The sequence below is a fragment of the Pseudomonas beijingensis genome (assembly GCF_030687295.1).
GTDB classification, from domain to species: domain Bacteria; phylum Pseudomonadota; class Gammaproteobacteria; order Pseudomonadales; family Pseudomonadaceae; genus Aquipseudomonas; species Aquipseudomonas beijingensis.
Genome location: NZ_CP117425.1, coordinates 2,446,443 through 2,502,456, shown reverse-complemented (window position 1 = coordinate 2,502,456; position 56,014 = coordinate 2,446,443). Strand labels below are relative to the sequence as shown.

Below are 56,014 nucleotides of genomic sequence, written 5' to 3'. Positions count from 1 at the left end.
CGCCAGCCTGGACGTTGGACAGGTGCGCGGCATGGAACTCAGCGTACTCGGCCCCACTGACCCGCTCCTGGATAAAGTGCCCACCCGACGGCGGTGTCACGGCATCTTCGGTGCCGGCGATCACCAGCAGCGGCACGCGGATCGATGACAACTGCTCGCGGAAATCGGCATCGCGCACCGCCGCACAGTTGGCGGCATAACCCTGGGGCGAGGTCGCGGCCAGCATGTCAGTGATTTTTTTTGCCGTCGCAGGCTGGGCCTCGGCAAAGTCGGGGGTAAACCAACGGGCAATCGAGGCGTCACGCAACGCCACCATCGCATCCTTGCCGTCACGCAGCACGGTTTCGATGCGTGGGTTCCACACCGACGGGTCGCCTATCTTGGCAGCGGTGTTGCACACCACCAGTTTGCGCAGGCGCTCGCCAGCATTGATGCCCAACCACTGGCCAATCAGCCCACCCATGGACAAGCCACAGAAATGCACCTTGTCGATGCCCAGGGCATCGAGCATCGCCAGCACGTCGCGGCCCAGTTGTTCGATGCTGTAGGGGCCTTCGGTCACCAGCGACTGACCATGACCACGGGTGTCGAAACGCAGCACGCGAAAGTGTTCGCTGAAGGCCACGACCTGCTCGTCCCACATGTGCAAATCGGTGCCCAGGGAGTTGGAGAGCACCAGCACCGGGGCGTCTTGCGGCCCGTCCAATCGGTAATTCAGATCGCCCTCGGCGAGTTTGACGAATCCCACAACAATCTCCTTTCAGGCGTTCAAGGCAAGGTGTTCGGCCACGGCTCGGGCGACCCAAGTCTGGGCTTGTCCGAGGTAATGGGCCGGGTCAAGCAAATGATCAAGCTCGGTCGCGGATAGCTGCGCGGTGACCTGGGGTTCGTCCTCCAGCACCTCGCGTAGATGCCGCTGTTCGGCCACGGCGCGCTTGCAGCATTGCTCCAGTAAATGATGCGCCGTGTCGCGTCCCACACGCTGGGCCAGAACGATGCTCACCGCTTCGGCCAACACCAAGCCCTGGGTCAGTTCCAGGTTGCGGGCCATGCGCACAGCATCCACTTCCAGCCCTTCGGCCAGCAGCCGCGCCTGTTGCAAGGCACCGGAGACCAGGCAGCAGATTTCCGGCAGGGTTTCCCATTCGGCGTGCCACAGGCCCAGGCTGCGCTCGTGTTCCTGGGGCATGGCGCTGAACAGCGTCGACAACAAACCTGGTACTCGCGTCGCTGCGCCGATCAGCACGGCCGCGCCCACCGGGTTGCGCTTGTGCGGCATGGTGGATGAACCGCCCTTGCCCGGCGCGGAGGGTTCGAACGCTTCGCCGGCCTCGGTTTGCATCAACAGGCTGATGTCGCGGCCCAATTTGCCCAGGCTGCCGGCGACCAACCCCAGCACCGCGCCGAACTCCACCAGGCGATCACGCTGGGTGTGCCACGGCTGTTCCGGCAGGGTCAGTTGCAGTTCGGCGGCCAAGGCTTCGGCGACCGGCAGCGCCTGTTCACCCAATGCGGCGAGCGTTCCGGAGGCACCGCCGAATTGCAGCACCAGCAAGCGCGGCTTGAGCTCCCGCAAGCGTTGGCGACTGCGAGTGACAGCCCCCAACCAACCGGCGATTTTCATGCCCAGGGTCACCGGCGTCGCGTGTTGCAGCCAGGTGCGCCCGGCCAACGGCGTGGCGGCATAACGTTCGGCTTGTCGGGCCAGGGTGGCGGCCAGTTGCGCCAACTCGCCCTCGATCAAGCCCAACGCCTGGCGCAGTTGCAGCACCAATCCGCTGTCCATCACGTCCTGGCTAGTGGCGCCCAGGTGCACGTAGCGTTCGGCTTCGGCGCTCTGGGTGGCGATGCGCTTGCCCAACGCCTTGACCAGCGGAATCGCCGAATTGCCGGCACTGGCAATCGCTTCGCTCAATGCCGAAAAATCGTACAACTGGGCACGGCAGGCGTTCTCGATCGGCGCCACCGCGTCCTGGGGGATCAACCCTACCCGTGCCTCGGCCCGGGCCAGCGCGGCCTCGACATCCAGCATGGCCTGGACCCGCCCCGCATCGCAGAACACCTCGCGCATGTCGCGGGCCGTGAAGTAGGCATCGAACAGCTGATTGCCCGGTCGTTCGCTCATAAACAGTCCTTGGGGGCGCCGGCCTCACGGGCCGACGCAGTTGAGTCAAAGGTCATGGTGCAAATACGCCGGTTGCTTGGGCAGGCGGAAGCTGAACAGGAACGCCACCACCATCATCACCGTGACATACCAATAAAAGGCGTTCTCCATGCCCTGGGCTTTCAGGCTCAAGGCGACGTATTCGGCCGATCCGCCAAAAATCGCATTGGCCACCGCATAGGCCAACCCTACTCCCAGCGCCCGCACTTCAGGTGGAAACATTTCAGCTTTCACCAGGCCACTGATGGAGGTGTAGAAACTGACGATCGCCAGCGCCAACGTGATCAGGACAAACGCCAGGAACGGGCTGCTGATGCTTTTGAGGGTCAGCAGGATCGGCACCGTGCACAACGCCCCCAGGGCACCGAACCAGAGCATGGAGTTACGCCGGCCGATCTTGTCCGCGAGCATGCCAAACAGCGGCTGCATGCACATATAGAGAAACAGCGCGCCGGTCATGATGTAGCTGGCGGTCTTGGCGTGCAGGCCGGCGGTGTTCACCAGGTATTTCTGCATGTAGGTGGTGAAGGTATAGAAAATCAGCGAGCCGCCGGCGGTGTAGCCCAGTACGGTAATGAACGCCGCCTTGTGGTCGCGAAACAGCGCCGTAATGCTGCCGGCGTCCTTGTTCTCGCGCATTTCCTTGCTGCTGGTTTCCTTCAGGGAACGCCGCAGCAACAGGGAAATCAACGCCGCAGCCGCCCCCACCACAAATGGGATACGCCAGCCGTAGGCGCGCAATTCATCTTCGTTGAGAAACTGTTGCAGGATCACCACCAGCGACACCGCCAGCAGTTGCCCGCCGATCAGTGTCACGTACTGGAATGAGGCGAAAAAGCCACGTTGGCCCTTGAGGGCGACTTCGCTCATGTAGGTGGCGGTGGTGCCGTATTCGCCGCCCACCGACAGGCCTTGCAGCAAACGCGCGAACAACAGCAGTACCGGCGCCCAGACGCCGATGTCCTTATAGGTGGGCAAGCAGGCGATGAGCAACGAGCCGAAGCACATCATCAGCACCGAGATCATCATTGAATTCTTGCGCCCGTGACGGTCCGCCACCCGACCGAAAATCCAGCCACCGATGGGCCGCATCAGGAACCCGGCGGCAAACACACCCGCCGTGTTGACCAATTGCACCGTCGGGTTGTCCGAGGGAAAGAACGCCGGGGCGAAATAAATCGCGCAGAACGCATAGACGTAGAAGTCGAACCATTCGACCAGGTTGCCGGATGAAGCACCGACGATGGCGAAGATGCGCTTGCTGCGCTCTTCACCGGTGTAGTGACTGCTGATTGGGATGGTCATGGGTTGTTCACTCGTTAGGGACTGACGAATTCTAGACACACTTCGTAACACTCCCGTTCCACAGTATTGCATTGCCTGTACTGGCACCCTGTGGGAGCGAGCTTGCTCGCGATGAGGGCGGCACCATCAATAATGGATGCAAGCTGACCCACCGCTATCGCGAGCAAGCTCGCTCCCACAGGTGCAATTACTCAGTAGTCGAAGAACACCGTCTCGGCATCCGTTCCCTGCAGGATTACGTTCCACTGATACACGCCCGACGCATCAGGCTTGCTCACGATAGTGGCGCGACGTTCTTCGGGCACGCAGGCCAGCAGCGGGTCGGTTTCGTTGGCCGGTTCGCCGTCGAAGTAGATGCGCGTCAGCAAATGCTTGACCAGCCCGCGTGCGAACACCAGCACCACAAGGTGCGGTGCCTGGGTCGTGCCTGCCAACCCCGGTACGGTGCCCGGCTTGATGGTGGTGAAGCGAAAACGCCCTTCGGCATCCACCGGCACCCGGCCGAAGCCTTCGAAGTGCGGGTCCAGGGGTTTGTCCTGGTCGTCTTCCGGGTGAGCGTATTTGCCGGCGGCGTTGGCCTGCCAGACTTCCAGCATCGCGTCGTTGACGAACTGGCCGTTACCGTCGACCACCTGCCCGGTGATCGCCACGCGCTGGCCGAGGGTTTGTGCGACGGTCAGGTCTTCGCGGTTCAGCCAGGTCAGGCCGATGTGGTAGTACGGGCCAACGGTGTGGGACGTGGTGGCGGTGAGCGTCATCTTATTTCTCCATCGGCGTGGCATCGCGGCCGCGCAAGACGATGTCCCAGCGGTAACCGAGGGCATAGTGAGGGACGGTTTTTTCCAGGTCGAAACGGGCGATCAGGCGTTCTTTGGCGCGGGTGTCCGGCACGCAGTTGTAGATCGGGTCGTATTCGAGCAACGGATCGCCCGGGAAATACATCTGCGTCACCAGGCGCGTCAGAATGCTCGGCCCGAACAGTGAGAAATGGATATGCGCTGGGCGCCAGGCGTTGTGGTGGTTGCCCCACGGATAAGCGCCGGGCTTGATGGTCTGGAACTGATACCAGCCGTCGGCGTCGGTGACGGTACGACCGGTGCCGGTGAAATTCGGGTCCAGCGGCGCATCATGGTTGTCACGGTCATGGTTGTAGCGACCGGCGGCGTTGGCCTGCCAGATCTCCACCAGGATGCCCGGCACCGGCTGGCCGTGCTCATCCAGCACGCGCCCGTGAATGATGATCCGCTCCCCCAGTGGCTCGCCGGCATGCTGGGCGGTCAGGTCGTGGTCCTTTTCCTGCAAGCGGTCGGCGCCGACAGTCGGGCCGGTAATTTCCGACAGCGAATGCGGCAGGAACACCAATGGCTTGGACGGCGAGCGCAGGTTGGTGGACTGGTACGGCGGGTGCAGATACTCCGGCTGGGTGCCCGCTTGAGGGCGACGATAACCAGGCTTGTCAGTCATGAAGCATTCCTCGGTTTCTTATTAGTAGAGCGACGCGTCAGACGCGTTCGATTGCCAATGCCAGACCCTGGCCGACGCCGACACACATGGTCGCCAGGCCTTTCCTGCCGCCGGTCTTTTCCAGATGGTGCAGCGCCGTCATCACCAAGCGCGCCCCACTCATGCCCAGTGGATGACCGAGGGCGATGGCGCCACCGTTCGGGTTGACCTGCGGCGCATCGTCCGCCAGCCCCAAATCACGCAGCACCGCCAGGCCCTGACTGGCAAACGCTTCATTGAGTTCGATCACATCGAAATCCGCGACGGCCAGGCCCAGGCGTTCAGTAAGCTTGCGCACCGCCGGCACCGGGCCGATGCCCATCACCCGAGGCGCGACACCGGCACTGGCCATGCCCAGCACTTTGCCCCGCGGCGTCAGGCCATGTTTTTTCACCGCTTCGGCCGATGCCAGGATCAACGCCGCCGCGCCATCGTTCACACCCGAGGCGTTGCCGGCGGTGACGGTCTTGTCCGGGCCATTGACCGGTTTGAGTTTGCTCAAGGTCTCCAGCGTGGTGTCGGCGCGAGGATGTTCGTCCTGCTCGACCACGGTTTCGCCTTTTTTATGGGTGATGCGCACCGGTACGATTTCTTCGGCGAAAAAGCCTGCTGCCTGGGCCGCCGCCGTGCGCTGTTGGCTGCGCAAGGCGAAAGCGTCCTGGTCGGCGCGGGACACGGCGTAGTCATCGGCCACGTTATCGGCGGTCTGGGGCATCGCATCCACGCCGTACTGGGCTTTCATCAACGGGTTGATGAAGCGCCAGCCGATGGTAGTGTCTTCCAGTTTCATGTTGCGGGAGAACGCGGTGTCGGCCTTGCCCATCACGAACGGCGCACGGGACATCGACTCCACGCCGCCGGCAATCGCCAATTCCATCTCGCCGCTGGCGATGGCGCGGAACGCCGTGCCAATGGCATCCATGCCCGAGGCGCAAAGACGATTGAGGGTCACGCCGGGAATGCTTTCCGGCAAGCCCGCCAACAGCAGCGCCATGCGCGCCACGTTGCGGTTGTCTTCGCCGGCCTGGTTGGCACAGCCGAGGAACACCTCGTCCACGGCACTCCAGTCCACCGATGGGTTGCGTTCCATCAACGCCTTGATCGGCACGGCCGCCAGGTCATCGGCGCGCACGGTGGACAAACCGCCGCCAAACCGACCGATGGGGGTTCGAATCGCATCACAGATATAAACGTCGCGCATCAGGCTTCTCCCGGTGCCTGGCCGTGGGCCGCCGCGGTGCGAGCTTCCAGGTCGCGCAGGGCGCGCAGCTCCACCTCGGTCGGCTCGGCGGTGATTTGCACCTGGTCGGCGAAACGGATCGCCCATCCAGTGGCCGCAATGACTTGTTCGCGGGTCACGCCGGGGTGCAGCGCGGTGACCACGAATTCATGACTGCCGGCTTCCGGCTCCATGATGCACAAGTCGGTGATGATGCCCACGGGCCCTGCGCCCGGCAGACCGAGACGCTTGCGCGAATCGCCACCTTCACCATGGCCGACCGAGGTGATGAAATCCAGCTTGTCGACAAACGAACGCGCGGACTGCTTGAGGATGATCAACACACTCTTGGCCGAGCCGGCGATTTCCGGTGCGCCACCGGCACCCGGCAGGCGGACTTTCGGCTGGTGGTAGTCACCCACCACCGTAGTGTTGATATTGCCGAAACGGTCGACCTGGGCCGCGCCAAGAAAACCGACGTCGATACGCCCGCCCTGCAGCCAGTAGCGAAAAATCTCACCGGTCGGTACGACGGTATCGGCGGTTTCCGCCAGCTCACCGTCGCCGATGGACAGCGGCAGCACGCTGGGCTTGGCACCGATCGGGCCGGACTCGTAGATCAGCACGACGTCCGGCGACGAGGTCAAGCGCGCCAGGTTGGCCGCTTTCGACGGCAGGCCGATGCCAACGAAGCACACGGCATTGTTTTTCAAGCGACGCGCCGCGGCGACGGTCATCATTTCGTTGGTGGAGTAGGTCATGGTTTCACCTGCGAAGCGGCTGCCAGTCTGGCCTGGAATTCACTGAAGTCTTTAGTGCCATGGATGTATTCGTTGATCCAGGCGGTAAAGGTCTCACGGTCCCGGGCGATCGGGTCCCACGCCTGGTAGAAACGGTTGTCACGCTCGGTGTAACCGTGGGCGTAGGACGGATGAGCACCGCCCGGTACGTGGCACACCGCGCTCAACGCCCAGGTCGGCAGCACGCAGGCGTTCATCGGCGCATTCAGGTCGTCGACGATTTCTTCCACGGTGACGATGCAACGCTTGGCGGCCAGGGCGGCTTCTTTCTGCACACCGAGGATGCCCCACAGCAGCACGTTGCCCTTGCGGTCGGCTTTCTGGGCGTGGATCACCGTGATGTCCGGGCGCACCGAAGGCACGGCGGCCAAGACTTCACCAGTGAAGGGACAGGTCACGCTCTTGATCAGCGGGTTGACCTTCGGCAGGTCGGAGCCGGCGTAGGCCCGCAACACCGCGAATGGCAGGCCGGAGGCGCCGGCGACGTAGGCGTTAGCCAGGTCGGCGTGGCTGTGTTCCTCGATCTCCAGCGGGTGCGGCCACTGTTTCTCCACGGCATCGCGCAAGCGGTGCAACGACCCGACGCCAGGGTTGCCGCCCCAGGAGAAAATCAACTTGCGAGCACAACCGGCGCCGATCAACTGGTCATAGATCAGGTCAGGCGTCATGCGCACCAGGGTCAGATCTTTCTTGCCCTGGCGAATGATTTCATGACCCGCCGCCGTAGGAATCAGGTGAGTGAAGCCTTCGAGCGCGACGGTATCGCCGTCGTTGACGAATTGCTTCACCGCGTCGTGCAGCGAAAGGATTTCAGCCATGGGGCAGGCTCCCGTTTTCCAGTAGACCGACATGAAGAAAAAAGCGCGAGGTTAAGCGCCGAGGTGACTGAAGATTAAGCTTCGGGATAACGCCAAACAATCCGATAATCGACTGAGTGTTCGTTTATCGAACAGATTGTTGTTTGGCTATCGATCTACCAAAGTACACGGAGCCCCCCCCCCGTGAGAGCAGACCCTGTGGGAGCCGAGCTTGCTCGCGATGGTGATGTGTCAGCGATGGATACATGCCTGATCCACCGCTATCGCGAGCAAGCTCGGCTCCCACAGGGATCCTGCCTGCCCACAGTTTTGTCTTCCCACAAGGGTTATGCCGTTGGCTCAGGTCGCATCCGCATGGCTGACCATGCCCTTGATCACCACCGCCGTGGTCGCCAGGGCGGCGGGGATGACCAGCGCGGTCAGGACCTGCTCGAAATTCCAGCCCAGGCCAAGCAGGGTCGCGCCCATCCAGGCCCCGAGGATCGCCCCGAAGCGACCGATACCCAGCATCCACGAGACGCCGGTGGCCCGGCCCTGGGTCGGATAGAAACGCGCCGCCAGGGAAGGCATCGCCGATTGCGCGCCGTTGACACACATGCCCGCCACCAGCACCAGGGTGGCGAGCAAAGTGATATTGCCCAGGCTCTGCCCCACCGCGTAGGCAAACACCCCGGCCATCAGATAGAACAGGCCGATGACCTTGTGCGGATTGAACCGGTCCATCGCCCAACCCACGAAGACGGCGCTCAACACGCCGCCGAATTGAAACAACGCGCCGATAAACGCGGACTGTTCCATGCTCGCGCCGCTGTCGCGCATCAAGGTCGGCAGCCAACTGGTCAGCAAGTAGACGATCACCAGCCCCATGAAATAGGTCAGCCACAGCAGCAAGGTGCCGGCGCTGTAGCTGCCGGAGAAAATCACCGCCAGTACGTTACGGGCTTTCACGGTTTTCTGTTCCGGCACACTGAAGCTCGCCGCTTGGGCCACGGTATGCGGCTCGATGGGTGCCAGGGTCTTGCGCACTTTGTCGGTACCGCGATTGCGCACCACCAAGTAACGCGCCGACTCCGGCAGCCAGAACAGCAATACCACCGCCAGGATCAACGGCAGGATCCCGCCAATCAGCAGCAGGCTGTGCCAGCCAAACGCCGGTATCAGCTTGGCGGAGATGAACCCGCCGCCGGCCATGCCAAGGTTGAAACCGCAGAACATGCTGGTCACCAGCAAGGATTTCTTGCGCTCCGGGGTGTATTCCGAGAGCAAGGTGGTGGCGTTCGGCATGCCTGCGCCTAAGCCCAGGCCGGTGAGGAAACGCAAGACCAGCAATTGATCGACGTTAGTGCTGTAGGCCGACGCCAGGCTGAACGCGCCGAACAGCAGGACCGCGCCCACCAGTACGACTTTTCTCCCGAAGCGGTCAGCCAGCGGCCCTGAGCCCAGTGCGCCAAACACCATGCCGATCAGCGCGGCGCTCATCACCGGGCCGAGGCTGGCGCGATCGATGCCCCAGTCCTGGGATAAGGCCGGGGCGATGAACCCCATGGCCGCGGTGTCGAGGCCGTCAAGGAACACAATCAGGAAACAGAGGATCACCACCCGCCACTGATAGCGCGAAATGGGTTGGGCATTGATGAAGGACTGCACATCAAGGCAGTTGCCTACGGAGGTCTGGGGCTGGTTCATTTTATTTTTATTCCACGCAAGAAACGCAGGCGAACGAATCAGAGACCGGCGAAACACGCCGGATGACGCTGCGCGACATTAATGAGGCCAGGCAAATACCGTCAATTCATCGTCGCCGACTGTGTGCGTTTATCGAACAGCTTAAGTGAACAGTTGCGCGCTCAGGTCGCGACTGGCCCCCAGCAAGCCTGGCAGGAAGCGCTGTTCCAGCTCATTGCGGCTGACCCGCCCAGCATGGGTGCTGACGTTGAGCGCGGCCACCACTTGGCCGGAAGCGTCGTACACCGGCACGGCAATCGAACGCAGGCCCTGTTCCAGTTCCTGGTCGACGATGCACCAGCCCTGCTGGCGCACCTGTTGCAGGCATTCGAGCAACGCCTCGGGTGTATGCAAAGTGCGGCTGGTCTTGGCTTGCAGGTCGGCATGGTCGAGGTAATCGCGCAACGAAGCGTCATCCAGGGCCGCCAGGAGAATCCTGCCCATCGAGGTGCAATAGGCGGGAAGGCGCCCTCCCACCGACAGGTCAACCGAGATCAGGCGCTGGGTGGTGGCGGAACGGGCGATATAGAGGATGTCGTCGCCTTCAAGCGTGGCCATGTTGCAGGCTTCGTGCAGTTGCTCGCTCATGCGGTCCAGGTACGGCTGGGCAGAAACGGCCAGGGGCGTGGAGGACAGATAGGCGTGACCGAGGGTCAACACTTTAGGCAACAGCGAATAGGTACGCCCGTCCGTGGTGGCGTAGCCAAGCTTGATCAAGGTATGCAGGCAACGTCTGACGGCGGCGCGGGGAATTTCCGTGCGATGGCTGATCTGGGCGATGGTCAGGTGCCGCTTGCGCTCCTGGAAGGCCTGGACCACGGCCAACCCGCGGGCCAAGGAGGTCATGAAGTCAGGATCGCCGGTCAGCGCCTGGATTCGCTTGGCCGGCGAGGCGACGATCGGTGGCGCGACGGAAGTGAAGGCATTGCGCAATTGGTCGTTCATGTCTGATCCTTCCCCGGAAGTGACGGCTATTCAAACGGCTGCACGATGGGCAAGCAAGGGCTGCCGGCCAAGATCGTTCGATTATCGAACCGTCGACCGATAATCGCAATCAGACCCGTGTGTTGGCCAGCCGCGCGTGCGTTCGCCAGTAAGTCGAAGGAAACAGTGACACGCGGTTTGCCGTGAAGGGGCTGGCGATATTTGAACTTGTTGGCCTCAATGGCATCTGGTTACTGGCACTCGCCGGCATCTTTCTGCAAGCTGTGATACAAGTTGCACATACAAACATGAGTTCACACAACAACAACGTCTTTTACTTTTTCCCGATAGTGTTATTCGGCTGGACCGCTATAATGCAAAACAGCGACGGTACGGCCAATCGACCGTTCCCGTACGCAGGCATCGTGGTCGCTACCCCGGTGCCCGAAGCACCTTCATGGTCGCTTCCCCTGTTTGGCAACAACGCGAAGCCCTGATGCTACGTCAGCTGTCAGCTCTGGTGCCGTGGCCGTCTGCATGTCCACATGCAGTGCGTATCACCAGATTCAACTTCAATTAATTTAGGTAAAACTGTGACGAAAGACGAACTGCGCGCGGAACTTGAGCGCCAGGAACAACGTTACAAGGAAGTTTACGGCGGGGAAGTCACCACCTACGCCGCGCAACCTGAACCGGAACGCAAGCCTTGGCGTAAGCGCGCCACCGTTCAGGACCAGGCCTTCACCCAGGAACTCCAGAAAATGGAAAAAGAACTCAAAGCCGAAGAGCAGTGACGCTCCGGGCCCGATGTTCTTGTGAAGAGGTCTCCGGCCACCACCCAGGCCGGAAACCGTAGCGCACGCCCGCCATGAGCGGGCCGCCATCCGCTCCCGTCCGACGGTCGGGAAGGGTCATGGCCGACCTCCTTTTCAGATATTTCATACAATCCCTCGAGGCGTCCTACCGCTGGCGGTGATCCCGGCCAGATGCGCTTTGCCCCCCTGAATCAAGGGGTTACGCGTCCCGCGGAAAACCTCGCCCTTGAGGCTTTCCTACAAATTATTTCGTTGAAGAATGTTACCGACGAGCAGGCAATGCATCGATTGCCAAGGTTTTCTGGCATAATCGCGCCCCCTTACGACCGGGTCAGAAAACCTTCATGATCGATTTATTCAGCGGACTGGATGCTTGGGTGCTCGTGAGCCTCTTGCTCGCCCTGGCTTTTGTCCTCGCCTTCGAGTTCATCAACGGCTTTCATGACACCGCTAACGCGGTTGCCACTGTTATCTACACCAAAGCTATGCCGCCTCACCTGGCGGTGTTCTTTTCCGGTGTGTTCAATTTCCTCGGTGTGCTGCTGGGCGGCGTGGGGGTGGCGTACGCCATCGTTCACCTGCTGCCCGTGGAGCTGCTGATCAATGTGAACACCGGACACGGGCTGGCCATGGTGTTTTCGCTGCTCGCAGCGGCCATCACCTGGAACCTGGGCACCTGGTACTTCGGTATCCCGGCCTCCAGTTCCCACACGTTGATTGGCTCGATCCTCGGCGTGGGCCTGGCCAACGCCCTGATCAACGATATCCCGTTGGCCGATGGGGTGAACTGGCAGAAGGCGATCGATATCGGCGCCTCCCTGGTGTTCTCGCCCATGGCCGGCTTCCTGATCGCCGCCCTGGTGCTGATCGCTCTGAAATGGTGGCGCCCGCTGTCGAAGATGCACAAGACACCGGAACAGCGCCGCAAGATCGACGATAAGAAGCACCCGCCGTTCTGGAATCGCCTGGTACTGGTGATCTCGGCCATGGCCGTCAGCTTTGTCCACGGTTCCAACGATGGCCAGAAAGGCATCGGCCTGATCATGCTGGTGCTGATCGGTATCGTGCCGGCGCAATTCGTACTCGACCTGGGCAGCACCACCTACCAGATCGAACGGACCCGTGACGCGACCCTGCACCTGAGCCAGTTCTACCAACGCAACAACGAATCCCTGGGTGAATACCTGGCGCTGGGCAAAAGCGTGAAAGGCGATCTGCCGGAGAAGTTCCGCTGCAACCCGCAGCAGACCGAGCCGACCATCAATGCCCTGCTCGACACGCTCAAAGGCGTGGCGGACTACCACTCGCTGCCGTCGGAACGACGCATCGAGGTTCGTCGCTACCTGCTTTGCCTGGACGACACGGCGAAGAAGGTTGGCAAGTTGCCAGGCCTGGCAGCCCGTGAGAAAGACGACCTGAACAAGCTGCGCAAGGACCTGACCGCCACCACCGAATACGCCCCGTTCTGGGTGATCCTGGCTGTCGCACTGGCGCTGGGCCTGGGCACCATGGTTGGCTGGAAACGTGTCGTGCTGACCATCGGCGAGAAGATCGGCAAGCAAGGCATGACCTACGCCCAGGGCATGTCGGCGCAGATCACCACCGCGTGCATGATCGGCATGGCGAATATCTTCAGCCTGCCGGTTTCCACCACCCACGTGCTGTCCTCGGGCGTGGCCGGCACCATGGTCGCCAACAAGAGCGGCCTGCAAGGTGGCACGGTACGAACCATCCTGCTGGCCTGGGTATTGACCCTGCCAGCGACGGTGGCGCTGTCGGCCGGGCTGTTCTGGCTGGCGTCCAAGGCCCTGGGTAGCTGATTCTAGCGGCTTGCAAAAAAGGTGCGACCCTTACGGGTCGCACCTTTTTTTATGCCCGGACACCTGACTACTGTGGGAGCGAGCTTGCTCGCGATGGCGCCGGGTCAGTCAACACATGTATCTACAGACATACCGCTATCGCGAGCAAGCTCGCTCCCACAATGGGCTTGTGTGGAACAGGGGAAATCTGCTCAAAAAAAAAGGGCGACCGAAGTCGCCCAAAATGCCTTGCGTGCTCGTTGTAGCCGGAAAGACCTACGGTTTTTTCCGCTTGTGTGCATCTTTCCAGATGAATAATCCGAAACCTGCGAAAAACACGAACATGAGGCCGACCGTCAACACCCCGGCAAACACCACATTATCGAAAAACATGACTAGCCTCCTGGTCTTGCCCCTGTTGCGATGGGTTCAAGGTAACCAATCAGGCCTGGATGAAAATTGACCGGGGTCAATAACGCCCGCAACGGAGCGCAAAGGTGGGGAAATAACTGATCTGCATCAATGGATCGAGGGGGTTCAGCGCTTTTTCGGCTTGTTCTTCGGCTTTTTCTTGGGCTTGCCCAACGGCATGGCCTGCTCGAAGGCCTGGCGGACTTCATTGAGGCGTTTTTCGTTGAGGTCGTGAACGCGCTTGGCGCGCTCGGCGCTGAGGTCGATCAGTTTGTCTTCTTGGCTCATGGCGTGTGGGCATCGTGCAGTGAATTGCGGATGCGCCCATGATGCGGGCTGTTGGCGGCGTTGACCAGCCTGTGGATGCAGGCAAACGCCTGGATCAGATCTGGATATCGACCCACAGGCCCTGGCGTGTCTCGTCGTCGATCAGCGGCACCACCGGTACGGTGTTGTCGGCGTTGAGTTCGGTACCCGGTACGGCCAGGTGCTCTTCAGGGTCTTCATCGGCCTCGCGGCGGCGGCGCTCGCGTTCCTGCTGGCGACGCTGCTCCTCGCGCAGCAGCAGCGCGGTCTCTTCCGGGTCACGATTTTGCAGGTCGATGGTGCTTTCGTTGGAGCTTTGCTGCACCGGAACCACGGGCGGGATGTCCGGTCGCTGACGAACCGGATCCTGTTGAGCGGTGATGGGTACGGCGCTCAAAGGGAGCATGGGTGGCAACATAAAGTTCTCCTGTCTTCAGGTTGTCGGCGGCTAAAGTGGCAGCTTGAACCGCCGGTCTGAAACTTGTGACCCAGTTGGCAATTGCAGCGATCACCAGGGCCGAGCTTGTTTGATCGCTGGGCAAGCGTAAGTTCCGTGCCGTTGGTAATGAATCAGCGTACGTAAATCCTTTGGTCTGAAGGATCCTTCCGTTAAGATAACCGGCTTTTTCAAGGCGGGAGTCAGGCAGCATGGCGCAGCAGTATCAACCGGGGCAACGCTGGATCAGTGACAGCGAAGCCGAGCTGGGTTTAGGCACCGTTCTGGCACAGGACGGCCGCTTGTTGACCGTGCTCTATCCGGCCACTGGCGACACTCGCCAGTACGCGCTACGGAATGCGCCACTTACCCGTGTACGGTTTTCGCCGGGCGATGTGATCACTCACTTCGAAGGCTGGAAGATGACCGTGCGCGAAGTCGATGACGTCGATGGGCTGCTGGTCTACCACGGCCTCAACGGGCAGAACGAAGTCGTCACCCTGCCCGAGACCCAACTGTCGAACTTCATCCAGTTCCGCCTGGCCAGCGACCGTCTGTTCGCCGGCCAGATTGACCCGCTGGCCTGGTTCTCCCTGCGTTACCACACCCTGGAACACACCAGTCGCCAATTGCAGTCTTCGCTTTGGGGCCTGGGCGGCGTACGTGCCCAGCCGATTGCCCACCAATTGCACATTGCCCGTGAAGTGGCCGACCGCATTGCGCCGCGGGTATTGCTGGCCGACGAAGTGGGCCTGGGCAAGACCATCGAGGCCGGCTTGGTCATCCACCGTCAATTGCTGTCCGGCCGCGCCAACCGCGTCCTGATCCTGGTGCCGGAAAACCTCCAGCACCAGTGGCTGGTGGAAATGCGCCGGCGCTTCAACCTGCAGGTCGCACTGTTCGACGAAGAACGCTTCATCGAAAGCGATGCCAGCAACCCGTTCGAAGACACCCAACTGGCCCTGGTGGCGTTGGAGTGGCTGGTGGACGATGAAAAGGCCCAGGACGCGCTGTTCGCCGCTGGCTGGGACCTGATGGTGGTCGACGAGGCCCATCACCTGGTGTGGCACGAAGACCAGGTCAGCCCGCAATACGCCCTGGTCGAGCAGCTTGCCGAAACCATCCCGGGCGTACTGCTGCTGACCGCGACTCCGGAACAACTGGGTCAGGACAGCCACTTCGCCCGCCTACGCCTGCTGGATCCGAACCGCTTCCATGATCTCAAGGCCTTCCGCGCCGAGAGCGAAAACTATCGCCCGGTGGCCGAAGCCGTGCAGGAGTTGCTGGACAAAGGCCGCCTCTCGCCTGAAGCCCACAAGACCATCCACGGCTTCCTGGGCAATGAAGGCGAAGCATTGCTGACCGCTGTCAATGATGGCGATGTCGAAGCCAGCGCCCGCCTGGTGCGCGAATTGCTGGACCGCCACGGCACTGGCCGCGTGCTGTTCCGCAACACCCGCGCCGCCGTGCAAGGCTTCCCCGAGCGCAAGCTGCATGCCTACCCTCTACCCTGCCCGGCCGAATACCTCGAATTGCCGTTGGGCGATCACGCCGAGCTGTACCCGGAAGTCAGCTTCCAGGCCCAGCCGGACGCCAGCGAAGAAGAACGCTGGTGGCGTTTCGACCCGCGGGTCGAGTGGCTGATCGACACCCTGAAGATGCTCAAACGCACCAAGGTGCTGGTGATCTGTGCTCACGCCGAAACCGCCATGGACCTGGAAGACGCCTTGCGCGTGCGCTCCGGCATTCCGGCCACGGTGTTCCACGAAGGCATGAACATCCTGGAGCGTGACCGCGCGGCGGCCTATTTCGCCGACGAAGAGTTCGGCGCCCAGGTGCTGATCTGCTCGGAAATCGGCAGTGAGGGTCGCAACTTCCAGTTCGCTCATCACCTGGTGCTGTTCGACCTGCCGTCCCACCCGGACTTGCTGGAGCAGCGCATCGGCCGTCTGGACCGGATCGGCCAGAAACACGTCATCGAGCTGCATGTGCCTTATCTGGAAACCAGCCCGCAAGCGCGGCTGTTCCAGTGGTATCACGAAGCCCTGAACGCTTTCCTCAACACTTGCCCGACCGGCAACGCCTTGCAGCACCAGTTCGGCCCGCGCCTGCTGCCCTTGCTGGAAGAAGCCGACGATGGCCAGTGGCAAGCGCTGATCGATGAAGCCCGTACCGAACGCGAGCGCCTGGAAGCCGAGTTGCACACCGGCCGCGACCGTTTGCTGGAGCTCAACTCCGGCGGCGCCGGTGAAGGCGATGCGCTGGTGGAAGCCATTCTTGAACAGGATGATCAGTTTGCCCTGCCTATCTACATGGAAACCCTGTTCGACGCATTTGGTATCGACAGCGAGGACCATTCGGAAAACGCGCTGATCCTCAAGCCGAGCGAAAAAATGCTCGACGCCAGCTTCCCGCTGGGCGACGACGAAGGCGTGACCATCACCTACGACCGCAACCAGGCGCTGTCGCGCGAAGACATGCAGTTCATCACCTGGGAGCATCCGATGGTGCAAGGCGGCATGGACCTGGTGCTGTCCGGCTCGATGGGCAACACCGCGGTGGCGCTGATCAAGAACAAGGCGCTCAAGCCCGGCACCGTGTTGCTGGAACTGCTTTATGTCAGCGAAGTGGTCGCCCCGCGCTCGCTGCAACTGGGCCGCTACCTGCCGCCGGCCGCCCTGCGCTGCCTGCTGGACGCCAACGGCAACGACCTGGCCGCCCGGGTTTCGTTCGAAACCCTGAACGACCAACTCGAAAGCGTGCCCCGCGCCAGCGCCAACAAGTTCATCCAGGCCCAGCGCGACCAGCTCACGCCACGGATCAATGCCGGCGAAGAGAAGATCGCCCCGCGTCACGCCGAACGCGTGGCCGAGGCCCAGCGCCGCCTGGCCGCCGATACCGACGAGGAACTGGCCCGCCTGACCGCCCTGCAAGCGGTCAACCCGACCGTGCGCGACAGTGAACTGGTGGCCCTGCGCCAACAGCGCGAGCAAGGGCTGGCGATGCTTGAGAAGGCGGCGTTGCGGTTGGAGGCGATTCGGGTGTTGGTGGCTGGGTGATTTTGGCTGGGGGGCCGGCTGTGGTGCTTTTATCGGGTGTATATCCGTTGCTGCGGTAACGGCGGCTTAGGGTTCCGCCCTTACGGCGGGTCACTTTCGAAAAGCCCGGAAGCCGGCCCAGTCGAAAGTAACCAAAGCGCTTCTGCCCCACCACGAGGCGGCCTGATAGCCGATCTGGTTCTTGGTGGGACCGCGTTTCTCCTGTGGGAGCGAGCTTGCTCGCGATGATGGCAGCAAATCCAACGCCTCTGTAACTGAACGACCGCTATCGCGAGCAAGCTCGCTCCCACATTGGATCTTCAGTGGTCACAGAATTCATGTGAGCCGCAGTACTTCTGTGGGAGCGAGCTTGCTTGCGATGATGGCAGCAAATCCAACGCCTCTGTAACTGAACGACCGCTATCGCGAGCGAGCTCGCTCCCACATTTGATCTTCAGTGGTCACAGAATTCATGTGAGCCACAGTACTTCTGTGGGAGCGAGCTTGCTCGCGAAGAGGCCGGCACATCCAACATCCTCATCGACTGACACTCCGCTTCGCGAGCAAGCTCGCTCCCACAGGAGAAACGCGGTCCCACCAAGAACCAGGTCGGCTATCAGGCCGCCTCGCTTTTGTTTTTGATCTGGGGCGCCCCGTTAACCACGATGGCCGAACGCAGGCATTGCGCAGTGGGCACCTCGGCATGGATGCCGAGGTAGCCGCGCTGGGCCATGGATGGCCCTTCGCGGCGGCCCACGGAGCAATGCCTTCGTTCGGGCACACCGAGCCTAGGCGAGGTGCCGAGTGGTGGGGCAAAGCGCTTTTGGTTACTTTTGGCGCTCTTCCAAAAGTGACCCGCTGTAAGAGCGGAACCCTAAGTAGCCGTTACCGCAGCAACGGATATACACACCAAACGAAGCCCCCCTCAAGGACTGTAATACCCCACCGCCACCAGAAAATGCCCAACCTTCTTCAAATACGCATGCTTGTCCTCAACCTTCCCGGTCACCGGATTCTTCCAGCGATACTCATACTCCCCCACATCCTGCTTGCCGATCATGGCCAGGATCGGCTCCCCAACCGGTTTGCCATCCGGATCCTTGACCCTGGAAAAGTCAGTATTGATCAAACGCAAATTGGTGCCATGACCGACATAGCGCCGGGTATCGAGGTCGACGACAAAGACATACAAATCATCCTGCAGATAACCGCCCTTGAGTGAGTTAACCGCCGTCAGCGTGGCTTTCTCGTTTTTCAGCAGGTCACTCGAGGCCTTGTCCAACAGCGCCCTGGCCTGTTCGGCGGAAGCACGTGGCAGGTAGTAGCCGACGGCCAGGATTCGCTCACCAACACGCTGGAAATACACATGTTTGCGCTCGACCTTGCCGTCCGCCCAGTTCTGCCAACGGTACTCAGCTTGCTGGATGCCACTGGCCTCGGGGGTTTTCAAGGCGTCCTTGAAGGCTTTGCGCAAATCCGGCCCCAGCACCTCGGACACGTCCCGCCCGATCAACGCCGAGGACGGCCCGCCGCTGGCGAGCATCACACCCTGGGTATCCACCACGAACACGTAGCGATCCTTGTCGACAAATTCCCCTTGGCGACTGAAGGCGGCAAAGGCTTTGTCGCCGTTGTCGTGGTAATAGGCCAAGGCCTTCTCCAGCAGCGCCCGGGCTGCCTGGCCATCGTCAGGTGTCGCTGCATGAACGGGGGCTAGCCCCAACATAAGCATTGCGCCCAGCCAGGCCATCCTGTGAAAAAAAACCATGCGTGCGCCCCTCGTTCTTGTTGGTGTTTCAAGAGCGTAGACGGCGTGGGGTGATGTTGGAGTATTCAGGGGATTGCTGGAGAGTGTGGTGAGTCAGTGAGTATTGGTATTGATTGACAGGACGCCATCGCGAGCAAGCTCGCTCCCACACTGGACCGCGTTTCCTGTGGGAGCGAGCTTGCTCGCGATGGCGGCGGCACATTCAAGCGCGACGCCCCATCGCGGGCAAGCTCATGCCTACCGGCCTATTGCCCAGCGCTAAGTTGCTGCTGCAAGTTCTGGATCTGCGCCTGCAGGGTGTTGATATTACGGGTGACCTGGCCGCGGAAGGCGTCGAACTCGGCAGTGTTGCCGCCCTTGTCCTGCTGGCTCTTGAGCACGATCACGTCCTGCTCCAGGCGGTCGATGGCAGAGTTGGAGGTGGCCCTTTTAAGGGCGGTGATGTCGGCACCGATGCTCTTGAGCTGGGCATCCAGGGCACCACCCTCGCCCTGGCCTTTCAGGGCGGTCACTTCAGCCGCCAGCGCTTTGACCTGGGTTTGGAGCTCCTTGTTGGAAGCCTGTAGCTGAGTGTTGGTGTTCTGCTGCTCAGAGGCCTGGGCAATGAGCTGGGCCAATTCCTTGTCCAGGTCAGCGGACGGACCGAACGTGGCTTGCTGCTGTTTGTACTGCTCCACCAGCTTGTTGTCGAATTGCCGCCCCTGCTCCTGCAGCTTGTTCTCCAACTGTTTGATCTGCAGCTTCAAGGCTTCACTGTCGCTCATGACGTTGGACTGCCCGGCGACCACCTTGCCGGAAATGTCCTGCAAGCGACCCGCCGCATCCTCACTGATCCGGGCAAAGCTTTCCTGAGTCGCTACCAGTTGCTGCTCCATCAGGGAAATCTGCTGGAAGCTCCACCAGGCCAGGAAACCGAATGCACACAGCAGCGCGCCGACCAGTGCCCACAGCGGCCCGGTGCTGGGCCCCTTGACCTTCGCCACGCCAGCGGGCGCCGGGCGCGCTTGCACGTGGGGCTGGCGGTTGGGCATGAAATCATCGTCATCGGGAATGTCGGCCCGCATCCGCAGGCTCGGTACATCATCGAAGTCGTCGTTGGCATCGTTACGCATGGGCATGGTTCGACCTTTGGGAAACCGGTAATGGCTTGATGCGGCGAGTATAACCCTCTCGCCCGCCGCACCGATTGACCCCGAACCGGGCACTCGGTTCATGATGGGCCGATCAGCGGCCGTCTTGGACCTTCCACCAAGCGCAAAATTCATCGAGCGCCGTCCACAGGCTGACCTGCGGATCGTAATCGAGATAATGCCGGGCCCGGCTGATGTCCAGGGTGAAATTTTTGTTCATGACCTGCATGCCCAGGCGCGACAGCGTCGGTTCGGGGCGACCCGGCCACAGCTTGCAGACACCTTCATTCAGCGCCGCGACGCTGTAAGCCAAGCCGTAGGAACGATAACGTCGGACCTGTGGGACTTCCATCTCGCGCATCACATAATTGACCACATCCCACAGCGGAACCGGTGCGCCGTTGCTGATGTTGTAGGCCTTGCCCAAGGCTGAATCGGTGGCCAGCAGACTGCTGAGCAACGCTTCGTTGAGGTTCTGCACACTGGTGAAATCCACCTTGTTCAACCCGTTGCCAACGATGGCCAGTCTTCCCTTGCGCTGCATTTTCAACAGGCGCGGGAAAATGCTCATGTCACCGGCACCGGTCACGAAGCGCGGACGCAGGGCTAGCACTTCGAGGCCGAACTCCTGGGCGCCGAAGACTTTCTGCTCGGCCAGGTACTTGGTGGCAGCATAAGGGTGCTTGAAGCGCTTGGGCACCTGTTCTTCGGTCAACCCGAGGTGGTCACGGCCGTCGAAGTAAATGGACGGCGAGGACAGATGAACCAGGCGACGTACCTTCTGCTTGAGACAGGCCTCGACGACATTTTCCGTGACCTGGACATTGCCCTGGTGGAAATCCTGGTAGCGGCCCCACAGCCCCACGGAGCCGGCACAATGCACCACGGCCTCGACATCCAGGCACAGGTCGCGGGCCAGCAGCGGGTCGCTCAGATCGCCTTGGACGAACTGCGCACCGCGTCGCACCAAATGTTCCACACTCTCGGCCCGGCGACCGTTGACCCGTACATCCAGGCCCTGCTCCAGGGCGAAACGCGCAAAGCGCCCGCCAATGAAGCCGCTCGCGCCGGTGACCAAAATCTTCATGCATGCTCCTAAAAATCAGATTCGAGCTACAAGCCACAAGCTTCAAGCCAGACGCTTTTCACTTACCGCTTGCAGCGTGCTGCTTGCCGCTGCGATCAATCGCTCGGTCAATAAGCCGAGCAACTGCCCACCATTGCGCCAATGATGCCAGTACAGCGGCACATCGATCGGTTTATCTGCCAACAATTCCACCAGCACGCCTCGTTCCAGCTGTTCGCGCACCTGCAGCTCCGGCACCAACCCCCAGCCCAATCCCGCTTCGGCAAGACGGATGAAACCTTCGGACGAGGGGCACAAATGATGCTCGAAACCACCCTCCACGCCCACGGATGCGAGGTAGCGGTGCTGCAGGAAATCATCCGGACCAAACACCAATGCCGGCGTGCGGGCCAGTTGATCGGCCCGCACGCCGTCGGGAAAGTGCCGGGCGATGAAGGCCGGACTGGCCAACGCCCGGTAGCGCATCGCCCCCAGCAACACGCTGCGAGCACCCGCCACCGGGCGTTCGCTCGCGCAGACACAGGCCGCCACTTCTCCGGCGCGCATGCGCTTGAGGCCGACGGTCTGGTCTTCCACCACAAGGTCGAGTAACAGCTGATGCTCGGCGCAGAAATCACCGACGGCCAGCGCCCACCAGGTCGCCAGGCTGTCTGCGTTCAAGGCGATACGCAGCCGCTCCGGCAACCCCTCTTCATCCAGCGCCGGTACCAGGCTTTGCAAGTCGCGTTCGAGCAGCCGCACCTGTTGCACGTGGTTGAGCAACCGTCGGCCGATTTCCGTCGGCGCCGGCGGTGTGGCACGCACCAGAACGGGCTGGCCGACACGCGCTTCCAGCAGCTTGATCCGCTGGGAAATAGCTGACTGCGACAAGCCCAGCACTTGGGCCGCGCGCTCGAAACCGGCCTGCTCGACCACGGCAGCCAGAGCAGAGAGCAATTTGTAATCGAACATCAGTTTTCCTAATGAGCAATCAGCAATATTGGTTTTTCTTATACATCCAGCCACAGGAGAATGGCCAGCAATTCATCAACTGACCGGGGATAAAACGATGTGGCAAAGCTATGTGAACGGGCTCTTGGTGGCCCTCGGGCTGATCATGGCCATCGGCGCCCAAAACGCATTTGTGCTGGCCCAGAGCCTGCGCCGCGAGCATCACTTGCCGGTCGCGGCGCTGTGCATCGCCTGTGACGCCCTGTTGGTCGCCGCCGGGGTTTTCGGTCTGGCGACCTTGCTGGCCCAGAGCCCATTGCTGCTGTCGATAGCCCGCTGGGGCGGCGCGGCGTTCCTGCTCTGGTACGGCAGCCTGGCCTTGCGTCGGGCCTGCTCGAAGCAGAGCCTGCAACAGGGTGAAAACCAAGCCGTGCGCTCGCTACGGGCGGGTGTTGCTCAGCGCGCTGGCGGTGACGCTGCTCAATCCCCACGTCTACCTCGACACCGTGCTGCTGATCGGCTCACTCGGCGCCCAGCAGAGCGTGCCCGGCGCTTACGTGGTGGGCGCGGCCAGTGCCTCGCTGCTGTGGTTCCTCACCCTGGCCATCGGCGCGGCATGGTTGGCCCCGTGGTTGGCCCGTCCAAGCACCTGGCGGATCCTGGACCTGCTGGTGGCGGTGATGATGTTTACCGTGGCGGTGCAATTGATTGTCACCGGCTGATTATTCCAAACCGCTCTGGAACCTCTATTCCACACAGTTGTTGCGTGGTTATGCCGCACCCCCGGTGCTATGATCCGACTCCTGCGCCGCAAAGAGTACAAACTCCCCGGCGCTAGTCTGGCCGCCCGTGATCGGCCTTGCGCTCACCGCAACTGACCTGATTAGGAGAATCACCATGGCTTTCGAATTGCCGCCGCTGCCCTACCCACACGATGCACTGCAGCCGCACATCTCCAAAGAGACTCTGGAATACCACCACGACAAGCACCACAACACCTACGTCGTGAACCTGAACAACCTGGTGCCTGGCACCGAGTTTGAAGGCAAGACCCTGGAAGAAATCGTCAAGACTTCCTCGGGCGGTATCTTCAACAACGCCGCTCAGGTCTGGAACCACACCTTCTACTGGAACTGCCTGGCACCAAACGCCGGCGGTCAACCAACCGGCGCGCTGGCCGAAGCCATCAATGCAGCCTTCGGTTCGTTCGACAAGTTCAAGGAAGAATTCAGCAAGACGTCCATCGGCACCTTCGGTTCCGGCTGGGGCTGGCTGGTGAAAAAAGCTGACGGTTCCCTGGCCCTGGCCAGCACCATCGGTGCCGGTAACCCGCTGACCAACGGCGACACCCCGCTGCTGACCTGCGACGTGTGGGAACACGCCTACTACATTGACTACCGCAACGTTCGTCCGAAATACGTCGAAGCGTTCTGGAACCTGGTCAACTGGAAGTTCGTCGCCGAGCAGTTCGAAGGTAAAGCCTTCACTGCCTAAGCTCGATGCCAGACCAAAGAAACCCGGCGCCGTGCCGGGTTTTTTTTGCGCGGCAAATTGACCGCGGGCAAGATATCTCGCGCCTGGAACTCAAGAAAAAATCCTGACAGGCCTCAAGTTACGGTGCCTTTCAACCGACACAATGGTCGTAGAGCAATCACTCTGGAAAAAACGTATATCGGTCAGGTTTCAAGCGAAAAACCTTGTGTTTGATTGTCCCTTTGACTGACATCACAGGATTGCCAATACTCATGGCAACTTGACGCTACCCGCACGGAACAAGGAACCACTCTTTGAAGCTGGAACTCAAGAACAGCTTGTCTGTGAAGTTGCTCCGGGTCGTGCTCCTCTCGGCATTGATCGTTGGCGTGGTCTTGAGCTGCGCCCAGATCGTGTTCGATGCCTACAAAACCAACCAGGCCGTCGCCAGTGACGCCCAGCGTATCCTCGACATGTTCCGCGATCCGTCGACCCAGGCCGTCTACAGCCTGGACCGGGAAATGGGCATGCAAGTAATCGAGGGCCTGTTCCAGGATGAAGCTGTGCGCATGGCGTCCATCGGCCATCCCCGCGAAACCATGCTCGCCGAAAAAACCCGGCCCTTGCAGCACTCCGAAAGCCGCTGGCTGACCGACCTGATCCTGGGCAAGGAACGCACCTTCACCACGCAACTGGTGGGACGAGGCCCCTACAGCGAATATTACGGCGACCTGAGCATTACCCTCGACACCGCCACCTACGGCGAAGGTTTCATCGTCAGCTCGGTGATCATCTTCATCTCCGGGATGCTGCGGGCCCTGGCCATGGGCCTGGTGCTGTACCTGGTCTATCACTGGCTACTGACCAAGCCGTTGTCGCGGATCATCGAGCACCTGACCGAAATCAACCCCGATCGCCCCAGCGCGCACAAGATCCCGCAGTTGCGCGGCCACGAGCAAAACGAGCTGGGCCTGTGGATCAACACCGCCAACCAACCTGCTCGAATCCATCGAGCGCAACACGCACCTGCGCCACGAAGCGGAAAACAGCCTGCTGCGAATGGCGCAGTACGACTTTCTCACCGGCCTGCCCAACCGCCAGCAACTTCAACAGCAACTGGACAAGATCCTGGTGGACGCCGGACGCCTGCAACGTCGGGTGGCGGTGCTGTGTGTAGGGCTGGATGATTTCAAGGGCATCAACGAACAGTTCAGCTATCAGACCGGCGACCAGTTGCTGCTGGCCCTGGCCGATCGACTGCGGGCCCACAGTGGCCGGCTCGGAGCACTGGCGCGGCTGGGGGGCGACCAGTTCGCCCTGGTCCAGGCCGACATCGAACAGCCATACGAGGCCGCCGAACTGGCCCAGAGCATCCTCGATGACCTGGAAGCGCCGTTCGCCATCGACGATCAGCAAATCCGCCTGCGGGCTACCATCGGCATCACCCTCTTCCCTGAAGACGGCGACAGCACCGAGAAACTCTTGCAGAAAGCCGAGCAGACCATGACCCTGGCCAAGAGCCGCTCGCGCAATCGCTATCAGTTCTACATCGCCAGCGTCGACAGCGAGATGCGCCGTCGTCGCGAACTGGAGAAGGACCTGCGCGAGGCTCTGGTCCGCGAGCAATTCAGCCTGGTTTACCAGCCACAGATCAGCTACCGCGACCTGCGGGTGGTGGGCACCGAAGCCCTGATCCGCTGGCACCATCCCGAGCACGGCCTGGTCCCGCCGGACCTGTTCATTCCCCTGGCCGAGCAGAACGGCACCATCATCGCCATCGGTGAATGGGTGCTGGACCAGGCGTGCAGGCAATTGCGCGAATGGCACGACCAGGGTTTCCTCGACCTGCGCATGGCGGTCAACCTGTCGACGGTGCAACTGCACCACGCCGAGCTGCCGCGGGTGGTGAACAATCTCCTGCAGATGTACCGGCTGCCGCCGCGCAGCCTGGAGCTGGAAGTCACCGAGACCGGCCTGATGGAAGACATCACCACCGCGGCCCAGCACTTGCTGAGCCTGCGCCGCTCCGGGGCGCTGATTGCCATCGATGACTTCGGTACCGGCTATTCGTCCCTGAGCTACCTCAAGAGCCTGCCGCTGGACAAGATCAAGATCGACAAGAGCTTCGTCCAGGACCTGCTCGACGACGAAGACGACGCAACCATCGTCCGGGCCATCATCCAATTGGGCAAGAGCCTGGGGATGCAGGTCATTGCCGAGGGCGTCGAGACGGTCGAGCAGGAAGCCTACATCATCGCCGAGGGCTGCCACGAAGGTCAGGGGTACTACTACAGCAAACCGCTGCCGGCCCGGGAATTGGGCCTTTACCTGAAGCAGGCCGAGCGCGCCAAGGTGTCCATCATCTGATTCCTCTCCCATCTGCTACGTCCCTGTAGGAGCTGGCGAACCCTGCGATCCTTTGATTTTCGCTTGAGACTCGAGCGACAAGGGAAAGATCGCAGCCTCGCTTCGCTCGACAGCTCCTACGGACGCCGCCGAAACGGGGTGATCTGCATCATTAAATAAGAAATATTTACAACCATAACCCTTTACACATAATGCAAATCTTTCGCATTATGTCGCAGTTTTTGCGCACCCTCGCGCCTTTCCCATCCATCACCGAAGCAGGATGTTCGCCATGATTCGTATGCCCCTGGCTACCGCCAGTCTGCTGGCCATCGCTATTTCCCTCGCCGGTTGCGGCGAAGGCAAAGACAAGGCCGCCGCGCCGCAAGCGCCAACGCCGGCCGCCAGCACCGCGGCACCGGTCGCCCCTGCTGCCGCCGGCAAAATCGACGAAGCCGCCGCCAAGGCCGTTGTCGCGCACTATGCCGACATCGTCTATGCCGTCTACAGCGATGCCGAATCCACTGCGAAGACCCTGCAAACCGCCGTCGACGCGTTCCTGGCCAAGCCGGACGCCGAGACCTTGAAAGCCGCCAAGGCTGCCTGGGTCGCCGCACGCGTGCCGTACCTGCAAAGCGAAGTGTTCCGCTTCGGCAACACCATCATCGACGACTGGGAAGGCCAAGTGAACGCCTGGCCCTTGGATGAAGGCCTGATCGATTACGTCGACAAATCCTACGAGCACGCCTTGGGTAACCCGGGCGCGACCGCCAACATCATCGCCAATACCGAAGTCCAGGTTGGCGAAGACAAAGTCGACGTCAAAGACATCACCCCGGAAAAACTCGCCAGCCTGAACGAGCTGGGCGGTTCCGAGGCCAACGTCGCCACCGGCTACCACGCCATCGAATTCCTGCTGTGGGGCCAAGACCTCAACGGCACTGGCCCGGGTGCCGGCAATCGCCCTGCTTCGGATTACCTGGAGGGCGCCGGCGCCACTGGCGGCCACAACGACCGTCGTCGTGCGTACCTCAAGTCCGTGACCCAACTGCTGGTCAATGACCTGCAGGAAATGGTTGGCAACTGGAAGCCGAACGTGGCCGACAACTACCGCGCCACCCTGGAAGCCGAGCCGGCCGAAAGCGGCCTGCGCAAGATGCTGTTCGGCATGGGCAGCCTGTCCCTGGGTGAACTGGCGGGCGAGCGTATGAAGGTGTCCCTGGAAGCCAACTCGCCAGAAGACGAGCAGGATTGCTTCAGCGACAACACCCACAACTCGCACTTCTACGATGCCAAGGGCGTGCGTAACGTGTACCTGGGCGAATACACCCGCGTCGACGGCAGCAAGATGACCGGCGCCAGCCTGTCGTCCCTGGTGGCCAAGGCCGACCCGGCCGCGGACACCGCGCTCAAGGCCGACCTGGCCGACACCGAAGCCAAGATCCAGGTCATGGTCGATCACGCCAACAAGGGTGAGCACTACGACCAACTGATCGCCGCCGGCAACACCGCTGGCAACCAGATCGTGCGCGACGCCATCGCCGCACTGGTCAAGCAGACCGGTTCGATCGAACAGGCTGCGGGCAAACTGGGCATCAGCGACCTGAACCCGGACAGCGCTGATCACGAGTTCTGATCAACACCGGCTGGCTGAGGGTTAACGCAGCCAGCCAAGCCACAAAACCTGTGGGAGCGAGCTTGCTCGCGATGGGGGTCTATCCGTCGACATTGATGTTGGCTGGTCCACCGCTATCGCGAGCAAGCTCGCTCCCACAGTGGTTTCTGGCGTTTTCGAAAATGCGCGATCAGCCATCAATTCCCTTGTGGGAGCGAGCTCGCTCGCGATGGGGGTCTATCCGTCGACATTGATGTTGGCTGGTCCACCGCTATCGCGAGCAAGCTCGCTCCCACAGTGGTTTCTGGCGTTTTCGAAAATGCGCGATCAGCCATCAATTCCCTTGTGGGAGTGAGCTTGCTCGCGATGAGGGTTTATCCGTCGACATTGATGTTGGCTGGTCCACCGCTATCGCGAGCAAGCTCGCTCCCACAGTGGTTTCTGGCGTTTCGAAAATGCGCGATCAGCCATCAATTCCCTTGTGGGAGCGGGCTTGCTCGCGATGGGGGTCCATCAGTCGACATTGATGTTGGCTGGTCCACCGCTATCGCGAGCAAGCCCGCTCCCACAGGAGTTTCGTCGTTTGGTGGCTCATCACTGCAACCCCGCAAGCCGCCCTTCGATAAACCGCCGTTCCGGCAATTGCTGCGTCAACTCAAGCGCGCGTCGATACGCCGCCCTCGCCTCGTCCAATCGTCCCAATTGGCGACAGAATTCTGCCTGCGCCGAGTAGGCCAGGTGATAGTCGAGTAACTCCCCACGCCCCAGAATCGCCTCGACCAGGCGCAAGCCTGCTTCCGGCCCGTCGCGCTTGGCCAGGGCGGCGGCGCGGTTGAGTTCGATCACCGGCGACGGCACGGCACGCAGCAGCACATCATAAAGCCCGACGATCTGGGGCCAATCGGTCTCCTCGGCGGTCGGCGCTTCGGCATGCACCGCCGCAATCGCCGCTTGCAGGCAGTACGGCCCGAACCGCCGGGTCTTCAGCGCGGCTTCCACCAGCGCGCAGCCCTCGGCGATCAGCTCGGCATCCCACAAGGATCGCGCCTGTTCATCCAGCAGGATCAGCTCACCGGTCGACGACGTTCGCGCCGGTCGCCGGGATTCGTGCAGCAACATCAACGCCAGCAACCCCATGACCTCGGCCTCGGGCAGCAACTCCATCAGCAGACGCCCGAGACGGATGGCTTCGCGGGTCAGGTCTTCGCGGGTCAGCTCGGCGCCCATCGAGGCCGAATACCCTTCGTTGAATACCAGGTAAATCACCCGCAGCACGCTGTCCAGTCGCTCCGGCAGTTCCGCGCGGGACGGCACCTGATAGGGGATCCTGGCATCGCGAATTTTCGCCTTGGCCCGCACGATGCGCTGGGCAATGGCCGCAGGGGCGGCGAGGAACGCCCGGGCGATTTGTTCGGTAGTCAGGTCGCAGACTTCCCGCAGCGTCAGGGGCACTTGGGCATCCGCCGCCAGGGCCGGGTGGCAACAGGTAAAAATCAGCCGCAGGCGATCGTCTTCCACGTCTTCGTCACTCCACTGGCCCTGCTCCAGCTCTTCGAGCTGGGCGATCAACATCGGTCGGGACGCAGCGAAACGCGCGCGGCGACGCAAACTGTCGATGGCCTTGAAGCGCCCGGCAGACACCAGCCAGGCCCGCGGGTTGTCCGGTACACCGTCGCGCTGCCAGCGCTCGACCGCAATGAAAAAGGCTTCGTGCAAGGCTTCTTCCGCGAGATCGAAGTCCCCCAGCAGGCGAATCAGCGTTGCCAGGATCCGCCGCGAGTCTTGCCGATAAACCTGCTCGACCCGCGCCTTGACCGTTTCGACCGACATCAGTCGGGCATGCCTTGGGTAACCAGCGTCTCAAGCCGGTCCAGACTCTGGCCCCAGCCGTCATGGAAGCCCATGGCTTCGTGTGCCTGGCGATCCTCCTCGCTCCAGTGCAGCGCCCGGGCGGTGTAACGGGTCTTGCCGTCCACCTCTTCCAGCAGCACTTCAGCGGTCATGAAGGCCTTGCCGGAGGGTATCCAGCCAGGCAGAAACGCATCGGTGAAGACCAGGCGCTGCGGGGCAAAAATTTCCAGGAACACGCCCATGGTCGGGTATTCACTGCCATCGGGGGCGCGCATCAGGGTGCGAAACTGACCGCTGACCCACAGGTCCATTTCGCACTCCGGCGTGGTCATGCCATGGGGCCCCCACCATTGCGCCAGCAAGTCCGGCTCGGTCCAGGCGCGGAAGATCTTCTGGCGCGGGGCGTCAATGACCCGGCTGATGGATAACGCGTAAGGGGCAGCTGTAAGGTTCATGAATGAAATCCTGTTTGTGATTGTTGTTCAGGGGTTCAGTTGGCGTACCGGTCGTACTTCGACACAGCCGACCCGGGCCGCCGGGATATTGCCAGCGACCTGGATGGCTTCGTTGAGATCCTTGGCGTCGATCAGGTAGAAGCCCGCCAGTTGCTCCTTGGTCTCGGCGAATGGGCCGTCGGTGATCGACAGCTTGCCGCCGCGCATGCGCACCGTGGTGGCGGTCTGTACCGACTCCAACGCCTCGGCGGCCAGCATGCGCCCACTGCCCTGGATCGATTCGGCATAGGCCATGCACTCGGCGTCCTCCGGGCTGTCAGGCGAGTTGTGCAGCGTGTGTTCGTTGCTATACACCAGGCATAGGTACTTCATGGAAGGCTCCGTGATCGGACTGATCAACTATGGACGGCAGAATGACGCTCGGCGAAAAAACCGACGATCAGGGTTGCAGGTCGAACAGCGCCGTCCCGGCCATCGGGTCGAATGGCGCGGACCAATGTTCGTGGACGATCCGCCATTGTCCGGCTACGCGCTGGTAGCAGGCCGTCACACGCATCCAGCAGGCCTGTTCCTCACCTTTTTCGTTGGTACCGCCGCAATAGGCCAGCCAGTGGGCGAAGGCGATGTTGTCGGCCGGGGTGATCTTGACCTGATGGAAATCGAACTTGTGCGGGCCGGGGCACATTTCCATACAGGCTTGCCAATGGGCCCGGTAGGCGGCCTTGCCCTTGAATTGCAAGGCTTGGATGGCATCGAACGAGACAATGTCCTCGTCATAGAGCGCCATGACTTTTTCGACGTCCTTGGTCATGACGGCTTGGCGATAGGTGTCGATCAGGGTCTGGATTTCGGTTTCAGTGGCTTGGGTATTCATGGTGATTCTCCGCAGTTTTTTGTTGAAGACACCCTTTGTCGTTTGGAGAAACAGCGAATCGACAATCCAACAAAAATAATTCAAAGAAAAAAATTCGCTAGAATCCAGGTCCTCTTCTGCCGGCAAACAACGGACGTTTTTGTGACCCCTCAGCTCGTCCCCTACGAAGACCTGACCGCGCTGCAACGCGAACAGGTCAGCGCCATCGAAATCCACCCCGAACAGATCAAGTTCGCCGGCGATATCCATGGCGCCCTGCACATGCTGCTGTCCAAGCCCGGCCCGGGGGTCAAAGGCTTTGCGTTATTGGCTGAAGAGGTGCCGGTAGCCTTCCTGCTGCTCAAGCGCCCGCCGGTACTGCCCGCCTGGGCCAACGAACACAGCGCCACCCTGCATGCCTTGCAAGTCGACCATCGGGCCCAAGGCAAAGGCTATGGCAAGGCCTGCCTGCAGGCGTTGCCCGCCGTGGCACGAGCCGCCTGGCCGGAAATCCGTGGCCTGGAACTCTCGGTCGACGCCGACAACGACTTGGCCATCGGCCTGTACACCCGGCTGGGCTGGGTCGACAGTGGCGAAGCCTACAAGGGCCGCATCGGTTATGAGCGGCGGATGGGGTTGGTGTTTTGATAGAACTTGCCCAATAGACTCAGGATGAATGGATGATGTTGACGTCGATTGAACAGTTGGAAGCCCTTTATGGCCTGCCCCACGAACGGGCAGTGCGTAAACAGATCCCCTTCCTGAACGAGGATTATCAGGCGATGATTCGGGCTTCGCCGCTGGTGGTCATCGGTTCGGCAGGGCCCGATGGCCTCGATAGCTCGCCCCGGGGCGATGTGCCGGGTTTCGTGCAGATCCTCGACGAGCGTACCCTGGCCTTGCCGGATCGTCCCGGCAACAACCGCATCGACACCTTGCGCAACGTTCTGCACGATCCGCGGGTATCGCTGCTGTTCCTCATTCCCGGGATTGGCGAGACCTTGCGGGTCAACGGTGCCGCCCGGATCAGCGCCGAACCCGCACTGCTGGAGCGCTTTGCGGTCAACGGCAAGCCGGCCCGCACGGTGTTGCTGGTGTCGGTCGAAGCGGCGTTTTTCCATTGTTCCAAAGCCATCGTGCGCTCAGACCTGTGGAATCCGGCTCGCCACCTTGAACGCTCGGCCCTGCCCAGCGCCGGGGCAATCCACAAGCGCTTGAATGATGGGCAGTTCGATGCCGAAACTTACGACCGTGAAGCGCCCGCACGGGTGCAGGCCAGCCTGTACTGAAGCCGTGGCGGTCAACTCGGTTTGAGCGGGATCCAGATCTCCAGGGTGCCTTGGCCGGTCCTGGGGTTGAAGTCTTCGCTGTAGCGTTCGAATTCCGGTGTGCAGGCCCCTTTGTGGCCGGACTGCGGTAGCCACTCGTTCCAGATGTATTGGAAGGTTTGCGGCAGTGTCTTCAGCGGGCCCCTATGTTCGAACACGGCGTAGTGCCCGGACGGGATTTCGATCCAGCGGTATTGGTCCGGCAAATCGTCGAGCCGGCTGATTTCCACGCCAGCGATGTATTCGAACCCACCCTCCTCGTCCGGGTTGCAACACACGCCGTAGGTCACTTCATCTTTCTGCCCTGGCACCTTGCCGAGCCAGGGCAGGAACTTTTCCCAGAGCAAAGGGATGTCTTGGGCGGTGTCCTGGGTAAACCGAGCACCAAAGCCGGCGATGAGCTGAAAACGTCCCTGTTCAAAGCGTGGTACGGTTGTGTAATCGCGTTTGGGCTTTTCCATGCGGCAACACTCCAGCAAAACGTGAAGTCGGGCTTGGCAGTATAGAAGCCAAACCGTGATTGCCAGGCCGTTTCGCTTGTCAGATGCCCGGCAGGGCGCCGGTGACGGCTTTCCCTACAAACTCGTTGTAACCAGAAACAATCACGTACACCGCGAAATAGCAGAAGATCGCGGCGGATGCCCAATAGGAATACCGCAACAGTTTATCTCCCAACAGTTTGCCGCCCTGGGTCGCCGCCAGGCATAAGGCCGCGCACCACAGCAGCCCGGCGCAGAGAAAACCACTGAGGAACAGCGCCGAGCTGAGCAAGGTTCCGCCGCCCGAACGGGCGATCAGCGTGCCGCCCACCGCCGCGAACCAGAGGATGGCGCTGGGCGATGACATGGCCAGGAAAATCCCGCGAAAGAACTCCTGGCGCGATGAGTTGCCCTGCACTTCGCCGGCCTCGGCCAGTACCGCGCTGTGATAGATCGCCGAGTGGATCATTTTCGCCGCGAAGTACAGCAACAACACCGAGCCGCCGACCCACAGCACCCAGCGCACCGCTTCGTATTGCAGCAGTACGGTCATGCCGGCCAGGGCCAGGACCGCGTAGACCAGGTCGCCCACGCAGGTGCCCAGGCCCAGGGCGAAACCCTGGAAGTAGCCGCGCTGCATCGCCAAGGTGATCATCGCGATATTGGCCACGCCAATGTCCAGGCACAGGGAGAGACTCAGCAGGAAACCGCTGGAAAATTCCATCATTCATTCCGTTCGATTGGGGTGCGGCGAATTCAACTGCCCGCCGCCGTCGTTGATGGCTGTGCGGCGAGGTCGACAGTGTCGTCGAAAATAGTTGCGCGCCGCTACTGGACAATCCGACATGCGCCCGATTATCTTGCGCCGCAGGCCACCGCAGTGGCCAACGTCGCTCGGACGGTTCCGGGCGCTCACGTATCTCGAGGCAACAATGGCCGAACAAGGTTCGCCGCGCCGCTTTGCGCGCATCGATCGACTCCCCCCGTATGTATTCAATATCACTGCCGAGCTGAAGATGGCTGCGCGTCGGCGCGGCGAAGACATCATCGACTTGAGCATGGGTAACCCCGACGGCGCCACGCCCCCGCACATCGTGGAAAAACTGGTCACCGTCGCCCAGCGTGAAGACACCCACGGCTATTCCACCTCCAAAGGCATCCCGCGCCTGCGCCGCGCTATTTCGCGCTGGTACAAGGACCGCTATGAGGTGGACATCGACCCGGAAACCGAAGCCATTGTCACCATTGGCTCCAAGGAAGGCCTGGCCCACCTGATGCTCGCGACCCTGGACCAAGGCGACACGGTGCTGGTGCCCAACCCCAGCTATCCGATTCACATCTACGGCGCGGTGATCGCCGGCGCCCAGGTGCGTTCGGTGCCGCTGGTGCCAGGGGTGGATTTCTTCGACGAACTGGAGCGGGCCATCCGCGGCTCGATTCCCAAGCCGAAGATGATGATCCTCGGCTTCCCCTCCAACCCCACTGCCCAGTGCGTGGAGCTGGACTTCTTCGAGCGGGTCATCGCCCTGGCCAAGCAGTACGACGTGCTGGTGATCCACGACCTGGCCTACGCCGACATCGTCTATGACGGCTGGAAAGCCCCGTCGATCATGCAAGTACCCGGCGCGAAAGACATCGCGGTGGAGTTCTTCACCCTGTCCAAGAGCTACAACATGGCCGGCTGGCGCATCGGTTTCATGGTGGGCAACCCGGAACTGGTCAACGCCCTGGCGCGGATCAAGAGCTACCACGACTACGGCACCTTCACCCCGCTGCAAGTGGCCGCCATCGCCGCCCTCGAAGGCGACCAGCAATGCGTGCGCGACATCGCCGAGCAATACCGCCAGCGCCGCAATGTGCTGGTCAAAGGCCTGCATGAACTGGGCTGGATGGTGGAAAATCCCAAGGCCTCGATGTACGTCTGGGCGAAGATTCCCGAGGCCTACGCGCACCTGGGTTCGTTGGAATTCGCCAAGAAGCTGCTGGCCGAAGCCAAGGTCTGCGTCTCGCCAGGGGTGGGGTTCGGGGAATATGGGGACGATCACGTGCGCTTTGCGCTGATCGAGAACCAGGACCGGATTCGCCAGGCGGTGCGTGGGATCCGCGGGATGTTTCGGGCGGATGGGTTGGTAAGCAAACCTAACGCTTGAGACAAAACCATCGGTGGGAGTTGGATCCCACCTTGGATCTACTGATCACCAGAAACCAATGTGGGAGCGAGCTTGCTCGCGATAGCGGCATAACAGTCAGCGAAGGTATCGACTGTCAGTCCGCCATCGCGAGCAAGCTCGCTCCCACAGTGGGTTATGCGTTGTTGCTTAGACCACCAGCGACAGCAGCAGGATAAAGATCAACCCCACCACCGACAGGATGGTTTCCATCGCGGTCCAGGTCTTGAAGGTCTCGGCCACGGTCATGTTGAAGTACTGCTTGACCAGCCAGAAGCCCGCATCGTTGACGTGGGACAGGATCAACGAACCGGCACCGGTCGCCAGCACCAGCAGCTCACGGTTCACACCCGGCATCATCCCCACCACCGGCACCACGATCCCGGCACCGGTAATGGTCGCCACCGTCGCCGAACCCGTCGCAATCCGAATCACTGCCGCCACCAGCCAGGCCAGCAGAATCGGCGAGATCTGCGCACTCACCGCCATGTGACCGATCACATCACCCACGCCGCTGGTGACCAGCATCTGCTTGAAGCCACCACCGGCACCGATGATCAGGATGATCGCGGCGGTCGGCGCGAGGCTGGCGTCCAGCCATTTGAGCATTTGGCTGGAACCGATGCCCTGCTTGTAGCCGAAGGTGTACAGCGACAGCAACAGCGCCAACAGCAAGGCCGAGATCGGGTGGCCGATCATGTCCATCCAGACACGGAAGAGATTGCCGTCCGGCAGCGCTACGTCAGCAAAGGTCTTGAGCAGCATCAGGAACACCGGCGACAGCACGGTGATCAGGGTGATGCTGAAACTTGGCAGCTCGGCAGAGTTCGTCTCGCGGGCCAGTTGGTCCACCAGCTCCTGGTTAGGATGGCCGGGGATGTGCTTGGCAATGAACGTACCGAAAATCGGCCCGGCAATGATGGCGGTCGGCAGCGCGACGATCAGGCCGTAAAGAATGGTCTTGCCAATATCAGCGCCAAATATGCCGATCGCCAACAGCGGCCCCGGGTGCGGCGGCACCAGGCCGTGGACTGCGGAAAGGCCGGCCAGCAACGGAATACCGATCTTGATGATCGACACGCCGGTGCGACGCGCAACGATGAACACCAGCGGGATCAGCAGTACGAAGCCGATTTCGAAGAACAGCGGGATGCCCACCAGGAACGCGGCGAACATCATGGCCCACTGCACCTTGTCCTTGCCGAAAGCGCGGATCAGGGTCTGGGCGATCTGATCGGCCCCGCCCGACTCGGCCATCATCTTGCCGAGCATCGTGCCCAGCGCCAGGATGATGCCGACAAAGCCCAGCACGCCACCGAAGCCGTCCTGGAACGCCTTGATGATGGTGCCGGTCGGCATGCCCGACGTCAGGCCGAGGAACGCGGCGGCGATGGTCAGTGCAATGAACGGGTGGAATTTGAACTTGGTGATGAGGACGATGAGTCCGATCACCGTGACCACTGCATCTAGCAGTAGGAACGTCTCGTGGGACATGCCGAACATGGGAGGTGTCTCCTGATTTGTTGTTGTTATTGAAGCAGTTATTGATGAGCCGTCGGGACAGCGCTATCTTTCTGACGCAAATTTTTGAAACTCAGCTGGCAAGCTTCAAACCGTGGGCCAACCACCAGACGTAAGCCTGCTGTGCCAGTTCGTCAACGCTGTGGCTGGACGCGTCCAGAGCCAGGGTCAGGGGCTCGCCGACAGGGGATTCAAGGGTGGCGAACTGGCTGTCGATCAGGGTCGACGGCATGAAATGGCCGGGACGGTGGGAAACCCGGTCGGCAGCCACTTCGGGGGTCAATTCAAGGAATACGAAGCCCAGGCCCGGCAAGGCGCTGCGCAGACGCTCGCGATAACTGTGCTTGAGGGCCGAGCAGGTCAGCACCGGGCGCTCGCCCGTGGCGTCGACACGGCGCAACTCGTCGCACAGGCTGTCAAGCCAGCCGGCACGGTCGTCGTCGTTCAAGGGGATACCGGCGCTCATCTTCTGGATGTTGGCCGCGGGGTGGAACGTGTCGCCTTCGATGGCGGTGGCGCCGCTCAATTGGCACAGGGCCTGGCTGACGCAAGTTTTGCCGCAACCGGCAACGCCCATGATGACCAGGGCGGTGATGGGATTGTTCATGTAACACCTCAGCGCGCAGACAGCGCTACCTTTGCCAGTTATGACACCGCAGCAAAAGCAGAAGTTGCCGACGCCTTCTTGTCATTTTTGTGGTTGCAGCATGTTCGTTCACGACACCAACGGACGGGGGATCAGGCAACCCTCGCTCACGCATTTGCAGCGGCGTCGAGACAGCGCTACCTTAGTACCTTGATTTTTGTTTGGCAAGCCGCCCTGATGACCGCCTCTAAAAACGATAAGAATACTCGCACCACCGGTCGCCCTACGCTCAATGAAGTCGCACGCCTGGCCGGTGTCAGCCCCATCACCGCCTCCCGTGCCCTGCGTGGCGTCAGCACCGTCGCCGCAGAGCTGGTGGAAAAAGTCCGCCAGGCCGCCATGGAACTCAACTACGTCGTCAATCCCGCCGCCCGCGCCCTGGCTTCGGCCCAGAGCCATTCGGTGGTGGTGCTGGTGCCGTCGCTGTCCAACCTGTTGTTCATCGACACCCTGGAAGCCATTCATCGGGTGCTGCGGCCCAAGGGCTTCGAAGTAGTGATCGGCAACTACCACTACTCCCGGGACGAGGAAGAAGACCTGTTGCGCAACTACATGGCCTATCAGCCACGGGGCTTGCTGCTGACCGGTTTCGACCGCACCGAAAGCGCCCGACGCATGATCGAGGCCAGCAACATTCCGTGCGTGTACATGATGGAACTGGACCCCGGTGCCGGGCTCAACTGCGTCGGTTTCTCCCAGCTCAAGGCCGGCGAAACGGCGGCCGAGCACTTGATTTACAAGGGCCGCAAGCGCCTGGCCTACATCGGCGCGCAACTGGATCAGCGCACCCTGCTGCGCGGCGAAGGCTTTCGTCGCGCCCTGCAAAACGCCGGGTTGTACGATCCAGACCTGGAAGTGCTGACACCGCGTCCATCATCGGTGGGCCTGGGTGGCGAATTGTTCCTGCAATTGCTCGACAGCCACCCGGACGTCGATGCGATCTTCTTCGGCAACGACGACCTGGCCCACGGCGCCTTGTTCGAGGCATTGCGCTGCGGCATCAAGATCCCCGAGCAGGTCTCGGTCCTGGGCTTCAACGACCTGCCCGCCTCGGCCCACATGGTGCCGCGCCTGAGCAGCATCAGCACCCCAAGGGAAGCCATCGGCCGCCGCGCCGCCGAACAGATGCTGACGCTGATGGCCGGCAACCGCATCGCCCAACCGGTGGTGGACCTGGGCTTTGAACTCAAGGTTCGCGAAAGCACCTGAGCGCACGCTCAAGCGGTCGATCCATGCCGTCCGACGGCAAGGGTTGGCCGCCCCACTCGCCACGCACTTGTCCACAGCCCTTGGAATATGGCCCTCGCAGCGACGGCATGGGAATTGCTCCTGCCCATCCCTCAGCCATTACCTACAGGTGTTCATCATGTTGGTCAGTGCCAAACAGCAAGCGATGGTCTTGCCACTCAAACGCCCGGGCGAGGATCCCACCGCCGAAGCCGCCAGCGGCCTGCAAAGCGCCGCGTTGCAGGCGTTGCGCGATAACGTCCAGGCCCAGGCCAGCCAGGGCAGTGCCCAGGTCCAGGATTCCCTCACCCGACAAGCCACGCAGCAGGTCAACGCTGCCACCGCCATCAGCGACAAGGTGGATGAGGCGTTCGCCAAGACGCGCGTGCACTTGCAGACGGTCGCCTCGACAGCGTCCGAAGAGGCCAAGAACATTGGCAGTTCCGCATTGGCGCAATTCAAGGACTACATGAGCAAGACGCCTGAAGAGCGCCTGCGCGACAGCATTCTCGAAGAGATGGGCATTACGGAGGAGGAGTTCGAGGCAATGCCACCCGAGAAGCAGATGGCGGTCAGCCAAGAGATCGCCCAACGCATGCAGGACAAGTCAGCGATGGCACAAGTGGAAAAGGCCCAGGAGAGTCGCACGGACGACAACGCCTCGGCCACGGACATGTTTCTCGCCTCACTTTGAGCCTCGGCACATCACGAAGCGTTTGAGCTGGGGTGACCACCCCAGCTCAAACCGGAGGCCCGCCGAGGCGCTACCGGCTCAATGACCGAACAGGTTCACCTTCTTGGTTTTTTTGTCGGCGCGCTTTTCATCGGCAGTCTTCGCCGGTTTTTTCTTTGCCGCTTTTTTTGAATCCATGCCTTTGGCCATGATACGTACTCCAGTCATACGGGATGTGAAGTCTGGTATACACCTATCGCCGCACTCGCGTTCTTTTATAATCGCCCTCCTCTTATCGCCCACGATCCTGCCATGCCTGAAATCCATTACGCCGCGCTCGAAGCATCGCTTTGGCCGCTGATGAACAAGTTCTATCGCGCCCACCAATCCTCGATGAAAGCCGTGCGTGACGCGCAGCTTTGGGTGGCGCGGCGCGATGAGATCGTCGCCGCCCTGTGCCTGCGGCCGGTGTCGGGCGGGCATTGGTTGACGGGGTTGTTCGTCGACCCGGCGTACCGCGTACAGGGCGTTGCAGCGCGGTTGATCGCCGAGGCGGTGAAAGACGTGGACGAGCCTGTGTGGCTGTTCTGCCACCCGGACTTGCGTGGTTTTTATGAGCGGCGCGGTTTCAGCTTCAATCCTGAACTGCCCTATGCGATGGCTGAGCGTCTGAGCCGGTATGCGCGTAGCAAGCCGATGATTGCGATGGGGTTGGTGCCCACAAAACCCTGAGATCAACGCAGCCCACTGTGGGAGCGAGCTTGCTCGCGATTGCGGTGTGTCAGCCACATGGATGCAATTGACCTGACGCCATCGCGAGCAAGCCCGCTCCCACAGGGTTTGGTGGTGGGGTGTCAATCGTCTGCAGTCGGATCTAGATCGGGAAACATCACCTCGGTAAACCCGAACTTACTGAAATCCGTGATGCGCGACGGGTACAAGCGCCCGATCAGGTGATCGCATTCATGCTGCACCACCCGCGCATGAAAGCCCGACGCATAACGCACGATCGGCTCGCCCTTGGGATCGAAGCCTTCGTAGCGGATGTGCTGGTAGCGCTCGACCGCACCGCGCAGGCCCGGCACCGACAGGCAACCTTCGAAGCCCTCTTCCATCTGCGGGCCCAGGGGGGTGATCAGCGGGTTGATCAGGATGGTCTGGGGCACAGCCTCGGCGTCGGGGTAACGCTCGCTGTGCTCGAAGCCGAAGATCACCAGTTGCAGGTCGACACCGATCTGCGGCGCCGCCAGACCGACACCGCCAACGCTTTCCATGGTCTGGAACATGTCGTCGATCAATTGCCACAACTCTGGGCTGTCGAACATTTCGACGGGCACCGGCGGGGCGATGCGCAGCAGGCGTTCATCGCCCATTTTCAGGATGTCACGGATCATGGTCGGGCTTCGTCAGGGTGGGTGAGAGGAATGGAATGGTCGCGGCCCAGGCCCGACACGTGCTGTTTTTCGTGCTCGCCCGGGCTCTTTTCGCCGGGGTCCTTGCCCTCGGTGGACATGTGCTCGATCACCGCATTCATCTCCGCGCCGAGCAACAGCACTGCCGCAGAAATATAGAAATACAGCAACAACACGATGATCGCGCCGATGCTGCCATACATGGCGTTGTAGTTGGCAAAGGTCTTGACGTAAAACGCGAAGCCCAGGGAGGCGATGATCCAGACCACCACCGCCAGCACCGACCCCGGCGTGATGAAGCGAAACTCCTGCTTGACGTCGGGCATCACGTAATAGATCAGCGCCACGGCGACCATCAGCAAGATCACGATCACCGGCCAGCGCACGATCGTCCAGAGCGTGACGATGAACTCTTCCAAGCCGACCTGGGCCGCAATCCAGCCCATCACCTGCGGCCCGAGCACCATCAGCGCCGCGGCGGCCAGCAGCATGCCGGCGATGCCGACGGTGTAGAAGATCGACAGCGGAAAGCGCTTCCAGGCCGGACGACCTTCCACGACGTCGTAGGCGGCGTTCATCGCGCTCATCATCAGCCGCACGCCCGCCGAAGCGGTCCACAAGGCAATGACGATACCTACCGACAACAAGCCGCCCTTGGATTGCTGGAGTTGGTCGATCACCGGGTTGACCTGCTCCAGGGCCTGGGGCGGCAGCACCAGTTCCGATTGCAGGCGCAGCCACGAGAAGAAGTCCGGCAGGTGCAGGAAGCCGATCAACGCGATCAGAAAGAGAATGAACGGAAACAGCGAAAACAGCATCTGGTAGGCCAATGCCGAGGCGTAGGTCGACATCTCGTCGTCGAGAAACTCGGTCACGGTGCGCATCATCACACGATGCAAGGGCAAGCCTTTCAAGGCCGGGAACATCATGTGCGTCTCCTTTCGCCGCAAAAAAGGAAGGTCGCCTGGCGACTCACGGGGTTGCTATCCAAGACAAAAGTAACCTGTTTGGCGACTTTGGAACAATTTCCCCCGTGCAAGTTCGAGCCGACATGAAAACGGCCACCCACGGATGGCCGTTCCAATCGCTTTTTCAACAGGCCGGTTATGCCTCGTCAACGCCTTTCCTGACTGCATCCTTGGCCTTGCCCACGGTTTGCTGGGCCTCACCTTTTTTCTCCTGTACCACGCCCTCGGCGCGCATGCGGTCATTGTCGGTGGCCTTGCCAACGCCTTGCTTGATGTTGCCGACGGCTTCGTTGGCAACGCCCTTCACTTTATCGCTCGTGCTACCCATGACGTCTCTCCTGTGAACAACTGTACGAAAAGTCATTACATAAGGGTTGACCGAGGCTATTTGCGGGGAGTTTCATTTTTCAGCAGCGCATTTCATCGTCAGATGCAGGTTGCGCTTTATGTTTGCCGATCCACCCCCGAGAATGCCCCACGTATTCAGGCTGCGGCCTGAAGCTCCAATCTCGTAGGAACGTTATGAAACTCGATAAAAAGCAGGCCATCGCCCGCAGAAACCAGGAACTGGGCGGCGCCGTACTGGGCGTCAACAACTGCCACTTCAGCGAATTGAACCGCAACCGCAATATCTTCTGGTTCGATATTCCGGTGGCGCGCCTGGCCATCGGTCAGTACGAATGGATCCACCTGCTGCTGCACACGCCGACCACCGATGAGCTGCTGCACCTGAAGGTGCCGACCGTGTTCCTGCGGGAAAAAATGGAAGGCCTGGAAGTGCGCAACCAGGGCAAACGCAAGGCAGCCCTGAGCCTGGAATTGAGCGCTGACAAGGACTCCTATCTTCAGGACATGCGCCCGGGTGGCACCAATCTGGATTTTGCGCAGTTCAGGTTGTAACCCGACTCCCGAGGACAAAAGCGCTCTCTGTGGCGAGGGGATTTATCCCCGCTGGGTTGCGCAGCAACCCCCTGCATCCTGTCTGACACATCGCTGTGGCTGATGAGTCTTGGGGTTGCTACGCAACCCAGCGGGGATAAATCCCCTCGCCACACAAACTACCTCGCCACAAAGATTTTTCGCGCAATAAAAAACCCCGCATCGACGGGGCTTTTTATTGGCTGCGATCTTACTTCTTCACACCCAGCTTCCTGAGTTCTTCATCCCGCAATTCGCGCCGCAAAATCTTGCCGACGTTGGTGGTCGGCAAGGCATCGCGGAATTCTACGGCCTTGGGCACCTTGTAGCCGGTGACGTTGGCACGCATGTGTTCCATCACCTGTTCCTTGGTCAAGGTGACACCCGGCCGCGCGACGATGAAGATCTTGATCGCCTCGCCAGACTTCTCGTCCGGTATGCCGATGGCCGCGCATTGCAGCACGCCCGGCAGGGTAGCCAGCACATCTTCCAGCTCGTTGGGGTACACGTTGAAACCGGAGATCAGGATCATGTCCTTCTTGCGATCGACGATGCGCATGTAACCGTCCGGCTGGATCAGCGCGATGTCACCGGTCTTGAGCCAACCTTCGCTGTCGAGGATCTCGTCGGTGGCTTCCTGGCGCTGCCAGTAGCCCTTCATCACCTGCGGACCTTTCACGCACAACTCGCCGATTTCGCCCAAGGGCTGTTCGACGCCCGCATCATTGATCACCTTGCACAGCGTCGACGGCACTGGAATGCCGATGGTACCGACCTGGATTTTCTGGATCGGGTTGACGGTGGCCACCGGGCTGGTTTCGGTCATGCCATAACCTTCGCAGATCGGGCAGCCGGTCACCGCTTTCCAACGCTCGGCCGCGGCCAGTTGCAGGGCCATGCCGCCAGACAGGGTGACTTTCAGCGCCGAGAAGTCCAGCTTGCGGAAGGCTTCGTTGTTGCACAGGGCCACGAACAGCGTATTGAGGCCGACGAAACCGCTGAACTTCCACTTCGACAGTTCCTTGACCATCGCCGAAAGATCGCGCGGGTTGCTGATCAGGATGTTGTGGTTGCCGATCAACATCATCGCCATGCAATGAAAGGTGAAGGCATAGATGTGGTACAGCGGCAGCGGCGTGATCAGCACCTCACACAACCCTCATTGAGGTTGGAGCCCATCAGCGCCTTGCACTGCAGCATGTTCGCCACCAGGTTGCGGTGGCTGAGCATCGCGCCCTTGGCCACGCCGGTGGTGCCGCCGGTGTATTGCAGCACGGCCACATCGTCGCTGGTGGGGTTGGCTTCGTTCACTGGCTGGCCGTGGCCTTTGCTCAGCACGTCGTTGAACTTGACGGCCTTGGGCAAGTGATAGGCCGGCACCATCTTCTTGACGTACTTGATCACGCTGTTGATCAACAGGCGCTTGAGCGGTGGCAGCAGGTCGGCGACTTCGGTGACGATGACATGCTTGACGCCCGTCTTCGGCACCACGGTTTCGGCCAGATGCGCCATGTTCGCCAGGCACACCAGCGCCTTGGCGCCGGAGTCGTTGAACTGGTGCTCCATTTCCCGCGCGGTGTACAACGGGTTGGTGTTGACCACGATCAGCCCGGCACGGATCGCACCGAACACGGCCACCGGGTACTGGAGAACGTTGGGCAACTGCACGGCGATTCGATCGCCCGGATGCAAATCGGTATGCTGTTGCAGGTACGCGGCAAACGCTCCGGACAACTCGTAGAGCTCACCGTAGGTGATCGTCTTGCCGAGGTTGCTGAACGCCGGCTTGTTGGCAAAGCGTTGGCAGGACTGCTTCAACACCGCCTGAATATTCGGATACTCGTCTGGATTGATGTCGGCAGCAATCCCAGCTGGGTACTTATCCTTCCAAAAGTCTTCGATCATGGAAGCCCACTCCTCAGCAACGCGAATTCTCACCGCATTTGATGCGATTATTATTGGTGTGTGTTTATTGGTGAATCTGGCTTGAATCAAGGCCGAGAAGTCACAAAAGCGCGCCGAGAGTAGCAGCTTTGCCGAGGGTCGCCTAGAGCCAAAAACAACCCCCACAGTCATAAACATGACTCATGAATATTCAATGGTCATTTTTAGAGTAAAAATTCAAAATCCCACTGAAACGCTCTGAATACACAAGAAACTGTGGGAGCGAGCTTGCTCGCGATGGCGGTGTATCAGCCAACATCTCTGTGACTGACCTACCGCTATCGCGAGCAAGCTCGCTCCCACAGGGTTTCTAGGGTCTTCTCTAACCTCAGGCGATCTCCCGCAGCTCCCGCCGCAGGATCTTGCCCACCGGTGTCATCGGCAACGAGTCCCGCAGCACGATGTGCTTGGGAATCTTGTAGCCGGTGAAGTTCTCCTTGCAGTAGGCCTTGAGTTCTTCAAGGCTGACCCCGCTTTCCCGGGCCACCACGAACAACTTCACCGCCTCTCCTGAACGCTCGTCCGGCACGCCGATCACCGCGCAGTTGGCCACCTTGGGATGGGCCATCACCACGTCTTCGATCTCGTTGGGGTACACATTGAAACCCGAGACGATGATCATGTCCTTCTTGCGGTCGACGATGCGCACGAACCCATCCGGGTCGATCACCGCAATATCACCGGACTTGAACCAGCCCTCGCTGTCCAGCACTTCAGCCGTGGCCTCAGGCTTGTTCCAGTAGCCTTTCATGATCTGCGGGCCCTTGATGCACAGCTCGCCGCGCTCGCCCAAGGGCTGCTCGACGCCCTCGTCGTCGATCACTTTCATCAGCGTGCCCGGCACCGGCATCCCCACCGTGCCCAGCCGGGATTTGCCGCCATAAGGATTGGCGCTCGCCACCGGCGAGGTTTCGGTCAGGCCATACCCCTCGGTAATGCCGCAACCGGTGATCTGCTCCCAGCGTTCAGCCGTGGCCTTGATCAACGCGGTGCCGCCGGAATTGGTGACCTTGAGGTGGGAAAAATCCAGGGTCTTGAAATCCGGGTGGTCCATCAACGCCACGAACAGCGTGTTGAGCCCCAGCAGCAACGAGAAACGCCAGTTCTTCAGTTCCTTGATGAAGCCGCCGATGTCCCGCGGATTGGTGATCAGCACGTTGTGGTTGCCGGTCACCATCATGCACATGCAGTTCGCCGTGAATGCATAGATATGGTACAGCGGCAGTGGCGCGATCATGACCTCCTGGCCTTCGCGCAGCAATGGATGGCCGTCATCGCCGAGCTGCCCCAGGCAGGCTCGGGCCTGTTGCATGTTGGCCACCAGGTTGCCGTGGGTCAGCATCGCGCCCTTCGCCAGCCCGGTGGTGCCGCCGGTGTATTGCAACACGGCAATGTCGTCAAGGCTGACTTTCAGTGGCTTGATGCCCTGGCCACGTCCCAGGCGCAAGGCGCTTTTGAAGGAAATGGCCTGGGGCAGCGAATAGGCCGGGACCATTTTCTTGACCTTGCTCACCATTGTGTTGACCAGCCAACCCTTGGCGGTGGGCATCAGGTCACCCATCTTCGCTTCGATCAAATACTGCAGGTCCGTATCGGGCAACACCTCCTGGACTTTCTGCCCGAACATGTTCAGGTACACCAGCGCCCGGGCACCGGAGTCCTTGAACTGATGGCGCATTTCCCGCGCGGTGTACAACGGGTTGGTGTTGACCACGACCAGCCCGGCGCGCAAGGCACCGAACACGGCGATCGGGTACTGCAGGACGTTGGGCATCTGCACCGCGATACGATCACCCGGCGCCAAGTCGGTATGGGTTTGCAGGTAACCGGCGAAGGCTGCGCTGTAGCGCTCGAGTTCGGCATAGGTGAGGGTCACTCCCATGTTGCTGAACGCCGGGCGGTCGGCGAATTTCTTGCAGGAACGCTCGAACACCTCGATCACCGACTTGTAGGCCCCGAGGTCGACATCCAGGGGCACGCCGGCCGGGCGTTTGTCATTCCAGAAATCAGGCTGCATTGTTTTTGTCCTCTTTACCTGAGCATATCCGGGCCGCGTCTGTATCGCTTGCAGAGGCGGAGCTCCTGGGACACTAGCAGCTATGGCCAATCAGGCAAATATGGCAACCTGCGTCATAGATTGTGTGAATCTTCCTGCCTTGGCTCAGGCGAGACGCAACGGATGCGCTATACAATGCAGCGACGCTGCACATGCCCCTGTGTAAAGGAATCGCCATGATCCACCAAACGTTCTGGCTGACCGCGACCGACCACAGCCGCCTGTTCATCAACCAATGGCTGCCCGACACCGCCCCGTTGGCGGTGGTCATGCTGGCCCACGGCATGGCCGAACACAGCGGCCGCTACGCGCGCCTGGCCCAGGCGCTGTGCGACGAAGGCTACGGTGTCTACGCGCTGGACCTGCGCGGCCATGGCAAGACCGGCGAGGAGGCGATTCTCGGCCACTTCGCCGACGAGGATGGCTGGGCCAAGGTCGTGGGCGACCTGGCCAGCCTCAATCACCACATCGTCCACCAACATCCTGATACACCCATTCTGCTGCTGGGCCACAGCATGGGCAGCTACATCGCCCAAGGTTACCTGCTGCATCACAGCGCCAGCCTGCACGGGGCGATACTCAGCGGTTCGAACTTTCAGCCGCTGACGCTCTACCGCAGCGCTCGCCTGATCGCCCGCTTCGAACGTCGGCGCCAGGGTGCGACGGGGCGCAGTGCCTTGATCGAGTGGCTGTCGTTCGGCAGTTTCAACAAGAAATTCAAACCCACGCGTACCCCTTTCGACTGGCTCAGTCGCGATCCGGCCGAAGTCGACAAATATGTCCACGACCCGCTGTGCGGCTTTCGCTGCACCAATCAACTGTGGGTCGACCTGCTCGGCGGCTTGCAGCAAATCAGCAAAGCGTCCAATCTCGCCCAGATCGATCCGGGCCTGCCCTTGCTGGTGATCGGCGGCGAATGTGATCCGGTGAGCGAAGGCAAGCGTCTGAAGGATCTGGCCGACGCCCTGCGCGACGCCGGCAGCCAACACCTGCAATTGACGATCTACCCGCAGGCCCGGCACGAATTGTTCAATGAAACCAACCGCGATGAAGTGACCGCCGACATGTTGGCCTGGATTGCCCAGGCCTTGAACCACAAGCGGCCGCCACGCAGCGAGTAGGCTTGCAGCGTTTTCCTTTACTCCACAGGATCTGAAACAGATGACCCAGGTTACCAACACCCCTTACGAAGCCCTCGAAATCGGCCAGACCGCCAGCTACAGCAAGACCGTCGAGGAACGCGACATCCAGCTGTTCGCGGCGATGTCGGGCGATCACAACCCGGTGCACCTGGACGCCGAATTCGCTGCGGCAAGCATGTTCAAGGAGCGCATCGCCCACGGCATGTTCAGCGGGGCGCTGATCAGCGCGGCGGTGGCGTGCGAGTTGCCTGGGCCGGGCACCATCTATATCGGCCAGCAGATGAGCTTCCAGAAGCCGGTGAAAATCGGCGACACCTTGACCGTACGCCTGGAAATCCTGGAAAAACTGCCGAAGTTTCGCGTGCGTATTGCTACGCGGGTGTTCAACCAACGCGACGAACTGGTGGTGGACGGCGAAGCCGAGATCCTCGCCCCGCGCAAGCAGCAGACCGTGACGTTGCCGACGCTGCCGGCGATCACTGTCGGTTGATTACCACCCTCTAAAGCGAATGACCTGTGGCGAGCCACTGTGTGGGAGCAAAGCTTGCTCGCGATGCAGGCGCCTCGGTTCCCTGAGAGACCGAGTCATCTTCATCGCGGGCAAGCCTTGCTCCCACATTTATGGTTGGTCTTCACGCACCTGCACACTCGCCGTCATCCCGGCGCTCAGGTTTACCCCCTCCGGCACCTTGTCCAACTTGATCCGCACCGGGATCCGCTGGGCCAGGCGCACCCAGTTGAAGGTCGGCTCCACCTCCGCCAGCAACTGCGCATCGGGGTTGGTGTTGCGGTCGGTAATGCCGCGGCTGATGCTTTCCACGTGCCCCTCCAGGGCATGGCCGGCGCTCATCAGCCAGACCTTGACCGGATCGCCCACACGAATCCTGGGCAATTTGGTTTCTTCGAAATAGGCCTGCACATAGAAGGTCGAGTCGTCGATCAGCGCCATCACCGGCTGCCCGGCATTCACGTAGTTGCCTTCGGCCAGGCGCAGGTTGGTGATGTGGCCGCTGCGCGGGGCCAGGACCTGGCTGCGGGCCAGGTTGAGCTCGGCGACCTTGGCCTCGGCCTGGGCTTCGCGCAGTTCGCCGCGGGCGATGCCGGCGTTGATCTGGGCGTTTTCCCGCAGTTCGGCACTGATGGCCTGGGGCCCCAGGGCGGCGCGGCGACTGGCTTCGTGTTCGCGCAGGCTCAGTTGCTGCTGGCGTGTCTGGACCACGGCCCGGGCCTTCTCCACCGCCGCCTCGAAACGCTCGCGGTCGATACTCAGCAATAGATCACCGGCCTTGACCTGCTGGTTATCCACCGCCTTGAGCTCGCGCACCCAGCCCGACACATCGGGGGCGATCACCACCACGTCGGCGCGGATCCGCGCATCACGGGTCCAGGGCGTGAGCATGTAGTACTGCCACAGGTGAAAGCCGGCGAAGATCGCCACAGCCACCATGCACAGCGTGACGGCGACACGTACGGAAGTACGCATGTTCAACTCCTATAGCGGCCCGAGGGCCACGGTAATAACAGTCAGGACACAGACATACAGGGCGCAGTCGAACAAGGCTTCATGCCAGATCCAGCGCCCGGCCGGCACCAGGCTGAGCAACAGGCGCAGCGCGCCGGTCACCAGCAATGCCAGCACCACATAAATCAGGAACGGGCTGAGCAACACCCCGCCAATCGACCACTCACGCAAGCCCATGGCTGTGCTCCCGTCGTTCAGGTTCGTGCTGGCGGCACCAGGCGCGCCAGCTGTTTTGCAATTGCACCACCGCGCCCTGGGCCAGCTTCAGTGCATCGCCGGGCGGCTGGGTCGACAACAGGTTCAGGAACTCGGCGCTCGCCGGGGCCAGCGCATCGGCCTGGTCGCCGGCAGGACCGCGTTCGAGCACCTGCTCCAGCGCTTCGAAATAACGTCGCTGCGCCCGGGTATCGGGCACTTGGGCGACGGCCAGGCTCAGGCGCAAATGCAACAGCTCATCGCCAATGTCCAGGCCCAGCAAGCCATCATCCCAACGGCTACGCGCCTGCACCGGCAGTTCAGGGTAATGCCTGGCCAACTGCAACAGCCGGTCGGCCATGCGCCCGCCGAACCAGCTCTCGGCACCCTGCAGGCGGCGATGGGTCAGACGCACCAGGTCGTGAAGGGTCGCGGCCAGCAGGCGGCGGCTGTGCCAGGCCGGGTTGCGCAAAATCAGCAGATTGAAGGCCAGCACCGCCGCGCCCACGCCAATCATCATGGCCTGGGCGTTGTTGAAGAACGCCGCGACGTCGTACTTCATGGTGTTGAGTGGCGATATCAGCACCACGAAATGCAGGCAGAACGACGTCGCCGTGGCGAAGATCTGCGGCTTGGCCATGCCCAATGCCCCGAAAAACAACGGCACCCCCATGGCCAGGCACAGCATCGCGAAACTGCTCCATTGCGGTAGCACGAGCTCGCCGATCACGAACGCCGTCGGCACGGCCAAAAAGATGCCCCGCAGAAAACTCATGCCGATCTGCGCGCCGTTTTCACGACTGGCAAACAAGCTGCACACCACGCACGTCAGTAGCATCGCGCCCGATGCGGCGGGCCAGGCGGTTGCCAGCCAGAAACAAGCAACTACCAGGAACGCCAGGGCACTGCGTGCGCCGAAGACTATCGCCAGGGACAGATCACGATGAGGCGCCAGGGTTCGCGGTGGATCCGCTGCCTCCCTGCCCTCCTGTACCGCCGTCAAGGCTGCGCAGGCGGCCAGGGCGGTATCGAGCAACAGAGCGAAACGCGCCAGGCAATAACTTTGCGCCGCGCTGAACTGCGGGTCGTGGGACGCATCCCATACCCGGGGACGCAAGGCTTGCAGGGTCGCACTGTCGGCGTCGAGGGCTTGTTGCACCTCGTTCATCCACGGCTGGAGGGCCTGAGCCTCTTCAGGGTCGAGCTGTTTCCACTGCCGACGCACCGAGCGCGAAAGACGCAGCAACATCAGCAATTTCTGGCTCAAGCCGCTGATGGCCCGGGCCCGCTGTCGACCACGGCTGCCTTCGAACCAGGCATGTTCGCGCTGGGCATCCACCGCGACAATCCTGCCCAGGATTTCCAGCAACCCTTTACGGGCCTGGGCATCGCCCGCCAGGGTCGCACGGGCAGCCTGCATGCCGCTTTGCCAGGCAGCCAGGGCCTGCCCGGCCAATTGCCGCTCGACCCGCAACGGCCAAAGCAAGGCACTGGCTGCCGTGGCGCAGACGATGCCCAGGCTGATCTCGGTGCAGCGTGCCACCGCTTGATCAAACACCCCCAGCGGATGGGAAAGGGCCGGCAGGGCAATGATCGCCACCGTGTAGCCGGCCAACACGAATGAATACGACCAGGCACTGCGCAACAGCGTCGAACAGGCCGTGCACAGGCCCAGCCAGAGCGCCAGGGCCAGCAGGAACAACCAGGGCGCCTGGGCAAACAGGCCCATGAACACCACCGACATGACGGTGCCCACCAACGTGCCGACCAATCGCGCCAACCCCTTCTGCACCACCATCCCGGACAGTGGCTGGGCGACGATGATCGCCGTCATCAACGCCCATGACGGCTGCTCCAACCCCCAGCGCAACGCCAGCCACAACGCCAGCCCGGCGCCAAGCACGGTCTTGATGGCGAACTGCAGAGCGAGGCGATCAGGGGCGAACAAGGCCTGGAAGGTAATGGGCACGCGAAAAACTCTTTGGGGGATGCCAGTAACAATAGATGCAATGCGGGGGGATAGGCGATGCAATTATTAGCTAGCTACCTATTAGAGTCCAGAGGTGATTATTGATGGATTTAACAAACACTGTTTCTGTCTGGCGCTGAGTTGAAATGCCTCGACCCGACCTTGTGGCGAGGGGATCTATCCCCGCTGGGCTGCACAGCAGCCCCAGTCCCATCTGTATTACTGCGTCGTGTCAGCCCGGATATAGGGGGTTGCTTCGCAATCCAGCGGGGATAAATCCCCTCGCCACAACAGTGCTCACCTTAAATTTGAGTCGCCCCCACAAAAAACGCCAGGCAAGCTGGCGTTTTTTTCGGCGGTGTTGGCTGCGTCTTTTTAACTCTGGGCACGTGCCTGGTTACGCAGCGCCTTGACCTGGTCATGGTTGCGTTGCACACCGTGGTACTGGCGCTCAACCAGGTCACGAATGCCGACCAGATTATGCTTGCTGATTTTTTCCAGCGCTTCCTTATAGGCCTTGAGCGCATGGTCTTCACCGCGCTCGGCTTCGTTGAGCACCGCTTCTTCGTCCTTACCGGTGAACATGGCTTTCACGTCCACCCAGCGACGGTGCATGTCACCGGCGACGCTGGTGGAAGTTTCCGGATCACCACCGAGGGCGCGAACCGCAGCTTGCAGTTCAGCCGCAGCGGCTGCGCAATCGGCGGCACGCTGGACGAACAGCGACTTGAGTTCCGGATGCTTGATGTCTTCAGCGCAGGTCTTGAACCCTTCCTGGCCATCCTTGCTGGTCTCGATCAGGTCGTTCAAGACGGAGATGGATTCTTTGTTGATGTCAGTCATTTTTCAGTTCCTTTGCGGGTGAATAGAAAACCTGCAAGGGATATTGCATCGGCCATGCCAGCCATCAACTCCAATAAAATTATTTAAAAATCAATTGCTTAACAAACCCACTGAAATCTGTATCCGCGCTATTTGCATGATCTGTCATTTGGCCTGCATGCAGAATGCCTGTATTTTCGAGACAGGTTTGAATCAAGACGATTGCCATGAATCCGGAAAAGCTCGAATTGCTCGTCACGCGTCAAATGCCCTTCGGTAAATACAAGGGCCGAATCCTCGCCGACCTGCCGGGTCAATACCTGAACTGGTTCGCCCGTGAGGGCTTTCCCAAGGGTGAACTGGGCGGTTTGCTGGCGTTGATGCAGGAAATCGACCACAACGGTTTGTCCGACCTGCTGGACCCGCTGCGCGCCAAACATGGCCTGCCCAAACCTCGCCATTGACTGACTGAGACCCGCCATGCCCGAAAACACGCTGCGTGCCCACGACGAAGCTTTCTGGAAAACCTTTGTCGACCGCTACGACATCGATCCCGCCGGGCCACTCAATCTGGAAAACGGCTACTTCGGACGCATGTCCCGCACCGTGGTGGAGGAATACCAGCGCAACATCGAATTCATCAACCGCGGCAACTCCGTGTACGTGCGCCAGCAGTTCGACCAGGAACACGGCGAAGCCATTCGGCGACAGGTGGCCCAACTGATCCACGCCTCACCCCAGGGCGTGACGTTGGCCAACAGCGCGGTGGATGCCCTGCAAACCTTGATTCGCAACTACAACGGCCTCAAGCCGGGCGATCAAGTGCTGATCTGTGACGTAGAATATGCCTCGGTCAAAAGCGCGATGCGCTGGCTGGCCCGCCGGCGTGGCGTGGAAGTGATCGAAATCGTCCACCAGCACCCCGCCAGTTTCGAAAGCCTGGTGGGCACTTATCGCGAAGCGTTCATTCGCTACCCTCGTCTCAAGCTGATGGCGCTGACCTACGTCAACCACCTCACCGGGCTGGTGATGCCGGTCCAGGCCATTGCCGAGAACGCCCGGGAGTTTGCCGTCGATATCATCCTCGACGGTGCCCACGCCCTGGGCCAGATCGATTTCGACCTGAAGAAATTCGGGATCGAATTTGCCGGGTTCAACCTGCAGAAGTGGATCGGTGGCCCCCTCTCCCAGGGCTTCCTGTACATCGCCCCGCAGCGGTTGGCCGACATCGACCCGGACATGGACGAAGACAGCTACCCCGCCACCGACGTCCGCTCGCGCACGCCCCATAGCACGCCGAACATCCCGGCCTTGCTCACCCTGCCCCTGGTCTTCGAAGAACACCGCAGCCTGGGCGGCGCCTTGGCCAAAGGCGCGCGCCTGTGTTACCTGCGCGACCTGTGGGTGAAGGCCGTGCGCGATGTGCCGGGCATCGAAGTGATGACCCCGGATGACCGGCGTCTCTATTGCGGCATCACGGCGATGCGCTTCACCGCTCACGCCGATCAACAGGCGATGGCCGATCGACTGCTCACTGAGCATGGAATCTTCACGGTGGTGCGCCATACCAGCGTCGGGCCGTGCATCCGCATTACCCCTGGGTTGATTACCTTGGCGAGTGATATCGAGCGGTTGACCCAGGCGCTGCTTGAACTGAGCCGTACCTAGTCCCTTGTGGCGAGGGAGCTTGCTCCCGCTGGGCTGCGCAGCAGCCCCAAAAGGCACAATGAGATTGACCTGGCGGACCGAGGTGACAGGTTTCAGGACTGCTTCGCAGCCCAGCGGGAGCAAGCTCCCTCGCCACAGGAAATCTGTACCGGCGTAAAAGTCCAGGCAAAAAAAAACGGTGCGCCGACCAAGCGCACCGTAAAACCGTAGAACACCCAACGAGGTTCGGTAAAACAATCAGTCCAGCAGCGCCAAGGCCTCGGCGGTGCATTCCTGAATGCGGGCCCAGTCGCCGTTCTTGATCCACTCCGGATCAAGCATCCAGCTTCCGCCCACGCACATCACGTTTTTCAACGCCATGTAGCTCTTGATGTTGGCTGGGCTCACGCCGCCGGTCGGGCAGAATTTCACTTCGCCGAACGGGCCGCCCAAGGCCTTGATGGCCGCGACACCGCCGCTGACTTCGGCCGGGAACAGTTTGAAGCGGCGATAGCCCAGGCCGTAGCCTTCCATGATGCCCGAGGCGTTGCTGATGCCTGGCAGCAACGGGATAGAGCTATAGACGCTGGCTTCGAGCAGGTCGCGGGTGATGCCCGGGGTGACGATGAACTGCGAACCGGCTGCCTCGGCGGCGTCCAGCATGTGGCGGTCGAGCACCGTGCCGGCGCCGGTCACCAATTCCGGACGCTGCTCGCGCAGAATCTGGATGGCCTTGAGACCGTACTGGGAACGCAACGTCACTTCCAGCGCCGTCAGGCCACCGGCGGCCAGGGCATCGGCCAGCGGCAGGATGTCCTGTTCGCGGGCGATGGTGATCACCGGCAGGATCCGCGCCTTGGCGCAGAGGCTGTCGATCAGGGCAACTTTGTCCGCCATGGAAACGGTCGGGGATGGGTTTGTCATAGCGGCTGATCCTTGGTTCATGGGCACCAGTAAATCTCTAACGTAGGTTGCAAAAACGCGCGGATCGGCATTTCGGCGACATCGTCACCCGCCACCGCGGCGTTCAGGGTGGTCAATTTCGACTGACCGGAAATCGACAGCACTTTGTGTTGCGCCGAGGCCAGCAAGGCGCGACTCATGGTCAAGCGCTGGTGCGGCACGGTCGGCGCCAGCATCGGCCAGCAACGACGAGTGCCGTTGGCGTCCAGGGCTTGGGCCAGGTTCGGACTGTCCGGGAACAGCGAGGCGGTGTGCCCGTCATCGCCCATGCCCAATACCAGTACGTCGATGGGCGGCAGTTCGGCCAGTAAGCGATCGGCCTGCTCGGCAGCCGCTTCCAGGTGCGCGCTGGCGCTGTAGAGGCTCAGGAACTGGGCCTTGGCCGCGGCGCCCTGCAACAGGTAACGCTTGAGCAAACCGGCGTTGCTGTCGGCGTGTTCAACCGGTACCCAGCGCTCGTCGGCCAGGCTGACCACCACCTTGGACCAGTCCAGCGCCTGCTTGGCCAGGTGCTGGAAAAACGCCACCGGGCTGCGGCCACCGGAGACCACCAGGGTCGCCGTGCCGCGCGCATCGATCGCCTTGCGCAACTGCTCGGCCACGTTCAGCGCCAGGCCTTCGGCCAGCAGCACCGGGTTCTTGAATTCGTGGGCGCTGACGCCCTGCGGCAGTTTCACTTCAGATATCGCCATACCATGACCTCCCATCCCGCGTGATCAGTGCAATGGAGCTCATCGGCCCCCAGGACCCCGCCGCATACGGCTTGGGCGCATCGCCGGACTTTTTCCACCCGGCGATCAACTGGTCACACCACGTCCACGCGGCTTCAATTTCATCTTTACGGACAAACAGGTTCTGATTGCCGTTCATGACTTCCAGCAACAACCGCTCGTAGGCATCGGGAATCCGTGCGCTGCGATAGGTGTCGGAGAAGTTGAGTTGCAGCGGACCGCTGCGCAATTGCATGCCCTTGTCCAGGCCCTGCTCCTTGGTCATCACTCGCAGGGAAATCCCTTCGTCCGGTTGCAGGCGGATGATCAGCTTGTTGCTGATCTGCAAACGCTGCTCGGGCGCGAAGATGTAGTGGGACGGTTCCTTGAAGTGGATGACGATCTGCGACAGCTTCTGCGGCATGCGTTTGCCGGTACGCAGGTAAAACGGCACCCCGGCCCAACGCCAGTTGCGGATGTCAGCGCGCAGGGCGACGAACGTCTCGGTGTCGCTCTGGGTGTTGGAATTGGGTTCTTCGAGGTAGCCAGGCACCGACTTGCCCTCGCTGTGGCCGGCGATGTACTGGCCACGCACCACCTGCGTGGTCAAGCCTTCCGGGCTGATCGGCGCGAGGGCCTTGAGCACCTTGACCTTCTCGTCGCGGATACTGTCGGCGGACAAGTCGGCCGGAGGGTCCATGGCGATCAGGCACAGCAGCTGCAGCAGGTGGTTCTGGATCATGTCCCGCAGTTGGCCGGCCTTGTCGAAATAGCCCCAGCGGCCTTCGATACCGACTTTCTCGGCCACGGTGATTTCCACGTGGGAAATGTAGTTCTGGTTCCACTGGGTTTCGAACAGGCTGTTGGCGAACCGCAGCGCAATCAGGTTCTGGACCGTCTCTTTGCCCAGGTAATGGTCGATGCGATAGGTGC

Annotated in this window: 54 protein-coding genes and 3 pseudogenes (2 of these 57 only partly in view); 19 read left to right on the top strand and 38 right to left on the bottom strand. The window is 61.2% G+C overall.

Features of this window, described 5'->3' with window-relative positions:
• The 10 genes from pcaD to pcaR form a co-directional block, all read right to left on the bottom strand.
• Nucleotides 1-748, bottom strand: the 5' portion of a protein-coding gene (gene pcaD / locus PSH84_RS11350) for a 3-oxoadipate enol-lactonase (protein WP_122566796.1). It extends 53 nt beyond the left edge of the window; only the first 748 of its 801 coding nucleotides appear in the window; its start codon is at nt 746-748; its stop codon lies beyond the left edge, outside the window.
• 12 nt (nt 749-760) lie between these two features.
• Nucleotides 761-2,125: a 3-carboxy-cis,cis-muconate cycloisomerase gene (locus PSH84_RS11345; protein WP_122566797.1), complete on the bottom strand. Its 1,365-nt coding sequence runs from the start codon at nt 2,123-2,125 to the stop codon at nt 761-763.
• A gap of 45 nt (nt 2,126-2,170) precedes the next feature.
• On the bottom strand, nt 2,171-3,469 hold the full coding sequence (locus tag PSH84_RS11340) for an MFS family transporter (protein WP_122566798.1): 1,299 nt from the start codon (nt 3,467-3,469) through the stop codon (nt 2,171-2,173).
• Nucleotides 3,470-3,660: 191 nt separating this feature from the next.
• Complete coding sequence (gene pcaG / locus PSH84_RS11335; RefSeq protein ID WP_122566799.1) at nt 3,661-4,227, bottom strand: protocatechuate 3,4-dioxygenase subunit alpha; 567 nt, start codon at nt 4,225-4,227, stop codon at nt 3,661-3,663.
• Between the two features lies 1 nt (nt 4,228).
• Nucleotides 4,229-4,933, bottom strand: a complete 705-nt coding sequence (gene pcaH, locus PSH84_RS11330) for a protocatechuate 3,4-dioxygenase subunit beta (protein WP_122566800.1) — start codon at nt 4,931-4,933, stop codon at nt 4,229-4,231.
• Nucleotides 4,934-4,970: 37 nt separating this feature from the next.
• On the bottom strand, nt 4,971-6,176 hold the full coding sequence (gene pcaF, locus PSH84_RS11325; RefSeq protein WP_205929615.1) for a 3-oxoadipyl-CoA thiolase: 1,206 nt from the start codon (nt 6,174-6,176) through the stop codon (nt 4,971-4,973).
• A complete protein-coding gene (locus PSH84_RS11320; protein ID WP_305482906.1) occupies nt 6,173-6,952 on the bottom strand; it encodes a CoA-transferase subunit beta in 780 nt (259 codons plus the stop codon). The genes pcaF and PSH84_RS11320 overlap by 4 nt, the downstream gene beginning before the upstream one ends.
• Nucleotides 6,949-7,809 (bottom strand): CoA transferase subunit A, encoded by an 861-nt coding sequence (locus PSH84_RS11315; protein WP_018610924.1) that lies wholly within the window; start codon nt 7,807-7,809, stop codon nt 6,949-6,951. Before PSH84_RS11315 ends, PSH84_RS11320 begins: the two co-directional genes overlap by 4 nt.
• A gap of 339 nt (nt 7,810-8,148) precedes the next feature.
• On the bottom strand, nt 8,149-9,495 hold the full coding sequence (gene pcaK / locus PSH84_RS11310; protein ID WP_122566802.1) for a 4-hydroxybenzoate transporter PcaK: 1,347 nt from the start codon (nt 9,493-9,495) through the stop codon (nt 8,149-8,151).
• 141 nt (nt 9,496-9,636) lie between these two features.
• On the bottom strand, nt 9,637-10,479 hold the full coding sequence (pcaR, locus tag PSH84_RS11305) for a pca regulon transcriptional regulator PcaR (protein ID WP_003184507.1): 843 nt from the start codon (nt 10,477-10,479) through the stop codon (nt 9,637-9,639).
• Between the two features lie 182 nt (nt 10,480-10,661).
• On the opposite strand from pcaR, the gene PSH84_RS11300 reads away from it, so the two are divergent.
• The 3 genes from PSH84_RS11300 (at nt 10,662) to PSH84_RS11290 (ending at nt 13,093) form a co-directional block, all read left to right on the top strand.
• On the top strand, nt 10,662-10,955 hold the full coding sequence (locus PSH84_RS11300; protein ID WP_122566803.1) for a hypothetical protein: 294 nt from the start codon (nt 10,662-10,664) through the stop codon (nt 10,953-10,955).
• A gap of 96 nt (nt 10,956-11,051) precedes the next feature.
• Nucleotides 11,052-11,252, top strand: coding sequence for a hypothetical protein (locus tag PSH84_RS11295; protein ID WP_003184509.1), 201 nt, complete (start codon nt 11,052-11,054; stop codon nt 11,250-11,252).
• 365 nt (nt 11,253-11,617) lie between these two features.
• On the top strand, nt 11,618-13,093 hold the full coding sequence (locus PSH84_RS11290; protein WP_122566804.1) for an inorganic phosphate transporter: 1,476 nt from the start codon (nt 11,618-11,620) through the stop codon (nt 13,091-13,093).
• Between the two features lie 255 nt (nt 13,094-13,348).
• On the opposite strand, the gene ccoM is transcribed toward PSH84_RS11290, so the two are convergent.
• The 3 genes from ccoM to PSH84_RS11275 all read right to left on the bottom strand — a co-directional run bounded on the left by ccoM (nt 13,349) and on the right by PSH84_RS11275 (nt 14,207).
• Nucleotides 13,349-13,465, bottom strand: coding sequence for a cytochrome c oxidase subunit CcoM (gene ccoM / locus PSH84_RS11285; RefSeq protein WP_025212288.1), 117 nt, complete (start codon nt 13,463-13,465; stop codon nt 13,349-13,351).
• Between the two features lie 144 nt (nt 13,466-13,609).
• On the bottom strand, nt 13,610-13,771 hold the full coding sequence (locus PSH84_RS11280) for a hypothetical protein (protein WP_163006773.1): 162 nt from the start codon (nt 13,769-13,771) through the stop codon (nt 13,610-13,612).
• Nucleotides 13,772-13,865: 94 nt separating this feature from the next.
• On the bottom strand, nt 13,866-14,207 hold the full coding sequence (locus PSH84_RS11275) for an aspartate-semialdehyde dehydrogenase (RefSeq protein WP_122566805.1): 342 nt from the start codon (nt 14,205-14,207) through the stop codon (nt 13,866-13,868).
• A 230-nt stretch (nt 14,208-14,437) separates the two neighbouring features.
• Here PSH84_RS11275 and rapA point away from each other — a divergent pair, with 230 nt between their 5' ends.
• On the top strand, nt 14,438-17,284 hold the full coding sequence (gene rapA / locus PSH84_RS11270) for an RNA polymerase-associated protein RapA (RefSeq protein WP_122566806.1): 2,847 nt from the start codon (nt 14,438-14,440) through the stop codon (nt 17,282-17,284).
• 595 nt (nt 17,285-17,879) lie between these two features.
• On the opposite strand, the gene PSH84_RS11265 is transcribed toward rapA, so the two are convergent.
• The 5 genes from PSH84_RS11265 to PSH84_RS11245 all read right to left on the bottom strand — a co-directional run bounded on the left by PSH84_RS11265 (nt 17,880) and on the right by PSH84_RS11245 (nt 22,199).
• Nucleotides 17,880-18,020, bottom strand: a complete 141-nt coding sequence (locus PSH84_RS11265; RefSeq protein ID WP_163006771.1) for a hypothetical protein — start codon at nt 18,018-18,020, stop codon at nt 17,880-17,882.
• 168 nt (nt 18,021-18,188) lie between these two features.
• Nucleotides 18,189-19,031 (bottom strand): cache domain-containing protein, encoded by an 843-nt coding sequence (locus tag PSH84_RS11260; RefSeq protein ID WP_305482903.1) that lies wholly within the window; start codon nt 19,029-19,031, stop codon nt 18,189-18,191.
• Between the two features lie 245 nt (nt 19,032-19,276).
• Nucleotides 19,277-20,149 carry an ATPase gene (locus PSH84_RS11255; protein WP_122566808.1) on the bottom strand — a complete coding sequence of 291 codons (873 nt, stop codon included), beginning with the start codon at nt 20,147-20,149 and terminating at the stop codon, nt 19,277-19,279.
• Nucleotides 20,150-20,255: 106 nt separating this feature from the next.
• Complete coding sequence (locus PSH84_RS11250) at nt 20,256-21,248, bottom strand: NAD-dependent epimerase/dehydratase family protein (protein ID WP_305482901.1); 993 nt, start codon at nt 21,246-21,248, stop codon at nt 20,256-20,258.
• Between the two features lie 42 nt (nt 21,249-21,290).
• On the bottom strand, nt 21,291-22,199 hold the full coding sequence (locus PSH84_RS11245; protein ID WP_305470055.1) for a LysR family transcriptional regulator ArgP: 909 nt from the start codon (nt 22,197-22,199) through the stop codon (nt 21,291-21,293).
• 97 nt (nt 22,200-22,296) lie between these two features.
• Between PSH84_RS11245 and PSH84_RS11240 the strand changes: the two are divergent.
• From PSH84_RS11240 to PSH84_RS11225, 4 genes and pseudogenes are all read left to right on the top strand, one after another.
• Nucleotides 22,297-22,900, top strand: a pseudogene (locus tag PSH84_RS11240) (LysE/ArgO family amino acid transporter).
• A 175-nt stretch (nt 22,901-23,075) separates the two neighbouring features.
• On the top strand, nt 23,076-23,672 hold the full coding sequence (locus PSH84_RS11235) for a superoxide dismutase (protein ID WP_122566812.1): 597 nt from the start codon (nt 23,076-23,078) through the stop codon (nt 23,670-23,672).
• Between the two features lie 293 nt (nt 23,673-23,965).
• A pseudogene (locus PSH84_RS11230) lies at nt 23,966-26,018 on the top strand (putative bifunctional diguanylate cyclase/phosphodiesterase).
• A 271-nt stretch (nt 26,019-26,289) separates the two neighbouring features.
• Nucleotides 26,290-27,633, top strand: coding sequence for an imelysin family protein (locus PSH84_RS11225; protein WP_122566814.1), 1,344 nt, complete (start codon nt 26,290-26,292; stop codon nt 27,631-27,633).
• 573 nt (nt 27,634-28,206) lie between these two features.
• Here PSH84_RS11225 and PSH84_RS11220 read toward each other — a convergent pair.
• The 4 genes from PSH84_RS11220 to PSH84_RS11205 all read right to left on the bottom strand — a co-directional run bounded on the left by PSH84_RS11220 (nt 28,207) and on the right by PSH84_RS11205 (nt 30,792).
• Nucleotides 28,207-29,442, bottom strand: coding sequence for an RNA polymerase sigma factor (locus PSH84_RS11220; RefSeq protein WP_122566815.1), 1,236 nt, complete (start codon nt 29,440-29,442; stop codon nt 28,207-28,209).
• Complete coding sequence (locus tag PSH84_RS11215) at nt 29,442-29,918, bottom strand: SRPBCC family protein (protein ID WP_305482899.1); 477 nt, start codon at nt 29,916-29,918, stop codon at nt 29,442-29,444. The genes PSH84_RS11220 and PSH84_RS11215 overlap by 1 nt, the downstream gene beginning before the upstream one ends.
• A 27-nt stretch (nt 29,919-29,945) precedes the next feature.
• The gene (locus tag PSH84_RS11210) at nt 29,946-30,290 is read right to left on the bottom strand and encodes a YciI family protein (RefSeq protein ID WP_003198606.1); all 345 of its coding nucleotides are present in this window, start codon (nt 30,288-30,290) and stop codon (nt 29,946-29,948) included.
• A 67-nt stretch (nt 30,291-30,357) separates the two neighbouring features.
• Nucleotides 30,358-30,792, bottom strand: a complete 435-nt coding sequence (locus PSH84_RS11205; protein WP_122566817.1) for a YybH family protein — start codon at nt 30,790-30,792, stop codon at nt 30,358-30,360.
• A gap of 141 nt (nt 30,793-30,933) precedes the next feature.
• Here PSH84_RS11205 and PSH84_RS11200 point away from each other — a divergent pair, with 141 nt between their 5' ends.
• Nucleotides 30,934-31,419, top strand: a complete 486-nt coding sequence (locus PSH84_RS11200) for a GNAT family N-acetyltransferase (RefSeq protein WP_122566818.1) — start codon at nt 30,934-30,936, stop codon at nt 31,417-31,419.
• Nucleotides 31,420-31,454: 35 nt separating this feature from the next.
• Nucleotides 31,455-32,060 carry a pyridoxamine 5'-phosphate oxidase family protein gene (locus PSH84_RS11195; RefSeq protein ID WP_122566883.1) on the top strand — a complete coding sequence of 202 codons (606 nt, stop codon included), beginning with the start codon at nt 31,455-31,457 and terminating at the stop codon, nt 32,058-32,060.
• Between the two features lie 11 nt (nt 32,061-32,071).
• Here PSH84_RS11195 and PSH84_RS11190 read toward each other — a convergent pair whose 3' ends face one another.
• Together PSH84_RS11190 and PSH84_RS11185 are read right to left on the bottom strand one after the other, a co-directional pair.
• Nucleotides 32,072-32,560, bottom strand: a complete 489-nt coding sequence (locus PSH84_RS11190; protein ID WP_122566819.1) for a GyrI-like domain-containing protein — start codon at nt 32,558-32,560, stop codon at nt 32,072-32,074.
• Nucleotides 32,561-32,639: 79 nt separating this feature from the next.
• The gene (locus PSH84_RS11185) at nt 32,640-33,302 is read right to left on the bottom strand and encodes a LysE family translocator (RefSeq protein WP_122566820.1); all 663 of its coding nucleotides are present in this window, start codon (nt 33,300-33,302) and stop codon (nt 32,640-32,642) included.
• 208 nt (nt 33,303-33,510) lie between these two features.
• Here PSH84_RS11185 and alaC point away from each other — a divergent pair, with 208 nt between their 5' ends.
• Nucleotides 33,511-34,728: an alanine transaminase gene (gene alaC, locus PSH84_RS11180; protein WP_060738844.1), complete on the top strand. Its 1,218-nt coding sequence runs from the start codon at nt 33,511-33,513 to the stop codon at nt 34,726-34,728.
• Nucleotides 34,729-34,896: 168 nt separating this feature from the next.
• Here the strand turns inward: alaC and PSH84_RS11175 are convergent, their stop codons facing one another.
• Nucleotides 34,897-36,249, bottom strand: a complete 1,353-nt coding sequence (locus tag PSH84_RS11175) for a GntP family permease (RefSeq protein WP_122566821.1) — start codon at nt 36,247-36,249, stop codon at nt 34,897-34,899.
• Nucleotides 36,250-36,340: 91 nt separating this feature from the next.
• Nucleotides 36,341-36,874, bottom strand: a complete 534-nt coding sequence (locus PSH84_RS11170; RefSeq protein WP_305482897.1) for a gluconokinase — start codon at nt 36,872-36,874, stop codon at nt 36,341-36,343.
• Nucleotides 36,875-37,090: 216 nt separating this feature from the next.
• Here PSH84_RS11170 and gntR point away from each other — a divergent pair, with 216 nt between their 5' ends.
• The 3 genes from gntR (at nt 37,091) to PSH84_RS11155 (ending at nt 39,545) form a co-directional block, all read left to right on the top strand.
• On the top strand, nt 37,091-38,122 hold the full coding sequence (gene gntR, locus PSH84_RS11165) for an HTH-type transcriptional regulator GntR (RefSeq protein ID WP_305482895.1): 1,032 nt from the start codon (nt 37,091-37,093) through the stop codon (nt 38,120-38,122).
• A gap of 157 nt (nt 38,123-38,279) precedes the next feature.
• Complete coding sequence (locus PSH84_RS11160; RefSeq protein ID WP_305482893.1) at nt 38,280-38,834, top strand: hypothetical protein; 555 nt, start codon at nt 38,280-38,282, stop codon at nt 38,832-38,834.
• 291 nt (nt 38,835-39,125) lie between these two features.
• Complete coding sequence (locus PSH84_RS11155; protein ID WP_305470044.1) at nt 39,126-39,545, top strand: GNAT family N-acetyltransferase; 420 nt, start codon at nt 39,126-39,128, stop codon at nt 39,543-39,545.
• 122 nt (nt 39,546-39,667) lie between these two features.
• Here PSH84_RS11155 and def read toward each other — a convergent pair whose 3' ends face one another.
• From def to PSH84_RS11140, 3 genes are all read right to left on the bottom strand, one after another.
• Nucleotides 39,668-40,207 carry a peptide deformylase gene (gene def, locus PSH84_RS11150; protein WP_122566826.1) on the bottom strand — a complete coding sequence of 180 codons (540 nt, stop codon included), beginning with the start codon at nt 40,205-40,207 and terminating at the stop codon, nt 39,668-39,670.
• On the bottom strand, nt 40,204-41,154 hold the full coding sequence (locus tag PSH84_RS11145) for a YihY/virulence factor BrkB family protein (RefSeq protein ID WP_122566827.1): 951 nt from the start codon (nt 41,152-41,154) through the stop codon (nt 40,204-40,206). The genes def and PSH84_RS11145 overlap by 4 nt, the downstream gene beginning before the upstream one ends.
• A gap of 175 nt (nt 41,155-41,329) precedes the next feature.
• Entirely contained in the window at nt 41,330-41,521 is a 192-nt protein-coding gene (locus PSH84_RS11140; RefSeq protein WP_305482891.1) for a CsbD family protein, read from the bottom strand.
• Nucleotides 41,522-41,715: 194 nt separating this feature from the next.
• Between PSH84_RS11140 and PSH84_RS11135 the strand changes: the two genes are divergently transcribed.
• Nucleotides 41,716-42,093, top strand: coding sequence for a hypothetical protein (locus tag PSH84_RS11135; protein WP_122566828.1), 378 nt, complete (start codon nt 41,716-41,718; stop codon nt 42,091-42,093).
• A 229-nt stretch (nt 42,094-42,322) separates the two neighbouring features.
• On the opposite strand, the pseudogene fadD1 reads toward PSH84_RS11135, so the two are convergent.
• Both fadD1 and fadD2 read right to left on the bottom strand, forming a co-directional pair.
• Nucleotides 42,323-44,016: pseudogene (fadD1, locus tag PSH84_RS11130) on the bottom strand (long-chain-fatty-acid--CoA ligase FadD1).
• 367 nt (nt 44,017-44,383) lie between these two features.
• Nucleotides 44,384-46,072, bottom strand: coding sequence for a long-chain-fatty-acid--CoA ligase FadD2 (gene fadD2 / locus PSH84_RS11125; RefSeq protein WP_122566830.1), 1,689 nt, complete (start codon nt 46,070-46,072; stop codon nt 44,384-44,386).
• A gap of 215 nt (nt 46,073-46,287) precedes the next feature.
• Between fadD2 and PSH84_RS11120 the strand changes: the two genes are divergently transcribed.
• Entirely contained in the window at nt 46,288-47,232 is a 945-nt protein-coding gene (locus tag PSH84_RS11120; protein WP_305482890.1) for an alpha/beta hydrolase, read from the top strand.
• Between the two features lie 40 nt (nt 47,233-47,272).
• Nucleotides 47,273-47,743 (top strand): MaoC family dehydratase, encoded by a 471-nt coding sequence (locus PSH84_RS11115; RefSeq protein WP_014336929.1) that lies wholly within the window; start codon nt 47,273-47,275, stop codon nt 47,741-47,743.
• A gap of 129 nt (nt 47,744-47,872) precedes the next feature.
• Here PSH84_RS11115 and PSH84_RS11110 read toward each other — a convergent pair whose 3' ends face one another.
• The 4 genes from PSH84_RS11110 to PSH84_RS11095 form a co-directional block, all read right to left on the bottom strand.
• The gene (locus PSH84_RS11110) at nt 47,873-48,736 is read right to left on the bottom strand and encodes an efflux RND transporter periplasmic adaptor subunit (RefSeq protein WP_305482889.1); all 864 of its coding nucleotides are present in this window, start codon (nt 48,734-48,736) and stop codon (nt 47,873-47,875) included.
• Between the two features lie 9 nt (nt 48,737-48,745).
• Nucleotides 48,746-48,952, bottom strand: a complete 207-nt coding sequence (locus tag PSH84_RS11105; RefSeq protein ID WP_122566834.1) for a DUF1656 domain-containing protein — start codon at nt 48,950-48,952, stop codon at nt 48,746-48,748.
• Complete coding sequence (locus PSH84_RS11100; RefSeq protein ID WP_305482887.1) at nt 48,939-50,939, bottom strand: FUSC family protein; 2,001 nt, start codon at nt 50,937-50,939, stop codon at nt 48,939-48,941. The genes PSH84_RS11105 and PSH84_RS11100 overlap by 14 nt, the downstream gene beginning before the upstream one ends.
• Nucleotides 50,940-51,314: 375 nt before the next feature.
• Nucleotides 51,315-51,782: a PA2169 family four-helix-bundle protein gene (locus PSH84_RS11095; protein ID WP_122566836.1), complete on the bottom strand. Its 468-nt coding sequence runs from the start codon at nt 51,780-51,782 to the stop codon at nt 51,315-51,317.
• Nucleotides 51,783-51,988: 206 nt separating this feature from the next.
• Between PSH84_RS11095 and PSH84_RS11090 the strand changes: the two genes are divergently transcribed.
• Both PSH84_RS11090 and PSH84_RS11085 read left to right on the top strand, forming a co-directional pair.
• Nucleotides 51,989-52,225 carry a DUF3820 family protein gene (locus tag PSH84_RS11090; RefSeq protein WP_053119117.1) on the top strand — a complete coding sequence of 79 codons (237 nt, stop codon included), beginning with the start codon at nt 51,989-51,991 and terminating at the stop codon, nt 52,223-52,225.
• A 16-nt stretch (nt 52,226-52,241) separates the two neighbouring features.
• On the top strand, nt 52,242-53,429 hold the full coding sequence (locus tag PSH84_RS11085; RefSeq protein WP_305482885.1) for an aminotransferase class V-fold PLP-dependent enzyme: 1,188 nt from the start codon (nt 52,242-52,244) through the stop codon (nt 53,427-53,429).
• Between the two features lie 237 nt (nt 53,430-53,666).
• Here the strand turns inward: PSH84_RS11085 and PSH84_RS11080 are convergent, their stop codons facing one another.
• The 3 genes in view from PSH84_RS11080 to zwf are tightly spaced (at most 17 nt apart) and all read right to left on the bottom strand, a layout consistent with a single transcriptional unit that may run on beyond the window.
• A complete protein-coding gene (locus tag PSH84_RS11080) occupies nt 53,667-54,332 on the bottom strand; it encodes a bifunctional 4-hydroxy-2-oxoglutarate aldolase/2-dehydro-3-deoxy-phosphogluconate aldolase (RefSeq protein WP_122566839.1) in 666 nt (221 codons plus the stop codon).
• A 17-nt stretch (nt 54,333-54,349) separates the two neighbouring features.
• Complete coding sequence (gene pgl / locus PSH84_RS11075) at nt 54,350-55,063, bottom strand: 6-phosphogluconolactonase (protein WP_122566840.1); 714 nt, start codon at nt 55,061-55,063, stop codon at nt 54,350-54,352.
• On the bottom strand, nt 55,050-56,014 hold the 3' portion of the coding sequence (gene zwf / locus PSH84_RS11070) for a glucose-6-phosphate dehydrogenase (protein ID WP_092203908.1). The gene runs 505 nt beyond the window's last position; only the last 965 of its 1,470 coding nucleotides appear in the window; its start codon lies off the right edge, out of view; its stop codon occupies nt 55,050-55,052. Before zwf ends, pgl begins: the two co-directional genes overlap by 14 nt.

What these genes read in the sequence shown, in the direction of transcription:
- PSH84_RS11155 (WP_305470044.1), top strand. Translation starts at nt 39,126, where the DNA reads ATGCCTGAAATCCATTACGCCGCGCTCGAAGCATCGCTTTGGCCGCTG.
- PSH84_RS11090 (WP_053119117.1), top strand. Translation starts at nt 51,989, where the DNA reads ATGAATCCGGAAAAGCTCGAATTGCTCGTCACGCGTCAAATGCCCTTC.
- pgl (WP_122566840.1), bottom strand. Translation starts at nt 55,063, where the DNA reads ATGGCGATATCTGAAGTGAAACTGCCGCAGGGCGTCAGCGCCCACGAA.
- pcaH (WP_122566800.1), bottom strand. Translation starts at nt 4,933, where the DNA reads ATGACTGACAAGCCTGGTTATCGTCGCCCTCAAGCGGGCACCCAGCCG.
- fadD2 (WP_122566830.1), bottom strand. Translation starts at nt 46,072, where the DNA reads ATGCAGCCTGATTTCTGGAATGACAAACGCCCGGCCGGCGTGCCCCTG.
- PSH84_RS11315 (WP_018610924.1), bottom strand. Translation starts at nt 7,809, where the DNA reads ATGGCTGAAATCCTTTCGCTGCACGACGCGGTGAAGCAATTCGTCAAC.
- pcaK (WP_122566802.1), bottom strand. Translation starts at nt 9,495, where the DNA reads ATGAACCAGCCCCAGACCTCCGTAGGCAACTGCCTTGATGTGCAGTCC.
- PSH84_RS11215 (WP_305482899.1), bottom strand. Translation starts at nt 29,918, where the DNA reads ATGAACCTTACAGCTGCCCCTTACGCGTTATCCATCAGCCGGGTCATT.
- PSH84_RS11280 (WP_163006773.1), bottom strand. Translation starts at nt 13,771, where the DNA reads ATGAGCCAAGAAGACAAACTGATCGACCTCAGCGCCGAGCGCGCCAAG.
- PSH84_RS11110 (WP_305482889.1), bottom strand. Translation starts at nt 48,736, where the DNA reads ATGCGTACTTCCGTACGTGTCGCCGTCACGCTGTGCATGGTGGCTGTG.
- PSH84_RS11190 (WP_122566819.1), bottom strand. Translation starts at nt 32,560, where the DNA reads ATGGAAAAGCCCAAACGCGATTACACAACCGTACCACGCTTTGAACAG.
- PSH84_RS11255 (WP_122566808.1), bottom strand. Translation starts at nt 20,149, where the DNA reads ATGCCCATGCGTAACGATGCCAACGACGACTTCGATGATGTACCGAGC.
- PSH84_RS11260 (WP_305482903.1), bottom strand. Translation starts at nt 19,031, where the DNA reads ATGGTTTTTTTTCACAGGATGGCCTGGCTGGGCGCAATGCTTATGTTG.
- PSH84_RS11080 (WP_122566839.1), bottom strand. Translation starts at nt 54,332, where the DNA reads ATGACAAACCCATCCCCGACCGTTTCCATGGCGGACAAAGTTGCCCTG.
- def (WP_122566826.1), bottom strand. Translation starts at nt 40,207, where the DNA reads ATGATCCGTGACATCCTGAAAATGGGCGATGAACGCCTGCTGCGCATC.
- PSH84_RS11095 (WP_122566836.1), bottom strand. Translation starts at nt 51,782, where the DNA reads ATGACTGACATCAACAAAGAATCCATCTCCGTCTTGAACGACCTGATC.
- PSH84_RS11195 (WP_122566883.1), top strand. Translation starts at nt 31,455, where the DNA reads ATGTTGACGTCGATTGAACAGTTGGAAGCCCTTTATGGCCTGCCCCAC.
- PSH84_RS11220 (WP_122566815.1), bottom strand. Translation starts at nt 29,442, where the DNA reads ATGTCGGTCGAAACGGTCAAGGCGCGGGTCGAGCAGGTTTATCGGCAA.
- alaC (WP_060738844.1), top strand. Translation starts at nt 33,511, where the DNA reads ATGGCCGAACAAGGTTCGCCGCGCCGCTTTGCGCGCATCGATCGACTC.
- PSH84_RS11170 (WP_305482897.1), bottom strand. Translation starts at nt 36,874, where the DNA reads ATGAACAATCCCATCACCGCCCTGGTCATCATGGGCGTTGCCGGTTGC.
- PSH84_RS11205 (WP_122566817.1), bottom strand. Translation starts at nt 30,792, where the DNA reads ATGAATACCCAAGCCACTGAAACCGAAATCCAGACCCTGATCGACACC.
- PSH84_RS11245 (WP_305470055.1), bottom strand. Translation starts at nt 22,199, where the DNA reads ATGTTCGATTACAAATTGCTCTCTGCTCTGGCTGCCGTGGTCGAGCAG.
- PSH84_RS11120 (WP_305482890.1), top strand. Translation starts at nt 46,288, where the DNA reads ATGATCCACCAAACGTTCTGGCTGACCGCGACCGACCACAGCCGCCTG.
- PSH84_RS11115 (WP_014336929.1), top strand. Translation starts at nt 47,273, where the DNA reads ATGACCCAGGTTACCAACACCCCTTACGAAGCCCTCGAAATCGGCCAG.
- PSH84_RS11340 (WP_122566798.1), bottom strand. Translation starts at nt 3,469, where the DNA reads ATGACCATCCCAATCAGCAGTCACTACACCGGTGAAGAGCGCAGCAAG.
- pcaR (WP_003184507.1), bottom strand. Translation starts at nt 10,479, where the DNA reads ATGAACGACCAATTGCGCAATGCCTTCACTTCCGTCGCGCCACCGATC.
- PSH84_RS11085 (WP_305482885.1), top strand. Translation starts at nt 52,242, where the DNA reads ATGCCCGAAAACACGCTGCGTGCCCACGACGAAGCTTTCTGGAAAACC.
- ccoM (WP_025212288.1), bottom strand. Translation starts at nt 13,465, where the DNA reads ATGTTTTTCGATAATGTGGTGTTTGCCGGGGTGTTGACGGTCGGCCTC.
- PSH84_RS11290 (WP_122566804.1), top strand. Translation starts at nt 11,618, where the DNA reads ATGATCGATTTATTCAGCGGACTGGATGCTTGGGTGCTCGTGAGCCTC.
- rapA (WP_122566806.1), top strand. Translation starts at nt 14,438, where the DNA reads ATGGCGCAGCAGTATCAACCGGGGCAACGCTGGATCAGTGACAGCGAA.
- PSH84_RS11175 (WP_122566821.1), bottom strand. Translation starts at nt 36,249, where the DNA reads ATGTTCGGCATGTCCCACGAGACGTTCCTACTGCTAGATGCAGTGGTC.
- PSH84_RS11235 (WP_122566812.1), top strand. Translation starts at nt 23,076, where the DNA reads ATGGCTTTCGAATTGCCGCCGCTGCCCTACCCACACGATGCACTGCAG.
- PSH84_RS11140 (WP_305482891.1), bottom strand. Translation starts at nt 41,521, where the DNA reads ATGGGTAGCACGAGCGATAAAGTGAAGGGCGTTGCCAACGAAGCCGTC.
- PSH84_RS11185 (WP_122566820.1), bottom strand. Translation starts at nt 33,302, where the DNA reads ATGGAATTTTCCAGCGGTTTCCTGCTGAGTCTCTCCCTGTGCCTGGAC.
- PSH84_RS11320 (WP_305482906.1), bottom strand. Translation starts at nt 6,952, where the DNA reads ATGACCTACTCCACCAACGAAATGATGACCGTCGCCGCGGCGCGTCGC.
- PSH84_RS11250 (WP_305482901.1), bottom strand. Translation starts at nt 21,248, where the DNA reads ATGAAGATTTTGGTCACCGGCGCGAGCGGCTTCATTGGCGGGCGCTTT.
- pcaG (WP_122566799.1), bottom strand. Translation starts at nt 4,227, where the DNA reads ATGACGCTCACCGCCACCACGTCCCACACCGTTGGCCCGTACTACCAC.
- PSH84_RS11105 (WP_122566834.1), bottom strand. Translation starts at nt 48,952, where the DNA reads ATGGGCTTGCGTGAGTGGTCGATTGGCGGGGTGTTGCTCAGCCCGTTC.
- PSH84_RS11345 (WP_122566797.1), bottom strand. Translation starts at nt 2,125, where the DNA reads ATGAGCGAACGACCGGGCAATCAGCTGTTCGATGCCTACTTCACGGCC.
- PSH84_RS11145 (WP_122566827.1), bottom strand. Translation starts at nt 41,154, where the DNA reads ATGATGTTCCCGGCCTTGAAAGGCTTGCCCTTGCATCGTGTGATGATG.
- PSH84_RS11225 (WP_122566814.1), top strand. Translation starts at nt 26,290, where the DNA reads ATGATTCGTATGCCCCTGGCTACCGCCAGTCTGCTGGCCATCGCTATT.
- PSH84_RS11160 (WP_305482893.1), top strand. Translation starts at nt 38,280, where the DNA reads ATGTTGGTCAGTGCCAAACAGCAAGCGATGGTCTTGCCACTCAAACGC.
- PSH84_RS11135 (WP_122566828.1), top strand. Translation starts at nt 41,716, where the DNA reads ATGAAACTCGATAAAAAGCAGGCCATCGCCCGCAGAAACCAGGAACTG.
- gntR (WP_305482895.1), top strand. Translation starts at nt 37,091, where the DNA reads ATGACCGCCTCTAAAAACGATAAGAATACTCGCACCACCGGTCGCCCT.
- PSH84_RS11210 (WP_003198606.1), bottom strand. Translation starts at nt 30,290, where the DNA reads ATGAAGTACCTATGCCTGGTGTATAGCAACGAACACACGCTGCACAAC.
- PSH84_RS11275 (WP_122566805.1), bottom strand. Translation starts at nt 14,207, where the DNA reads ATGTTGCCACCCATGCTCCCTTTGAGCGCCGTACCCATCACCGCTCAA.